The organism is Endozoicomonas sp. Z74 (assembly GCF_057680865.1).
Window position 1 is genome coordinate 1 of the sequence record NZ_JBLYZI010000017.1, and the last position, 57671, is coordinate 57671.

At 53.4% G+C, this 57671-nt stretch carries 54 protein-coding genes; 36 read left to right on the forward strand and 18 right to left on the reverse strand.

What is annotated here, in order from left to right; translation table 11 throughout:
* Positions 1-136 precede the first annotated feature (136 nt).
* Complete coding sequence (locus tag ACNRUY_RS07025; RefSeq protein WP_488110939.1) at positions 137-1483, reverse strand: hypothetical protein; 1347 nt, start codon at positions 1481-1483, stop codon at positions 137-139.
* A 610-nt stretch (positions 1484-2093) separates the two neighbouring features.
* Between ACNRUY_RS07025 and ACNRUY_RS07030 the strand changes: the two genes are divergently transcribed.
* Positions 2094-2342: a helix-turn-helix domain-containing protein gene (locus ACNRUY_RS07030; protein ID WP_488110940.1), complete on the forward strand. Its 249-nt coding sequence runs from the start codon at positions 2094-2096 to the stop codon at positions 2340-2342.
* Between the two features lie 37 nt (positions 2343-2379).
* Positions 2380-3651, forward strand: a complete 1272-nt coding sequence (locus ACNRUY_RS07035; RefSeq protein WP_488111003.1) for a type II toxin-antitoxin system HipA family toxin — start codon at positions 2380-2382, stop codon at positions 3649-3651.
* A 218-nt stretch (positions 3652-3869) separates the two neighbouring features.
* Here the strand turns inward: ACNRUY_RS07035 and ACNRUY_RS07040 are convergent, their stop codons facing one another.
* Both ACNRUY_RS07040 and ACNRUY_RS07045 read right to left on the reverse strand, forming a co-directional pair.
* A complete protein-coding gene (locus ACNRUY_RS07040; RefSeq protein WP_488110941.1) occupies positions 3870-4160 on the reverse strand; it encodes a HigA family addiction module antitoxin in 291 nt (96 codons plus the stop codon).
* The gene (locus ACNRUY_RS07045; protein ID WP_488110942.1) at positions 4160-4303 is read right to left on the reverse strand and encodes a type II toxin-antitoxin system RelE/ParE family toxin; all 144 of its coding nucleotides are present in this window, start codon (positions 4301-4303) and stop codon (positions 4160-4162) included. Before ACNRUY_RS07045 ends, ACNRUY_RS07040 begins: the two co-directional genes overlap by 1 nt.
* 320 nt (positions 4304-4623) lie before the next feature.
* Here ACNRUY_RS07045 and ACNRUY_RS07050 point away from each other — a divergent pair, with 320 nt between their 5' ends.
* Both ACNRUY_RS07050 and ACNRUY_RS07055 read left to right on the forward strand, forming a co-directional pair.
* Positions 4624-5952, forward strand: coding sequence for an ATP-binding protein (locus ACNRUY_RS07050; RefSeq protein ID WP_488110943.1), 1329 nt, complete (start codon positions 4624-4626; stop codon positions 5950-5952).
* 212 nt (positions 5953-6164) lie between these two features.
* On the forward strand, positions 6165-6545 hold the full coding sequence (locus ACNRUY_RS07055; RefSeq protein ID WP_488110944.1) for a Cif family virulence factor: 381 nt from the start codon (positions 6165-6167) through the stop codon (positions 6543-6545).
* 339 nt (positions 6546-6884) lie between these two features.
* On the opposite strand, the gene ACNRUY_RS07060 is transcribed toward ACNRUY_RS07055, so the two are convergent.
* Together ACNRUY_RS07060 and ahr are read right to left on the reverse strand one after the other, a co-directional pair.
* Positions 6885-7793 carry a hypothetical protein gene (locus ACNRUY_RS07060; RefSeq protein ID WP_488110945.1) on the reverse strand — a complete coding sequence of 303 codons (909 nt, stop codon included), beginning with the start codon at positions 7791-7793 and terminating at the stop codon, positions 6885-6887.
* Positions 7794-8264: 471 nt separating this feature from the next.
* Positions 8265-9281 carry an NADPH-dependent aldehyde reductase Ahr gene (ahr, locus tag ACNRUY_RS07065; protein ID WP_488110946.1) on the reverse strand — a complete coding sequence of 339 codons (1017 nt, stop codon included), beginning with the start codon at positions 9279-9281 and terminating at the stop codon, positions 8265-8267.
* A gap of 146 nt (positions 9282-9427) precedes the next feature.
* Here ahr and flgB point away from each other — a divergent pair, with 146 nt between their 5' ends.
* From flgB to flgA, 22 genes are all read left to right on the forward strand, one after another.
* Entirely contained in the window at positions 9428-9814 is a 387-nt protein-coding gene (gene flgB / locus ACNRUY_RS07070; protein WP_488110947.1) for a flagellar basal body rod protein FlgB, read from the forward strand.
* Between the two features lies 1 nt (position 9815).
* On the forward strand, positions 9816-10232 hold the full coding sequence (flgC, locus tag ACNRUY_RS07075) for a flagellar basal body rod protein FlgC (RefSeq protein WP_488110948.1): 417 nt from the start codon (positions 9816-9818) through the stop codon (positions 10230-10232).
* A 52-nt stretch (positions 10233-10284) separates the two neighbouring features.
* On the forward strand, positions 10285-10941 hold the full coding sequence (locus tag ACNRUY_RS07080) for a flagellar hook assembly protein FlgD (protein ID WP_488110949.1): 657 nt from the start codon (positions 10285-10287) through the stop codon (positions 10939-10941).
* A 50-nt stretch (positions 10942-10991) separates the two neighbouring features.
* Positions 10992-12209, forward strand: a complete 1218-nt coding sequence (gene flgE, locus ACNRUY_RS07085; protein WP_488110950.1) for a flagellar hook protein FlgE — start codon at positions 10992-10994, stop codon at positions 12207-12209.
* A gap of 16 nt (positions 12210-12225) precedes the next feature.
* Positions 12226-12963, forward strand: a complete 738-nt coding sequence (flgF, locus tag ACNRUY_RS07090) for a flagellar basal-body rod protein FlgF (protein WP_488110951.1) — start codon at positions 12226-12228, stop codon at positions 12961-12963.
* A 48-nt stretch (positions 12964-13011) separates the two neighbouring features.
* Positions 13012-13797 carry a flagellar basal-body rod protein FlgG gene (flgG, locus tag ACNRUY_RS07095; protein WP_488110952.1) on the forward strand — a complete coding sequence of 262 codons (786 nt, stop codon included), beginning with the start codon at positions 13012-13014 and terminating at the stop codon, positions 13795-13797.
* A gap of 39 nt (positions 13798-13836) precedes the next feature.
* Positions 13837-14571, forward strand: a complete 735-nt coding sequence (locus ACNRUY_RS07100; protein ID WP_488110953.1) for a flagellar basal body L-ring protein FlgH — start codon at positions 13837-13839, stop codon at positions 14569-14571.
* Positions 14572-14603: 32 nt separating this feature from the next.
* Positions 14604-15725 carry a flagellar basal body P-ring protein FlgI gene (locus tag ACNRUY_RS07105; protein WP_488110954.1) on the forward strand — a complete coding sequence of 374 codons (1122 nt, stop codon included), beginning with the start codon at positions 14604-14606 and terminating at the stop codon, positions 15723-15725.
* A 32-nt stretch (positions 15726-15757) separates the two neighbouring features.
* Entirely contained in the window at positions 15758-16135 is a 378-nt protein-coding gene (locus tag ACNRUY_RS07110) for a rod-binding protein (protein WP_488110955.1), read from the forward strand.
* A gap of 55 nt (positions 16136-16190) precedes the next feature.
* Complete coding sequence (locus ACNRUY_RS07115) at positions 16191-16460, forward strand: DUF2442 domain-containing protein (protein WP_488110956.1); 270 nt, start codon at positions 16191-16193, stop codon at positions 16458-16460.
* A gap of 132 nt (positions 16461-16592) precedes the next feature.
* Positions 16593-18230: a flagellar hook-associated protein FlgK gene (gene flgK, locus ACNRUY_RS07120; RefSeq protein ID WP_488110957.1), complete on the forward strand. Its 1638-nt coding sequence runs from the start codon at positions 16593-16595 to the stop codon at positions 18228-18230.
* 14 nt (positions 18231-18244) lie between these two features.
* Positions 18245-19156 (forward strand): flagellar hook-associated protein FlgL, encoded by a 912-nt coding sequence (flgL, locus tag ACNRUY_RS07125; RefSeq protein ID WP_488110958.1) that lies wholly within the window; start codon positions 18245-18247, stop codon positions 19154-19156.
* A gap of 63 nt (positions 19157-19219) precedes the next feature.
* Positions 19220-19525 carry a flagellar biosynthesis anti-sigma factor FlgM gene (gene flgM, locus ACNRUY_RS07130; protein ID WP_488110959.1) on the forward strand — a complete coding sequence of 102 codons (306 nt, stop codon included), beginning with the start codon at positions 19220-19222 and terminating at the stop codon, positions 19523-19525.
* Positions 19500-20066 (forward strand): flagellar export chaperone FlgN, encoded by a 567-nt coding sequence (flgN, locus tag ACNRUY_RS07135; protein WP_488110960.1) that lies wholly within the window; start codon positions 19500-19502, stop codon positions 20064-20066. Before flgM ends, flgN begins: the two co-directional genes overlap by 26 nt.
* On the forward strand, positions 20066-20980 hold the full coding sequence (locus ACNRUY_RS07140) for an OmpA family protein (protein WP_488110961.1): 915 nt from the start codon (positions 20066-20068) through the stop codon (positions 20978-20980). The genes flgN and ACNRUY_RS07140 overlap by 1 nt, the downstream gene beginning before the upstream one ends.
* A gap of 92 nt (positions 20981-21072) precedes the next feature.
* Positions 21073-21390: a flagellar hook-basal body complex protein FliE gene (fliE, locus tag ACNRUY_RS07145; RefSeq protein WP_488110962.1), complete on the forward strand. Its 318-nt coding sequence runs from the start codon at positions 21073-21075 to the stop codon at positions 21388-21390.
* A gap of 31 nt (positions 21391-21421) precedes the next feature.
* Positions 21422-23074: a flagellar basal-body MS-ring/collar protein FliF gene (gene fliF, locus ACNRUY_RS07150; RefSeq protein ID WP_488110963.1), complete on the forward strand. Its 1653-nt coding sequence runs from the start codon at positions 21422-21424 to the stop codon at positions 23072-23074.
* Positions 23067-24092 carry a flagellar motor switch protein FliG gene (fliG, locus tag ACNRUY_RS07155; RefSeq protein ID WP_488110964.1) on the forward strand — a complete coding sequence of 342 codons (1026 nt, stop codon included), beginning with the start codon at positions 23067-23069 and terminating at the stop codon, positions 24090-24092. The genes fliF and fliG overlap by 8 nt, the downstream gene beginning before the upstream one ends.
* A 285-nt stretch (positions 24093-24377) precedes the next feature.
* On the forward strand, positions 24378-25250 hold the full coding sequence (locus ACNRUY_RS07160) for a FliH/SctL family protein (RefSeq protein ID WP_488110965.1): 873 nt from the start codon (positions 24378-24380) through the stop codon (positions 25248-25250).
* Complete coding sequence (locus ACNRUY_RS07165) at positions 25250-26590, forward strand: FliI/YscN family ATPase (RefSeq protein ID WP_488110966.1); 1341 nt, start codon at positions 25250-25252, stop codon at positions 26588-26590. The genes ACNRUY_RS07160 and ACNRUY_RS07165 overlap by 1 nt, the downstream gene beginning before the upstream one ends.
* On the forward strand, positions 26587-27003 hold the full coding sequence (locus ACNRUY_RS07170; protein WP_488110967.1) for a hypothetical protein: 417 nt from the start codon (positions 26587-26589) through the stop codon (positions 27001-27003). Before ACNRUY_RS07165 ends, ACNRUY_RS07170 begins: the two co-directional genes overlap by 4 nt.
* A gap of 112 nt (positions 27004-27115) precedes the next feature.
* Positions 27116-27844 (forward strand): flagellar basal body P-ring formation chaperone FlgA, encoded by a 729-nt coding sequence (gene flgA / locus ACNRUY_RS07175; protein ID WP_488110968.1) that lies wholly within the window; start codon positions 27116-27118, stop codon positions 27842-27844.
* 48 nt (positions 27845-27892) lie between these two features.
* Here the strand turns inward: flgA and ACNRUY_RS07180 are convergent, their stop codons facing one another.
* Positions 27893-28330 carry a hypothetical protein gene (locus ACNRUY_RS07180; RefSeq protein WP_488110969.1) on the reverse strand — a complete coding sequence of 146 codons (438 nt, stop codon included), beginning with the start codon at positions 28328-28330 and terminating at the stop codon, positions 27893-27895.
* A gap of 350 nt (positions 28331-28680) precedes the next feature.
* Here ACNRUY_RS07180 and ACNRUY_RS07185 point away from each other — a divergent pair, with 350 nt between their 5' ends.
* Entirely contained in the window at positions 28681-30534 is a 1854-nt protein-coding gene (locus ACNRUY_RS07185; RefSeq protein ID WP_488110970.1) for a type I restriction-modification system subunit M/S, read from the forward strand.
* A gap of 241 nt (positions 30535-30775) precedes the next feature.
* Here ACNRUY_RS07185 and fliP read toward each other — a convergent pair whose 3' ends face one another.
* The 7 genes from fliP to ACNRUY_RS07220 all read right to left on the reverse strand — a co-directional run bounded on the left by fliP (position 30776) and on the right by ACNRUY_RS07220 (position 37364).
* Positions 30776-31543 (reverse strand): flagellar type III secretion system pore protein FliP, encoded by a 768-nt coding sequence (gene fliP, locus ACNRUY_RS07190; RefSeq protein ID WP_488110971.1) that lies wholly within the window; start codon positions 31541-31543, stop codon positions 30776-30778.
* A gap of 6 nt (positions 31544-31549) precedes the next feature.
* Entirely contained in the window at positions 31550-31948 is a 399-nt protein-coding gene (gene fliN / locus ACNRUY_RS07195) for a flagellar motor switch protein FliN (RefSeq protein WP_488110972.1), read from the reverse strand.
* On the reverse strand, positions 31941-32942 hold the full coding sequence (locus ACNRUY_RS07200) for a flagellar motor switch protein FliM (RefSeq protein ID WP_488110973.1): 1002 nt from the start codon (positions 32940-32942) through the stop codon (positions 31941-31943). Before ACNRUY_RS07200 ends, fliN begins: the two co-directional genes overlap by 8 nt.
* Before the next feature lie 78 nt (positions 32943-33020).
* The gene (gene flhA, locus ACNRUY_RS07205) at positions 33021-35132 is read right to left on the reverse strand and encodes a flagellar biosynthesis protein FlhA (protein WP_488110974.1); all 2112 of its coding nucleotides are present in this window, start codon (positions 35130-35132) and stop codon (positions 33021-33023) included.
* A gap of 22 nt (positions 35133-35154) precedes the next feature.
* Positions 35155-36309: a flagellar biosynthesis protein FlhB gene (gene flhB / locus ACNRUY_RS07210; protein WP_488110975.1), complete on the reverse strand. Its 1155-nt coding sequence runs from the start codon at positions 36307-36309 to the stop codon at positions 35155-35157.
* A 12-nt stretch (positions 36310-36321) separates the two neighbouring features.
* Positions 36322-37095 carry a flagellar biosynthetic protein FliR gene (gene fliR / locus ACNRUY_RS07215; protein WP_488110976.1) on the reverse strand — a complete coding sequence of 258 codons (774 nt, stop codon included), beginning with the start codon at positions 37093-37095 and terminating at the stop codon, positions 36322-36324.
* On the reverse strand, positions 37095-37364 hold the full coding sequence (locus ACNRUY_RS07220; protein ID WP_488110977.1) for a flagellar biosynthetic protein FliQ: 270 nt from the start codon (positions 37362-37364) through the stop codon (positions 37095-37097). The genes fliR and ACNRUY_RS07220 overlap by 1 nt, the downstream gene beginning before the upstream one ends.
* Positions 37365-37579: 215 nt before the next feature.
* Between ACNRUY_RS07220 and ACNRUY_RS07225 the strand changes: the two genes are divergently transcribed.
* From ACNRUY_RS07225 to ACNRUY_RS07265, 9 genes are all read left to right on the forward strand, one after another.
* Positions 37580-38392: a flagellin N-terminal helical domain-containing protein gene (locus tag ACNRUY_RS07225; RefSeq protein ID WP_488110978.1), complete on the forward strand. Its 813-nt coding sequence runs from the start codon at positions 37580-37582 to the stop codon at positions 38390-38392.
* A gap of 292 nt (positions 38393-38684) precedes the next feature.
* Complete coding sequence (fliD, locus tag ACNRUY_RS07230) at positions 38685-40031, forward strand: flagellar filament capping protein FliD (protein WP_488110979.1); 1347 nt, start codon at positions 38685-38687, stop codon at positions 40029-40031.
* A gap of 26 nt (positions 40032-40057) precedes the next feature.
* A complete protein-coding gene (gene fliS, locus ACNRUY_RS07235) occupies positions 40058-40480 on the forward strand; it encodes a flagellar export chaperone FliS (RefSeq protein ID WP_488110980.1) in 423 nt (140 codons plus the stop codon).
* 51 nt (positions 40481-40531) lie between these two features.
* Positions 40532-40897: a hypothetical protein gene (locus ACNRUY_RS07240; RefSeq protein ID WP_488110981.1), complete on the forward strand. Its 366-nt coding sequence runs from the start codon at positions 40532-40534 to the stop codon at positions 40895-40897.
* Positions 40897-42213, forward strand: coding sequence for a flagellar hook-length control protein FliK (locus tag ACNRUY_RS07245; protein WP_488110982.1), 1317 nt, complete (start codon positions 40897-40899; stop codon positions 42211-42213). Before ACNRUY_RS07240 ends, ACNRUY_RS07245 begins: the two co-directional genes overlap by 1 nt.
* A 43-nt stretch (positions 42214-42256) precedes the next feature.
* A complete protein-coding gene (locus ACNRUY_RS07250; protein WP_488110983.1) occupies positions 42257-42736 on the forward strand; it encodes a flagellar basal body-associated FliL family protein in 480 nt (159 codons plus the stop codon).
* A 26-nt stretch (positions 42737-42762) separates the two neighbouring features.
* Entirely contained in the window at positions 42763-43509 is a 747-nt protein-coding gene (locus ACNRUY_RS07255) for a sigma-70 family RNA polymerase sigma factor (protein WP_488110984.1), read from the forward strand.
* A 1-nt stretch (position 43510) separates the two neighbouring features.
* Positions 43511-44362, forward strand: a complete 852-nt coding sequence (motA, locus tag ACNRUY_RS07260; protein WP_488110985.1) for a flagellar motor stator protein MotA — start codon at positions 43511-43513, stop codon at positions 44360-44362.
* 52 nt (positions 44363-44414) lie between these two features.
* A complete protein-coding gene (locus ACNRUY_RS07265; protein ID WP_488111004.1) occupies positions 44415-45302 on the forward strand; it encodes an OmpA family protein in 888 nt (295 codons plus the stop codon).
* A gap of 2 nt (positions 45303-45304) precedes the next feature.
* On the opposite strand, the gene ACNRUY_RS07270 is transcribed toward ACNRUY_RS07265, so the two are convergent.
* From ACNRUY_RS07270 to ACNRUY_RS07290, 5 genes are all read right to left on the reverse strand, one after another.
* A complete protein-coding gene (locus ACNRUY_RS07270) occupies positions 45305-47290 on the reverse strand; it encodes a nuclease-related domain-containing protein (protein ID WP_488110986.1) in 1986 nt (661 codons plus the stop codon).
* 169 nt (positions 47291-47459) lie between these two features.
* Complete coding sequence (locus ACNRUY_RS07275) at positions 47460-49904, reverse strand: glycogen/starch/alpha-glucan phosphorylase (protein WP_488110987.1); 2445 nt, start codon at positions 49902-49904, stop codon at positions 47460-47462.
* 652 nt (positions 49905-50556) lie between these two features.
* Positions 50557-52707, reverse strand: coding sequence for an alpha-amylase family protein (locus ACNRUY_RS07280; RefSeq protein WP_488110988.1), 2151 nt, complete (start codon positions 52705-52707; stop codon positions 50557-50559).
* 50 nt (positions 52708-52757) lie between these two features.
* Positions 52758-54770, reverse strand: coding sequence for a glycogen debranching protein GlgX (glgX, locus tag ACNRUY_RS07285; RefSeq protein WP_488110989.1), 2013 nt, complete (start codon positions 54768-54770; stop codon positions 52758-52760).
* A 425-nt stretch (positions 54771-55195) separates the two neighbouring features.
* The gene (locus ACNRUY_RS07290) at positions 55196-57385 is read right to left on the reverse strand and encodes a glycoside hydrolase family 31 protein (RefSeq protein WP_488110990.1); all 2190 of its coding nucleotides are present in this window, start codon (positions 57383-57385) and stop codon (positions 55196-55198) included.
* Positions 57386-57671 lie beyond the last annotated feature (286 nt).

Below are 57671 nucleotides of genomic sequence, written 5' to 3' on the forward strand. Positions count from 1 at the left end.
AAGAACGCCAATGGAAACTCTGATAGATGGCAAAGAGATCTGGAAGGAAAAATTTGTAGCCTGAATTTGACCTGACAGACACCCTCTGAAAAATCGGTGACTGTCAGATCAGGTCTGAACTACTACAGATAAAGCATTAGCTTTCAATGTAGTCGCGTACAGCAGTATCAAACTCTCTGACCATTGTTTGGTAGCATGCATTATTTTTACCTATCTTTGCCGGATCAAAGTCAGCCATACTCATTAATCCTTGATAGGTTACCATTGCTTTGCCAAGGTTCTCGCTGAGAAATTTTTGGGGGTTATTAACTTTCCATGAAACAATACCGTTGTCATCAACTTTCATTAAGGCAATCAATCCATAAACAATCGGGGTTATATAGCCCTCGGGGCTTTTGTATTTCATAGGCTGTTCGTAAAACTTAGATTTAGGCGCCTTTTTTAAGTACTTCTTCTGCTTGTCCTTGGGGTCATACTTGCCATCTTCAAAAATCTGTATTTTAGAAATTCGGCCATAACCTGGAGACGCACTATTGTATGCTTCACCTATTGACTCTTCAATATAATCGTAGAGTGCTGGTATTATACTCATGAGTTCAATGGCGCTTTCAAAAGAGTCATTTGAAAGCGCTCTTTTTGCTCCAGAAACAGAATCTGATGCTTTTTCAAAAACTCTATTAAAGTCTTCTACACATGCACCTTTCGAAGAAAAAATCTTGGTTGGGGTTATTTTAATACCAGCAATTTCCTCGGAAATTAATGATATAGGAATAAGTGATAGTGCTACTATCTCTCTAGATTTAATGGATCCTCCATCATTTGTTCTCCATTCGATCTTGTCGCCTAGAGCTTTGTCAAGCTTGGATTTTAGTTTGTCGTAATGTCCTGCTTTATTCGCTTTTGTCTCTTCTTTAAGTTGTGAATTGTTATTTCTAGCTTCAGCAATTTCGAGAATTTCATTTATAAAATTATTCTCCTCTTGGCCATTTGTTGTAAGTATTTCAACTGGGACCAAGAAGCGTTCATCTTCGATTATTTCAGATAACTCGCCTTTATACTCATCCCATTTTTCCTTTAATAGTTCCCAGTTTTTGATCTTTTTATAACCAGCTCCAAGAGAGGTTTTACTGAGAAGGTAAAGAGAAATAGCAAGAGAGTTATGGCCACCATCAAGAACGCCATCTACATCAGGGTCATTCATGTAAATTCTGAATCTCTTGCGTTCGAGTGTGTCGCATACTGATGCAGAAATTAATAAGCCCTTTGTTTTGAATTGAAATAGTTCCTGAGAGCTACATAGACTATCGAAGATGTCATCTGTTACTCGTCCTGCTTTAGGCTTTCTTGGGTTTGCAGCTAAGTCGGAAATGTCAACAATTTTTGCGAAATTTTTCGCGTCAACAACCCCACTGATCCTGGTCAAACAATAATCATTAACTGTAGAAACAGAATCAAATTTAATGATGGCGTTCATGTTTTTCATCTTTAGTCTCCATTTTCATTTTTTATGGAAACTAGACAGGTATTAACCAAGCTGGAATAAAAACGATGGCTTTTGGTATGTTCCTGAACTAGTTTTCACTGTTCATATTTTCGGCTCTTTACCAAGAGCCACTACCTTGTTACCACAAGGTAATTTAACCCTACAATGTTTCTGGACAGATTGTCAAATATTTTTTCGATGGAATTATACATTATGAAAATTCGGGAGGAGGTATGCTTTTAAATTGCATTAATTTAGTAAGTGTTTGTTTATAGGGCATTCGGCTTAATCCTACTCACAATATAAAAGGCGTTCGTTCATTTTAATTTCTTTCATTTGGTTGTTTTCTAGCCTGATGGTTAGGCCTTGCCCGTTCACCCACAATAAAGTCCTTTCGACCAGTATTTTGATATTGCAGTAAGCGAAAGTCTCTTGTATTGAAAAGCAAGGACTACTCATCCACGATGAGTTGCTCAGAACGACTTTCCCGCCTGACGTACAAACGGTACTGAGAAAGCACAGGTTTTTATCTTATGAATCTATATATGGTCATAATTTATTTTAAAGGCTATATTGAATGTATATATGGTCAATATTGCGGTTCTAAAAAATGACTACCCAGACCATTGGGGATGAGTGCCGAACACGGCGAAAAGCCAGGGGTTGGAACCAGACTGAAGCAGCCCATCGAGCCAAAACGACCCGGAGCGTCATTTCAGCGATCGAAAACAATCGCTACCGGGGCGCAATTTGGGCGCTGAACAATTATCTCGGGCTACTGGATCTGGAACTGACTGTGCGTAATGCGTCCAAGCCTGCCTGGGATGACCTGGACCATCTGTTTGGTGATGAGGGCTAGGCTCCATGCTAAGCAAAGGAGACCCGTTTTGGCAAAGATGACAGATACCGGTTTTCAGGACTGGCCAGAAAAAATGAGCCGGGTTCGGGTAGCTTCTCCCGCTGGCTTTTCAGGGTTGTTGAGTTTTGAAAAAGGTTCGTATTGTTTTGCCTATGCCGAACAGGGGGAAGAGGTTTCGTTGACCATGCCCTGGCAGGTGGCTTCCTATAACAGTGGGGCATTACACCCGGTGTTTCAGATGAACATTCCGGAAGGCTATGTCCGTAAAAGGCTGGTTGAGCGGTTACGGCGCTATATCAAAGTGAACGACATGTTGTTTCTGGCCCTCCAGCAAAACAGGGGCATTGGTCGTCTGACTTATGAGAGTGAGCTGAAGGTGGATGTTGGGGGGTATGACAGCCTGGATTCTCTGGTGAACTGGGACAGCCGGGAAAGCGCCTTTGACTATCTGCTGGATAAATACCTGCTAAATACTGCAGCGGTGTCCGGAGTTCAGCCCAAGCTTCTGGTGAATACTCAGAGAGCAAGTGAGCGTGGGTTTCTTGTTGAGCCTGAGTTAATTGTTAAAACCGGTGGTGATGAATACGAGCATCTGGCGCTGAATGAGTTTATCTGTATGAGCATCGCCCGGGACTGTGGGATTCCTGTTCCGGAGTTCTGGCTGTCCCGAAACCGGGAGCTGTTTATTATGAAGCGGTTTGATCTTGACTTTGATCAGGGCTTTGATCAAAAGAGTAGCCGGGCGCTTGGCATGGAAGACTTTGCCGTGCTGATGAAAAAATCCGGGGATGACAAATACCTCAGCTCCTATGAGCAGGTGGCCAAAGTCGTGCAACTGTATACCCGTGACCCCAGGCAGGTGGATCAGATTTTTGACTATGTGGCCATCAGCTGTTTACTGGGGAATGGCGATGCCCATCTGAAAAATTTTGCCCTGCTTTATGACTCGATCAACCCTGTTTCCGGATTGAGGCTCTCTCCTCTTTACGATGTGGTTAACACCACGGTGTATCCACTGGATTCCAATGACCTGGCCCTGAAAATGGAGAAAAGCCGGATGTTTCCCAATCAGGAGCAACTGGTTCGATATGGCAAGCGCATAGGGCTCAGGCATCCTGCGCTCAGGTTGGAGGAAATTGCGGACAAAGCCACGGATTTTATTGCCCGGTTTGATCAGTGGGAGGTGTTTCCTGCCTTGAAGGTTGCGCTGGAACAATCGATCTCCAGAGCCATGTCGGTTTCTGGCTCAGGGGTGAGGCTTCCGGCAAAAAGGGTTAAAAAAAGAAAGTCAGACCGTTTTTTGCCCTGAGCCGTGAAAAGCCTGTTGTTCTGTGGATTTGTAGCTGAATCAGTCTGCTGGCTATTTTGGGGTTGGCGGCAGTTTTAGTGGGAAATGCTGGCTGAAAATCCATAATAGACGGGAGAATAATCCATATTAGTCGGCCGTAAAATCCATATTGGTCGACGTTTCAGTCCGTTTTTGACCGAGCCTTCACTGGCCAGACTTTCTGTCAGGGGGGAACGGCGTCAGGCGGCATCCGGCTGATAGGGGGTGACTTCCAGATTACCCTGTTTCAGATGCCATAGGTCGTAGTCATTCTGCATGGCCAGCCAGACTCCAGCTGAGGGCTTGCCGAATACTTTTTCCAGCCGCAGAGCCATTTCTGCGGTAATGGCTCCCCGGCCATTGATGATTTTGGACAGTGTCTTGCGGCTGACATTCAGATGCTCAGCCGCTTCGGTAATGCTGATGCCCAGAGGCATGAGAATGTCTTCTCCCAGGATTGAGCCGGGGTGTGCAGGGTTATACATTTCCATCAGTGGTAATCCTCGTAATTGACAATTTCTACACCGGCTTCGGTAAATCGGAAAGTGATGCGCCAGTTGCCACTGACGGTTACTGACCAGATGCCCTGACGTCCTCCTTTCAGTGAGTGCAGGCGGTAGCCGGGAATGTCCATTCCAATGAACAGTCACTTGAGGCTGTTTTAGAAAACTTATGGGTACCTGCCCTGAAGGTCTGGAAAGCGTAGGCGAAGAAGCCATTGTTGGCGAACTGGACAAGAGGAAGCTGAAGGTAAGTGTTCAAAGCGGTGGGTGAGATACGCTCCCCGCCCCCTGGTCATCAGTGATGGGCTTTGTATTTTTTGCCAGTAAAAAATATGTGGTTTTGTACTTTTTGCTAGTAAAAAGTTGCTTTTTCTGTATTTTTTCATTGTAAAAAATGACGTTTTTGTGGCTGGTATGCCATAATAAATGCAGTTTTGACTCTGGAGCGGGCATGGAACGGTTATTAACCCGGCAACTGGTTGAATGGCAAAAGCAGCCGCAGCGTAAGCCTGTATTATTGGATGGGGCAAGGCAGGTCGGAAAGACACACCTTATTGAGGAATGCTTTGGGAAGCCCTGTTTTCATCGGGTGATTAAACTGGATTTTCTCGCTAATCCCGGTTTGGGGGCGCTGTTTGAGGAGAGCCTGGTTCCATCGGATATTCTGCTGAATATTGAGCTGGAACTGGATGTGGATATTGATCCTGAAAATGACCTGTTGTTTTTTGATGAAATTGGCGAGTGCCCCAGGGCGCTCAGCAGCCTTAAATATTTTTCGGAGCAACGTCCCGACCTCTATCTTTGCGCATCCGGTTCTAACATTGGCCTGCTGGATGCCTTCCCTGTGGGTAAGGTGGAGTCGCTGGAACTTTTTCCTCTCTGTTTTGAAGAGTTTGTCATGGCGTCGGGTAACCGGAAGATACTGTCAGCTTTTCGCCAGGGATCCCGGCTCCAGGCTGTGCACGGAAAGCTGTGGAGCTTGCTGCTTGATTACTATTACGTGGGTGGGATGCCGGAGGCGGTAGCAGCCTGGTTTTCTGATCAGGACAGTAGCAGCATCAATGAGCGTTGCCGACGGATAGGCCAGATTCACCGGGACCTGCTGACCGGGTATTTGAGAGATTTTGGTAAATATGCCGGGAAAACCAGCGCACAGCACATTGAGCAGGTGTTCCGTAATGTACCTTTGCAGCTGTCCAAAAACCTGGATGGTTCGGTCAAGCGCTACCGGTTTAACGGAGTCATTGAGCGCAAACGAAGCTATATGGATTTGAGTGGCCCTATTGACTGGCTGGAAAAAACAAAACTGGTCTCTCGCTGCTACCCCATCAGCGATAAGCCGAAATCACCGCTTTCTGCGTATCGAAAAGAAAGCTTTTTCAAGTTGTTTCTGTTTGATGTGGGGTTGCTCGGCCATATGCTGGACATCAGCTATAAAGAGCATCTCCAGCAAAGCTTTGAGTATAAAGGGTATCTCGCTGAGAATTTTATTCAGAATGAATTCCGGGTGATGGGTTATTACCCCACCTATTCCTGGGAGCTCAGTCAGGCTGAAATTGAGTTTCTATTCAAAACAGAAGACGGACGAATTGTTCCTGTAGAGGTCAAGTCAGGAAAGCGCACCAGGGCCAAGAGCCTGAAGTCTTATGTAGGGCGTTACACCCCAGGTGTTACCGTAAAACTGATTGGTTCAGTAGGAGGAAACCAGGAAGGCGACAACCCTCACAATAACAAAGTCTGGCCTCTATATTATGCTTCCCGGTTGCGGTTTTTGTCGTGAAAAGCACTTTGCTTTTCTGATATTCATGGTGCTGTTTGATGGGGGTTACTGAATGGATTGAAGCTCGAAGATAACCTCCAGTCCATCAGTGCAGTCAGTCTATGTCGTCGAGAGCTCGGTGCAAGGGCAGCCCTGGCTGATTTAAACATGCTACAGTATTTAATGTTCAGTTAACCTGAACCTGAGTTTAATTCTTTTGAATATCGGTGGTTATGATGACAGATGATGAAAAGACATTGGTTCTCAGCGCTGTGGAACAAGCCAGTCAAAAATGGAAGTCATCGTTTAATGCCGGGAACGCTGCTGGTTGTGCTGATCAGTATGAAAAGGATGCGGTTATGCATGCCCGGCCTTTTGGAACTTATACGGGGACTTCTGAAATTAAGGCCTTCTGGCAAAAATTGATTGATGATGGGTTTAAGGGGGTAGAGTACATTGACCCGAAAATATCGGTGGTTGATAAAGACAGCGCAATCCTTTCTTCAGGTTGGAAAATGAATAAAGCTCAGGGGGTTATTCATAAAGAGCTTTGGGTGTTGCAGCCTGATGGAACCGCTAAGCTAAGGGAAGATGATTTTGAGGCAAAGGGATGAGGCTTTCTTGCCGTTTAGTTCAGTTCTTGCAGTAGTGTAAAACCACCTGCCTGGCAAAAATCATAGGTTGGTTTTTCATGATGTTTTGCATTTGAAACATGCCAGGCATCTATTAGGGAAGGTGCAAATAAGACCTGTGCGTGCTCTGCAAGCTAAACAGCCTGCAGATTGCGACGTTCTGGCATCCCCGCGGTCGCTCACCATGCCATTGCCAAAATAGATGGATAGTTCAGGCCGGCTAACCGTGTAGCTTTGTGCCCAGGAGTTGACAGAGAAGAACAATAACAGGCAGGAAATGACAGTTTTCATGTTTCATCATCCTTGAAAAATGAGTTCTGATTATTGGCCTTTCTCGAAGTGGCACAGCTCTTCTAGGTTGTCTGGCATGGCAAAAGTCATGCCGCTAAAGTAACTGTTGATGGTGTTATAGGCCTTCAGTCGCTCTATGATGTTATAGAGCTTGGCTTTCAGCTTTTGGTAATACTTGTTGGGGTCGTTATTGGCCCTGTATAAAAAGTAGCCAAAGTCAGCGAAAGTCTGGTCAGAAAGCTCTAGTACTTTGGTTTTATCGTAGGCATGGATGAGCTCAGCCTGGCTATTGCTGGCTACTGCTTTGACAGAGGCTACAATCTCCGGTGGCTCCTGCACTGAAGCCGCAATAAACCGCTGAACATCGTCGCGTATCCCATCCTGATCACTGTCGATGCCTGCCAGGCCAACCAGTCCTTCTTCTCCCGGCTCCGGCGGCATGGCATAGAGCCAGCGGCTGTTGTCTTGGGTCTCCTGTTGATTCAAGCACTCTTCCAGAGGCGCACTGTTAAACCGGAAACGGCTGTCGGGGATCAGGCACCGGGGCTGGTTTTTATGGTCGTTGAACATCAGCCTGCCCTTGTTCAGTTTCACCGGGTAGTGCTTGAAGCGGGGTCCTGGCGCCAGCACCGGAATAAAGCGATTTCTGAAACGGAGGACATTGAGGCGGCCACCCCGACCGGAAATGCCCCCGGTATCTGCCTCCCAGTCCTGTTCCTGGCCCTGGTTGCAGGCCGTAAGGGTAACCAGGCGGCCTCTTTGGCCTGGGGGCCATTTTTTCAGCCACTGATGAAACTCAGTGTTTTGCTCTTTCTGGCTGATGACGCCAGCCTGCAGGCAGAGGCCTTCCATGGACAGGGGTTCAAGTGGGCCTTCCGCAAGGCCTGTAGAGGTAGAAAGGCTGAACAGCCCGCCAATGATTAAGCTGCGTGTGTCCATTATTGAAATCCTTTTCGTGGACGTTATCTGAGGTGAACCATCTCCTGTAACAGGAGCTATTTAATCAAAATAAATTAAATCGAATAAAAAATCAGCTCTCTGGGAGGATGAAGGTCTTTTCTGCCATCCACCTACTGGAGTCAACAGGGAAATATACCCGTCGCCTTTCAAGCTGCTACTTTGTTGGCTGCAATCGCTCACCCCAGTCACTTAGTTCATCTAAGCTCCTGGGGTCTCGCTCTTTTGCCGTCGCGTAGCAACTTGAAATCCTTTGGGTATAGACGGCCCTTGTTGTTATTTTCAGCGGCTGGATCTGTCAGCAGCGAGGCAAACCGGTATCTACCTGGTTCCTGGAGAGAGCATTGGCCGTGAGGGGTTTTATCTGTCAGTGCGTGACTTTGATTGGCTGCTGAAAAGCACCTGTCTCTTATGGGAAACCAGGACTTTGCAGCAGGCTCTTGTGGATCAAAGTCATTTTGATGACTGATTATTTCTGAGTACCACCCGATACCGTGGGCTGCCATTGGCCAGATGATCCATGGCCTGATTTACATCGGTCATATCAAAGACCTCCACTTCCGGGTGGATCTTGTGCCGGGCAGCAAAGTCCAGCATTTGGGCTATGGTGGCAGGGCTGCCCACGGGCGAGCCGGAAATGCTCCGCTGGGCCATAAGCAGGGTAAATACATTGAATTGCACTGGCTCGGTTGCTGCACCGAGAAAGTGTAATCGCCCTCTGGGTTTCAGGGTATTGAGGTAGCCTTCCCAGTCCAGGCTGACGTTGACCGTGGAGAGAATCAGGTCAAATTGCCCGGCGGCTTTTGCCAGTGATTTGCTGTCTGTTGAGTCCAGGGTTCGATGAGCGCCCAGAGACAGTGCTTCCGTACGTTTTGATTCTGAACGGGTGAAGGCGGTGACTTCGCAGCCCCAGGCTCGCAGGAATTTAACGGCCATATGACCCAGCCCGCCTATGCCAATGACTGCCACCTGAGCGGTGGGTTTCAGATTGAATTGAACCATGGGGTTATAGACCGTGATCCCACCGCAGAACAGGGGGCCGGCCTTTTCTGAGCTGATACTGTCTGGCAGTTTGACGACGCTGGTTGCCTGAGCCCGGACTTTGTCCGCAAAGCCACCATGGCGGCCAATAAGGGTGCCCTGAGCCGATCCGCACAGATTATGGTCACCCTGAAGACAGGAGGAGCAGTGGTTGCAGTAGGCCGAATGCCAGCCCAGCCCCACCCGGTCGCCTACAGCCAGCCCGGTGACTCTGCTGCCCACTGCGCCAATACGACCAGCCACTTCATGGCCGGGGACAAAGGGATAGGTTGTCATCCCCCAGTCGTTTTTGAGCATACTCAAGTCGCTGTGGCAGATACCACAGAACTCCACGTTAATTTCCACATCGGTTTCTGCCAGTGGGCCCGGGTCGTACTCGAAGGGCTCCAGTGAAACACCGGGTTCCTGCGCAGCAAAGGCTTTGATCATGTTTACACTCCCTGGTAAAGAAGGGTTGGAATGAAAGGGTGATTAAAGAATAGACGGCCTCAACAGATACAAGCTTGTGATACAGGAGAACAGTCGCCGTCTGTTCATAAATCTTGATAGCGTTAACCATTGCTGGAGTGATCAGTATGGCCATCAGCTTTGATACCGCCCTGGGTATTCACCCTCAGGCACTGGCCTTTCGCGGGCTTCGTGCGGAAGTGCTGGCGGGCAACCTTGCCAATGTTGACACCCCCGGGTTCAAGGCCCGGGATCTGGAGTTTGAGGCGGTTCTCAAGCATCAGTTGAACGCCCCCGGCACTGCCAGTGAAGCGCACCTTGAACTCAATCTTTCTGCGGATACCCAGTCTCTTAAATTCAGGATTCCCCATCAACAGAGCAGCGATGGCAACTCCGTGGAACTGGGGGTTGAACAGTCGTCGTTTGCCCAGAATGCCCTGGATTTTCAGACCAGTCTGACGTTTTTGCGGAAAAAATTCAGTTCCCTGGAACTGGCCATAAGAGGAGGTATGTAACGTGTCACTGAGCAACCTTTACGCCATCTCCGGATCGGCCCTCAATGCCCAGACCGTTCGGTTGAACAGCATTGCCAGCAACCTGGCCAATATGTCCAGCGCCGGAAGCTCTCCGGAAGCGGCCTATCGTCCTCTTCGCCCTGTTTTTTCAACCCTTTATGAGCAGGCCAGTGGCGGTGGCCAGTCAGCCCAGGTAACGGTGGACGACGTGTTTAGAATGCCTCCCAGTGACAAAAATCGTCGCTATGAGCCGGGCAGCCCTCTGGCGGATGACGACGGGTACGTCTATTACCCCGATATTAATGTGATTCAGGAAATGGCAGATATGTTATCTGCTACCCGTAGTTATCAGAGCAGTATGGAAGTGATGGTGAGCGCCAGAAAACTCCAGCAACGATTACTGGCTCTGGGAGAGTGATGTTTTTTGACCACACTCCTGGGGTCTTATGTGGACCAGCAAGAGGTGAACGGTGGCAGGGATCAGCCCGGTAAACAATTCGCAGACCACGACTGTCCAGAACCCATCAACAGTCCAGAACCCTTCGGGGTCGCTTCAGGTCAACCAGAACCAGTTTATTGAACTGTTTGTGGCCCAGCTCAATCGTCAGGACCCCCTGGCACCCCTGGATACCAACCAGATGCTGACCCAGCTCTCCCAGATCTCCTCGGTGGAGAGCCTGAACTCCATTGATGAGCGAATCAGTGGGCTCACCAGCTCCCTGGAGCAGACCCAGATGCTGGGGGCAGCCCAGTTGGTGGGCAAGGAAATTCAGGTCAGTACCAACCGGGTCAGCCTTCAGGAAAGCACCGATATCCAGGGGCAAGCGCAACTGCCGGTGAATGCCAGTGATGTGTTGATCCGGGTATACGACTCCAACGGTTCAATGGTGGAGTCCAGCTCGCTGGGGCCGCAGCAGGCTGGAGCGGTGCCATTCTCACTGGATACTCTGGCCCCAGGCAATTACACCATTACCGCAACGGCGGTGAGTGGTGACCAGGCTTTTGCTGCTGGTGTGGGTTTAAAGGCCAGAGTGACCGGAGTTGAAGCCGGAATCGGGGGAGCCAGTCTGCAACTGGATGGCATCGGGTCCTTCCCGCTGTCTTCTGTATCGATGATTGGTGAATAGGGAAACGTATTAACAGACAGCTGAGTTATATAAAAACAGGGAGGTGAGCGATGTCGTTTAAAATCGGATTAAGCGGGCTGAATGCGGCGCAGCAGGATCTGGAGGTGGTGAGTAACAACATCGCCAACACCAATACCGTCGGCTTCAAAGGCTCAAGGGCTGAGTTTGCGGATGTGTATGCATCGTCGGTGGCCGGAGGTAACAGCCAGGTGGCCGGGGTTCAGGTGGCCAATATCAGCCAGCAGTTTTCCCAGGGCAGTATCACCTATACCGAAAACGCCCTGGATATGGCCATCAATGGCCAGGGCTTTTTCATGGTCAGCGACAATGGCGAGCTGGCTTATTCCCGCGCCGGCTATTTCTCTCTGGATGCCAATAACTACCTGGTGAATAACCAGGGCATGAACCTGCAGGGGTACTCAGCGGATGCCTCCGGCAACATTCTGGCAGGTACTCAAACGGATCTGAGAATTGGCCAGAACACCATGGCCGCCCAGGCGACCAGCCAGGTCAGCGGCTCCGCCAATCTGGATGCCCGCTCTACCGCACTGGTTGGAGCCATTAATCCCAGTGATCCAACGACGTTTAATTCCACCATGGCGTTTGATGTGAACGACAGCCTGGGGTCTTCCCATACCGTCAGCCTGTATTTTGCCAAAACCGCAGACAACACCTGGCAGGCGGAGTTCTACTTTGACAATGGTGCTTCCGCAGACCTGACCCAGGCCATCACTTTTAATTCAGACGGTAGCCTGGCGACTCCGGCCGGAGGTATCGTGAACCTGTCGATTCCCGGTGGTGACGCCCGACTGGCGGGGGCCAGCGCCATGAGTATGGATATTGATATTTCCAGCTTCTCCCAGCTGGGAGCGGATTTTTCCGTGAATCAGGTGGCTCAGAACGGTTACCCCCCAGGCTCTCTGACCGGAATCCAGATCACCGGTGAAGGCATTCTGCAGGCCCTTTACTCCAATGGCCAGACCCAGACTCAGGGGCAGATCGTGCTGGCGGATTTTCCTAACGACAATGGGTTGATACCCCTGGGGGACAGTCTGTGGCAGTCCAGTTTTGCTTCCGGAAATGCCCTGGTGGGGATTCCCGGTTCCGGGGTCATGGGTACCCTGGAGTCCGGCGCGCTGGAGCAATCCAACGTGGATATCTCTTCCCAGCTGGTCCGGTTGATTGAGGCCCAGAGTAATTATCAGGCCAATGCCAAAACCATTGAGACCAGCAATAACCTGACCCAGACCCTGATGAATATTATCTGACGAGCGACCGACAGCCATGGATAAAGTCCTTTATATCAGCTCGGCCGGTGCCAACCTGGCCATGAAGGCCCAGCAGGTGCACGCCAATAACCTGGCGAACAGTGCCACCGCCGGGTTCCGCAGGGATTTTGTCAGCAGTCTGGCGGTGGCCCTGGAAGGCGATGGCCTGGGCAGCCGGGTGATGCCAGTGGCCCGGGGACTGGGCAGCAGTTATGAAGCAGGCATTATGGAGACCACCGGGCGCAAGCTGGATGTGGCCATCAATGGTGACGGCTGGCTGAGCGTGGAAACCCCCAACGGCAATGAAGCCTATACCCGTGCCGGCCAGCTGGAGGTGAATGCCCAGGGACAACTGATGACGGCCCAGGGGCTGCCTGTAGTGGGGGAAGGCGGGCCGATTCAGTTACCGGAGTATCAATCCATTGACATTGGAATAGACGGCACGATTACGGTGATCCCTGTTGGAGAAGGAGGGGAGGCTGTTGAGGCAGGGCGGTTGAAACTGGTGAACCCGGAGCCAGGAACACTGACCAAATCTGCGGATGGCCTGTTTGTATCTGCATTTGGGGAAGAGGCTGATGCAGACCCGGAAGTCCGGTTGAGAACCGGTTATCTGGAGTCCAGTAATGTCAATGCCCTGGAAGAGATGGTGTCGTTTTTATCCCTGAGCCGACAGTTTGAGGCCCAGATGAAATTGATGAAAGCGGCGGGGGATATGGCCGCTTCCGGTGACCGGCTGGTCAGGGATCAGTAATACCGGGATGAGAAATGCCGGAATAAGCAATAAAAGGGAGAACAGGGAATGAATCCAGCGCTTTGGGTCAGTAAAACCGGGTTGGCGGCCCAGGAACGGCAGATGGCCATTATTTCCAATAACCTGGCCAACGTAAACACTGTGGGCTTCAAACGTGATCGGGCCAGTTTTGAAGACCTTTTTTACCATATACAACGGCAGCCGGGTGCTTTGAACGACCAGGATAATGAACTGCCATCAGGATTGCAGGTAGGCACTGGAGTCAAGATCACCGGAACCCAGAAGGTGTTCACCCCCGGCAGTTATGAGACCACCAGTCAGGCCCTGGACATGGCCATTGTTGGCAACGGCTTTTTTCAGTTTACCCAGCCGGACGGCACCCAGGTTTATTCCAGAAACGGACAGTTTCAGTTGGACGCCGATGGTCAGCTGGTTAATGCCAACGGGATTCCCCTGGAGCCGGGCATTACTATTCCGGCTGATGCCACCGGGATCAGTATAAGCGACGACGGAATTGTTATGGTCAAGCAGCAGGGGCTGGTGGATCCCACGGAAGTGGGTCAGATCACCCTGGTCAATTTCGTTAATCCCGCTGGTCTGGTGTCCCAGGGGGGCAACCTTTATCAGCAGACTGCCGCCAGCGGTGACCCCATTGAGGCCATTCCCGGCCAGGAAGGGCTGGGGTACCTGAAGCAGTTTACTCTGGAAACCTCCAATGTCAGTACCGTGGAAGAGCTGGTCAATATGATTTCAGTGCAGCGGGCCTATGAGATGAATTCCAAAGTGATTGCTGCTGCTGATGAAATGATGCAGTACGTGAATCAGACGTTGTAGTAAAGAAGCTTAGGAAATAACAAACAACAGGAGTCAGGTATGAAGGCTGGATGGTTGATAGTGGTGTTGATAATGCTGGCAGGCTGTCAGAGCCAGCCGGAAAAAACACCGGCTCCACTGCCTGAGTCCGCCCAAAAGACACCTGAAAAACCTGCGGATCTTGTTCAACCTGTCGTCGTGCAACAACCGGTTTCCGTCTCAGCTTCACCGGCAATTCCCACCGGCAGTTTATTTAATCCCCGTTACAGCAGTTTGATGGTCTCTGACCGGCGGGCTTATCGGTTGGGGGATATTTTGACGGTTGTACTGGAAGGGAATACGGATATCAAAATGGGTGGGGGAAGCAATGTGGTCAAGAACAACACCATTTCTATTCCAGATCCCACCATTTTGGGTAGAAGCAGTGCCAGCCTATTGCCAGGTAGTGGTAACTCTCTCGCTTTTGATATTCAGCCATCCAGAGATTACGGGGGAACCACCAGTGCCAACCGGACCAACAGGCTTGAAGGCAATGTGGCTGTGAAAGTGGTTGAAGTCCTGGACAATGGCACCCTCAAAATAGAGGGAGACAAGTGGCTGACCATAAACTCAAACCGGGAACGGATTCGTATTAGTGGGTTGGTTCGGCCTGAAGATGTCAGTACGGATAATACGGTGTCGTCTAATCGGCTAGCAGAAGCCAAGGTGGACTATGTGGCTTTGGGAATCAATGCAGATGCCCATAAGCCCGGCTGGTTAACCCGGATGTTGAATAGCCCATGGTTTCCATTTTAGGGCGGCTTAACGCTATGGAAATACGCTACCCAATGTTTCACCCAGTCTTGATCAGCCTGCTGTGCTTGATCTTGCTATTGCCTGATTCTGCCAGTGCACGGCGTTTGCTGGATATGGTGGATGTTGAAGGTGTACGTGCCAACCAGCTGATCGGATATGGATTGGTGGTGGGGTTGGATGGTACAGGGGATAAGTCGTCGTTTACCAAGCAGTCCCTGGTCAATATGCTCCGGGAATTTGGCCTGACCATTACCAGTAATGATGTGAACTCCAAGAATGTCGCAGCAGTTACTGTTCACTCCACGCTCCCACCCTTTGCCCGCCCCGGCCAGAAACTGGATATCACTGTGTCGTCCATTGGCGATGCCAAAAGCCTCCGTGGGGGAACCCTGCTGTTTACCCCATTGAAAGGGGCAGATAACCAGATTTATGCCATTGCCCAGGGCAGCCTGATTGTCGGTGGTGTTTCGGCGGAAGGGGTGACCGGAAAAGCCGATAGCCCGGGAGCTGGCAGCCGGATCCAGATCAACAGCACCAATGCCGGGCGTATTCCCGGTGGGGCGCTGGTGGAACAGTCTGTGAAAACGGCGTTCAACCATGGCAATGGGCTGGTGCTGAACCTGAAAGAGCCCAGCTTTACTTCAGCCCGGCGGATTGTTCAGGCCATCAATGAGTTCTTTGGCCCCGGTGTGGCAGCGGCTGACAACGGTGTCTCTATTCAGGTGTCGGCCCCCAGGGACAGCAGTCAGCGGGTGGCGTTTATGTCGATGCTAGAGGGGATTGAGGTTCAGGCCGCGGCTCCGTCTGCCCGGGTGATTTTCAACTCTCGCACTGGCACTGTGGTGATGGGAGAAAATGTCCGGGTGCGTCCGGCCGCTGTCAGTCACGGTAATCTTGTGGTCAAAGTGAGGCAGACGGCATCCGCCAGTCAGCCCGGAGCCTTCTCCAGCGGTGGCAATACTGAAGTGATTATGAACAGTGATGTGGCCATAGAAGAGCAGGATGCCGCCATTTATCTGGTGCCGGAAGGGGTAACTCTGGAGGAGGTGGTGTCAGCCATCAACGGTGTGGGGGCGACTCCAACCGATTTGATGTCGATTCTGGAAGCCCTCAAGGCTGCGGGAGCCCTGGAAGCGGAATTGATTGTTATCTAAATAGTGACCCAAATAAAAAGCGGGAACGTTGAATGATCTCAACCATCAACCCTCTGGCCCATTCGGATGTTACGGCCAATGCCAGCCGTCAAGCTCCGGAAGATCTGGAAAGTGCTGCCAAAGCCTTTGAGTCGTTGTTTGTCAACGAGCTGCTGAAGGGCATGCGTAAAGCTAACGAAGCGCTGATGGCGGGCAATGATGACCTGCCCATGATGGGAGACGATGTCCGCTTTTTCTATTCCATGTTTGACTCACAGCTGGCCCAGCATCTGAGCGACAACGGTGGCCTGGGAATTGCCCAGGCCCTGATTCGCCAGCTGGGTGACCAGGGCTCTGAGAACCCGACCAGTGGTGCTAAAGAGGGGGGATTTTCAGGCCGATGGCACTCCCAGTCACTTGATTTTGAGTGAACCTGATTGCGGTTACAGAAAACTCTTCTAAGGTCATACGCCAGGAGGTAAGCGTATGCCCTGGAGTAAAGCTGTGAATAAAGTTGTTTCTGTGAAGGCCAAGCCGGGATATGTCCTGGTTGTGACCTTCGATGACGGGCTTCAAGGCGAGCTCTCTATCCATGACCGCCTGTATGGTGAGATGTTTTCTCCCTTGAAGGAGTGGGATCTGTTTGCACAGGTCGATGTTGACGAGTTTGGTGCCATTTGCTGGCCTAATGGTGCTGATCTTGCTCCGGATGCTCTATACGATCAGTTATCCAAAGAGCAACGTCAGTGTGGCTAACCGGGATTTAACATACAGGTGAGCGTATTTGACTATGGATGGAAAGGCCACCTTCAAGGAAGAAAGTAGTCACCTCATGCCGTCGGGTTTGATCCGGTGTGAGCATGATAATAAACAACAGCAGGGCCGCCCATGAGCCTGACCCAGATCGGCACCTCCGGGCTGCTGGCCAGCCAGAAATCCCTGACGGTCGCCAGTAACAACATCGCCAATGCGGAAACCGAAGGCTACAGTCGCCAGACGGTTCAGTACACTCCCACCTATACCCTTTACCCGGGCATTGGTGCCCTGGGCACCGGTGTCAGCGCCAGTTCGGTCAATCGCATTGCCAGTGATTTCCTCACAGCCCAGCTCTGGGAGAGTCAGTCCTGGTTCAGTGAAACCCAGATCCGCTCCCAGTATCTCAATGACCTGGATCAGTGGCTGGGCAACCAGAGTACCTCCCTGTCCGGGGGCTTTGAAAACTTCTTCACCGCACTGAATGGCAGTTCGGTGGACCCTTATTCCTCCAGCTCACGTCAGGTGGTGATCACTGAAAGCGAGGGGCTGGCGGGCCGGTTCAATACCCTTTATGCACAACTCGACGGCCAGGCCGGTATGATCGGTCAGCAATTGCAGGCGTCGGCGGATCAGGCCAACAGTCTGTTGACCAATATTGCGTCATTTAACGACCAGCTTCGTGCGTTATCCACAGGCAGTCAGCCCGCCAATGAGCTGATGGATCAGCGGGACCAGGCAGTTCGTGAACTCTCGGAAATTCTGGCCGTGAATGTGCTGGAGCAACCCGACGGCTCTTACAGTATTTATATGAAAACCGGCCAGCCCCTGGTGCTGGGCAACCGTAACAATACGTTGAATGTCACGGGGCAGGTGGATCAGGCAGACGGCTTCCAGCTGGAGCTGGTGGCCGGTCAGGCTCAAATTCCTCTGAGTGGCGATGTGGGCGGAGCTCTGGGTGGGCTGCTGGCCTATCAGTCCGGTGCCCTGGTTCAGGCAAGAAATGAGTTGGGGCGCCTGGCGGTGGTGGTGGCCGATCGTGTGAACAGTCAGCTTCTCGCCGGAGAGGACGTGAATGGTAACCCCGGTACTGAACTGTTTAATGATCTAACCAACCCGGTGGGGGCGGTCATGCCCCTGGATACTGTTTCCACAGCGGTCAGTGCACTGCGCATTAATGACTCGAACCAGCTGATGGCCAGTGATTATGACCTGAGGGTGGATAATGCCGGTAATTACAGCATTACCCGGCGAAGTGATCAGTCGATGGTGGCGTCGGGAGTGTTATCCGGTGCGGGTACTGACACCCTGAGTTTTGACGGGGTGGAGATTGATATTGATGCCACGGCCATCGATCAGTCCTACCGGCTGGCTCCGGTGCGTTATGCCGCCCGTGAATTGAATGTGGTCTTGTCAGACCCCGCGGCGCTGGCCTTTGCCGCTGTGGGCAGTGGACCGGGGGATAATACCAACCTGCTGAGCCTGGTAGCCCTGCAGTCCCAGAACGTGATGAACAATGGCCAGAGCACACTGGCCACCGGATATTCCGGGTTTGTGGGAGACATGGCGGTGCTGACCTCCCGAATCAAAACCGAATCAGAAGGGGGCGCGGCCCTGCTGACCCAGGCGGAAGCGGCTCGAGGCTCCTACAGTGGTGTCAACCTGGATGAGGAGGCGGCCAGCCTGCTCCGGTTCCAGCAATTGTACAGCGCCAATGCCCGGGTGATTTCAGTGGCGCGTTCCACCTTCGATGCTTTGCTGGCCATGTTCTAAAGGGAGATTGGTGGATGCGCATCAGCACCGGAAACTTCAATAACACCATGTTGAGAGTGATGCAGGGAAGTTTGCAGAACCTGGCCAGAACCTCGGATCAGCTGGCCACCGGCCGGCGGATTCTGCAACCGTCAGACGATGCCATTGATACCGTCAAGGTGCTCCAGCTGAACAATGAACTGACCGCCATTCGCCAATATGAGGATAATATTGCATCGGCATCCGGGCAGCTGATGCAGCTGGATGCGTTGTACAGCAGCATGAATGACCTGCTACTCAGGGCCCGGGATGTGGTGCTGCAGGCCGCCAATGGTACCCAGAATGCCGATAACCTTGCCTCCTTTGCCACCGAGCTGGAAACCATTAATGAAACCCTGTTGAGCCTGGCCAATTATCAGTCGGCGGACGGGCAGTACCTGTTTTCAGGCACCACCACCACCCAGAAGCCAGTGACTTTATCCGGAGCGGATTATGTATACGGGGGGAACAACCTCTTTCGTGAGGTGGAAGTCAGTGGTTCCGCCCGGATTCAGACGACCCAGCCGGGGGATGAGCTCTTTTTTGACCCCATGGCCACCCCGCCCATGGACAGTATTTTTGATGCCCTGCAGGCCGCAGCTGATGAACTGAAAACCCCCATCAATCTTTCCACAGTGCTGTCGGATACCCTGACCTGGATTGATGATACCACCGGGCGTATCGGCAAAGCCCAGACCCGGGGCGGCAGTGACCTGAGCCTTCTGGACGGTATCCGGGAAAGCCATGGCGATATCAGCCTGTTTGCCGAGCAGCTCAAATCCGATCTGGAAGCGGTGGATATGATCGAGGCAACCACCCGTCTCAGCCAGCAGCAGACGGTTCTGGCGGCCAGCCAGCAGGTCTACGCCAGCATAAAACAGTTGTCGCTTTTTAATTACCTTTCTTAAGTTTTCCCCAGCGGTGGCCGATGGATAACCTGACTCTCCGGATCCACGGCTTCAGGGGTTTCTATGTCCAGCATCAATCGCACGGGTTCGAAAAAGACAGGGGCTGTCGCCAGCTCCAGGACCAGTGTGGATAAAAACCGGCCGGCAGCGGGGTCTGCAGGTATTGAAGAGGACCGTCTTGAAGTCAGTGCCGAGGCCCAGAAGATTGATGAGCTGTTTCAACAGCTGGCGGATGTGGACGAGGTGAATTCCGCCCGGGTGGAGAGCATTCGAAAGTCCTTGAAAAAAGGCAATTTTCCCATCGATTACCAGCAACTGGCTGATAAAATTCTGGAACTCTCTGATGAACTCAACCGCGACGACGACTAAACCGGCTCTGCCTGCCAGAACTCCCCAGGCTGATCCCAATTTCAATGAAATCTGCCTGCGGATGCAGGGCAACATTCAGGACGCCCTGGCACTGTCCAGAAAACTGGAAGCGGTGCTGGGAGCGGCACACCGGAAGATGCTGGAAAGGGATATCCCGGCCCTGGAAGTGTCACTGGAAAGCCAGGTGAAACTGTTGAATATGTTGCAGATCAACGCCTCCCTGAGAGAGCACTACCTGAAGCAGGTGGGTCTGTCATCGGACAGCCAGGGCATCAATGAGTTTTTTAACCTTATCCGGCAGGTGATCCCTGAAGGACAGGGTGTCAGCACTGCGGCTTCAATCAGTCCCGCAGCCATGGAAAAATACTGGTTCCAGCTGGAAGGATCCGCCAGTCGCTGCCACCAGCTCAACAATGCCAATGGCCGGCTTCTGGCCAGACTGTCGGCCAGTACCCGCAAAATCATTGAACTGGCGTTTACCGGTCAGCCAGCCTCCACCTACGACAAGCGTGGGCTCAGCGTCAGCCCTGTGGGTGAGTAATGGGGGGGCTGGCATTCCTGGCCTTCACGCTATCCCTGGTGCTTATGCCGTTGTCAGGGCTTTGGGCGACACCGGTTGTTGAGTCAGACCGCTCCTCAGCATCACCGGAATCATCACAAAAACGCCAGACCCGGACTTACCCCCATGGTCTGGGTGATACCCTGTGGACCCTGGAAGCTTCAAAGTTTATCTGCCGCCTGAGCAATACCATTCCCGGCCTGGGACGTTTCGATCTCACGGCGCAGGCCGGTGGGGACGAAAGGGTGACATTGCAGCCTGATCCACTGTATGACCAGGACCGCCATGTGGTGTTCAGCATGGGGCCGCCAGCCTGGAAGTCCGATGCCCCTTCAAAGGTGTTGAAAGAGCAGCATTTTGCATCCGGAAAACGGTTAAGCATCGCCTTTAATATTTCCAGCCTGGTGGAGTCCATGCAGCAGGGTAAGGAGCTGATCGTTGACGTCCGCCGGAAACCTGCCCCTGATTTCCGGTTGCGGGTGCCTTCCATCCAGATTCAGAAAACCGCCGGTGACTTCTACCTCTGTCAGGATCAGCTGCTGGTAATGAACTTTCAGCAGGCCCGGCACAACCACTTTTATTACCAGTCGAAACAGAAAGTGCTGAATGACCGGCAGAAAGCCCGTCTGGTGAATATTGCCGATTACCTGATGGCAGACAACACCGTTATCAAGATGACCATTGACTCCCATACCGATTCCTGGGGGAGCGACCTGATCAACCGCAAGCTCTCGGAACAGCGGGCCCGGAATATTCATGGTTTTTTGCTGGGTCTGGGCGTTCCCGAGGAAAAACTGCTGATGCGTTTCCATGGAGAGCGCTACCCCGTGGCCAGTAACCGGAGCCCGGCGGGAAGGGATAAAAACCGCCGCGTCGAAATTCAGTTACTGAAATAGTCTTTACCTGTCCCTCCCTAAACTCTGTCAAAAGCCCGTCGATACTCTATTTCATCTGGAAGCCCATTTTTATAAAAGAGGGAGTGCAGGATATGGATATCCAGGGACTTTCACCGGACCTTATCAACCCGATTCTGGCGGACCGGCAGCAGTCGGTCTTGCCTTCAGATCTGTCCCCCGTTGAATCAGCACCTGATTTCCAGAAGCTGCTGAAGCAGGCCATCGATAAGGTCAATAACCTCCAGCAAAGCGCTTCTTCCCAGATGCACAGCATTGATACCGGAGAGTCCAAAGACCTGCTGGGAACCATGATTTCCGTCCAGAAGGCAGGGCTCTCATTCCAGGCCCTGGTTCAGGTGAGAAACAAGGCAGTGTCCGCCTATGAAGAGATTATGCGGATGCAGATTTAAGCAGGACAGGTGATCAAGGAAGGATCCCATCATGGCTGATACAGAAGCGCCACCGGTTACGGAAGGTACTGAGCCAGAGAGTGAGTCAGCGCCGCTCTGGCAGGGTTACCGGGAAAAGGCAAAACAGTTCTTTCAGAATAACCGTGGCTACCAGACGGTGATGATGATCTTTCTGGCGGCGGGGATTGCCCTGCTGGCAGTGTCCTGGCTCTGGTCCCAGGCTGCGGATTACCAGCCATTGTACGGTAACCAGGAACTCTACGATGTAGCCAGTATTGTGGAGGTGCTGGAGCGGGAAGGGGTGGCGTACAAACTTCATCCACAATCCGGTCAGGTGATGGTGGATGCCGGGCGGCTCAGCCAGGCCCGGATGAAACTGTCCATTGCCGGTATTCAGGCCAGAACACCGGAAGGACTGGAGTCTCTGGACAATCAGGAAATGGGATCCAGCCAGTTTGTGGAAAATGTCCGCTATCGCAGGGGGCTCGAAGGGGAGCTGGCCCAGACCATTATCAGTCTGAGACCCGTGCGGAATGCCCGGATTCATCTGGCCCTGCCGAAACGCAGCAGTTTTATCCGCCGCCAGGAAAAGCCATCCGCCTCGGTGTTTGTGGATCTGTTCCCCGGGTACAAGCTGAGCCCGGAACAGGTAGAAGGCATCATTAACCTGGTGGCCACCAGTGTCGCCAATATGGACCGGGGCGATGTGTCGGTCATTGATCAGCACGGGAAGCTTCTGTCGTCTGATGTACTGCTTAACAACAGCGCCCTGGGAGAAGTGAGTAAACAGCTGGATTTCAAACAGCAGGTGGAATCGCGCTATCAGCAGCGGATCAGCAACCTGCTGGAGCCTGTGGTGGGTCCGGCCAACTTCCGGGCCCAGGTCACTGCCAGTGTGGATTTTGAAAAAGTGGTTCAGACCGTAGAGCAGTTTGATCCCGGAGCCGGGGTTATTCGCAGTGAACAGGGAAAAGAGCAGACCAGCTCTGGTGGTTTGGCCAGAGGTATTCCCGGTACGCTGAGTAACCAGCCGCCCGATGAAGCGGACCCGGAAGCCGGGCAGGAAAACACCAGCGTGCAGTCAGAATTTGTTCGTAATTATGAGGTGGACAAGGTGGTCCGCCAGGTATCGAACCAGCAGGGACGGGTAACACGGCTCAGTATTGCCGTGGTGTTCAATGAGAAGCCTGATGAGGCGCTGGGGATCACTGCCTGGGATCAGGCCCGGCTGGACAGTATCCGGCAGATGATTATTGATGCCACCGGGATTGACCAGGCCCGGGGCGATCAGATCAGTATTCACACCGCTCCCTTTGTCCCCACGGTGAATGTTACCCCGGCACCTCTGCCCTGGTGGCAGCAGCCCCAGACGCTCTATTACGTGAAATACGGCAGTGGCACTCTGTTGGGGGTTCTGGTGCTGCTCTTTCTGATCCGTCCGATGATGAAGCAGGTCACCCTGAAGCTGGAGCCACCGGTGAACACCTTGCCAGCCCCGGTTGAAGGCGAAGTCAAAGAAAGTGAAGAGAGCGAACGGCGGGTGCTGTTTGATGAGAGTTTTAACCTTCTGCCCCCGGAACTGGCGGATTTTGAAACCCAGATAACCCATATGCGCAAGCTTTCCACCAAACAGCCTGAGCGGGTGGCCCAGGTGATCAAACTATGGATGAGCAGCTATGAGTGACAACAACAACCGTGCCCTGGCGGTTCGTCAGCCCACCGCCAAAGACATCGCTATTTTATTGCTGAGCCTGGGGGAAAAGGGGGCGGCCCGGGTGATGTCCCATTTAAGCCAGCGTGAGATCCGCCAGATCAGTGCCTCAATGGCGGCCATGGCACCGCTGAAGCGGGATCAGGTTCAGGAGGTGCTGGATCTGTTTTTTCACACCTATCGTTACGACAGTGGTCTGACCGGCTCTTCCAAAGGGTACCTTGATAAAACCCTGAAACTGGCCCTGGGGGATAAAGAAGCCAAGACGGTCATGGATTCCATTTTCGGGGATGAAGCCAACAGTCTGGAAACCATGAAGTGGATGGACTCCGCCACCATCACAGAGCTGATTGCCGGTGAGCATCCACAGCTGCAGGCGGTGGTGCTCACCTACCTGGAACCGGAACAGGCGGCGGAGATTCTTCAGCGCCTGCCGGTGGCCTCTCATCAGGATCTGTTATCCCGGGTGGCGCGACTGGAGGAGCTGCACCCTTCTATCCTCCAGGAGCTGAACAAGATGTTTGATGACAATATCGGTCGTCTGAGCACCAGTCAGAACACCACGGTCAGCGGTCTCAGGCAGGTGGCGGATATTATGAACCGCATGGGTGACCATACCGTCCAGAACCTGCTGGGTTACTTCAAGGATCAGGATAAGAAGCTGGCGGACAAGATTGAGCAGCAGATGTTTGTCTTTGAGCATTTGGTTCGGCTGGATGAAGAAGTGCTTCGCAAGATCATTGCCGAGGTTAGCCAGGACATCCTGGCCCTGGCATTGAAAGGGGTGTCCCAGGAGGTCATGGATGCTGTTCTTGCCACCATGACCAAACGGACAGCGCGGTTCCTCCAGGAGGATATTGAGAACCTTGGCTCTGTCCGGGCCAGCCAGGTTCAGGGGGCCAGGAATGATGTGCTGCGTATTGCACGACAGCTTGCCGCCAGTGGGGAAATTGAACTGACCTTCAATGATGAAGAGGAAATGATTGAGTAATGACCGGTGCTGACTATGAGGCTTTATACAGTCAGGGTTTGTGTAATACCAATCAAACTTTCTAACCCCGTTATGAGCATGGGTAGCTGGGCGGAAAGACAAGGCGAAGTGATGAGGCATAGCCGTAGCTATGGCGAGGAGCTTCAACGCAGGATTTTTGCTCAGATAACCAGCGCAATAGGGGATTTAGAAAGTGCGATTGGTATAGGCACCCTATAAGACCGGGAAGGAAAGCCGATACGCCGATAGAGATCCGACCCTGATGCAATCAGCAGGCATGATTTGATGAAAACCAGAAAAAAAATCTGGCAGCCTGAAACCGCTGCCTACCGTCGATTCCAGTTTCCTGTTCATGAAAAAGCAGGTCATGAAGCCCCTGTTCAGGACGATGGGCGACCGGTTCGATCTGCTGATCTTACGGCCAGTGAACAGAAAAAGGTGAGTGCTTCCAGCCAGCAGCCCGGCACCCCGGAGGTAACCGGTTCTGCTGTTCCCGCCAGGAAGCCCGATGTTACCCGGGCCACAGAGCAGCGTCTTACCCAGGAGAACTATCAGGAGAGCTACCAGAAAGGCTATGAGGAAGGGCGGCGCCTGGGGTTTGAGGAAGCCATTCAGCAGGCGGCAAAACAGACACAGCAGGCCTCTGAACAGCTCTCTGAAAAACATCGTGGCATGGCAGAGAAGCTTTCCAGTGAGTTGGAGAGTATTCAGAGTCATGCCCTGAAAAACCGGGAGCAGCTTTCGGTATGGCTGGGTCAGCTGATTGAGGAAGTCTGTCGCCAGGTTATACGTCGGGAAATCAATACCCGGCAGGATCAGATTATCACGGTGATCCGGGAAACCCTGGAATTGATTCCGGAAGAGAGCGAATACAGTATCCATGTGAATGAGCAGGATGCGGAATGGTTGAAGCAGATGAAGCCGGACTTTGGCGCTCCCTGGCAGGTGGTGATCAGTGAGGATCTGGCACCGGGAGACTGCCGGATACTGGCCAGTGAGTCCGAAGCTGAGGCCCGGCTTGAATCGCGGCTGGTGGAGTGCCTGGACATTATCCGCGAGTCATTGCCCGCTATTTCCAGCATGGAAGGCTCCGGGACCCGTTCTGAAGCGATATCTGACTCATCCGGGAAAACCGTTGCCGGGGTGGTGGAATCGTGATGGATGCCAATGGCCTGTTCGATCGATTGAAAGCGGTCCCCGTGGCCCGGGTGTCCGGCAAGGTGACCGCCATCCGGGGAATGTTGCTGGAAGCCACCGGGGTGAAAATGCCCGTGGGGCAGCTCTGCCGGATTCAGCAGGATTCCGGTCAGGAAATAGAAGCCGAGGTGGTGGGCTTTAACGACAAAAGCCTTTTTCTGATGTCATTGTCCAATCGTATTGAAGGCGTTTCTGCCGGAAACCGTATCCTCCCTGTGCCGCTAAACCACCAGTTAACGGTGGGCCATGAGTTGCTGGGGCGGGTGGTGGATGCTCTGGGCAATCCCCTGGATGATCGCTCCCTGTCCCTGAGTGACACTGTGCCGTTTTCTCCGCCTCCTATGAACCCACTTCAGCGAACGGCGGTTGATCAGCCTCTGATGGTGGGGGTTCGTGCTATTGATGGCCTGTTGACCCTTGGGCAGGGGCAGAGGATTGGGTTGTTTGCAGGCAGCGGTGTGGGAAAAAGCACACTGCTGGGCATGATGACCCGTAACACCCAGGCCGATGTGACCGTGGTGGGGCTGATTGGCGAGCGTTCCCGGGAAGTTCGCGAGTTTGTGGATCATACCCTGGGGGCTGAGGGATTAAGCAGAGCGGTGGTGGTGGCGGCTCCGGGGGATGAATCTCCGGTCCGGCGCATTCGGGCCGCCCTTTACTGCCACCGGATAGCGGAATATTTCCGGGACCAGGGAAAGTCGGTGCTGCTGCTGATGGACTCGTTGTCCCGTTTTGCCCAGGCGCAGCGGGAAGTGGCGCTGGCGGCAGGGGAGTCTCCTGCTTCACGGGGTTATCCCCCTTCCGTATTCAGTAAAATACCCCTGTTGCTGGAGCGGGCGGGTCCTGGTGTCGGAAAAGGCTCGGTAACGGCAGTTTATACAGTTCTGGCAGATGGGGATGATATGAAGGATCCGGTAGTGGACAGTGCCCGCTCAATTCTGGATGGCCATATTGTCCTGAACCGTGAGCTGGCGGAAAGAGGCCACTACCCGGCCATTGACCTGGAACAGTCCCTCAGCCGGGTGATGCCCCAGGTGACTTCACAGAGGCACCAGCGCAGTGCCCTGCAGTTTCGCAGTTATCATGCCCGTTACAATGAGTTCCGTGAACTGCTGGCGATCGGTGCCTATCAGGAAGGGGCTGACAGGGAGTTGGACCGGGCCATAGAGCAGCGGCCCATGATGGAGCAATTTCTGCAGCAGAGCCGTTTCGAACAGGTGGACTCCCTCCATAGCATTCAGCAGCTTGAGTCGCTCTGGCAACCGGAAGAGCGGCTCCAGACCGTGGAGAGTGGGTCATGAAGCAAGGTCTGTTGAATAAAGCTGGAAAATCCCTGGAAAAACAGCAACAGGCACTGCAAAAAGAAATAGCGGCGCTGGAAAGGCAGTTGGCAGATCTTAAACAGAAACAATCCTTGCTGGATGATTCCAGCCGTCGTTGTGACACGGAACTGGGTAAACGAACCGGAGCGCTGGCCTGCTGGAATCGCAATGATTTCTCGGCCCTTCTGAATCAGATTTCACAGCTGGTAGACCAGCGGATTCAGGAGCACCAGAAGCAGCTGGAAACGCTGGCTCACTCTCTCCAACAAAAGCAACTGACCCGCCAGGGTGTTGAGCACCTGTTGACCCGGGAAGTGCAAAAAGTCGCTGATATTGAGGCCCGCAATGGACAGCAGGAGTTTGAAGAAGCTCTGGTGATTCATAGCGATTAATCGTTTTCTTTGTCTTTACTCCTGCCTTTTCATTCTTGCCTTATATACAGGCGACGGAACTCTCATCCTTGTGATAGCCTGAAGGCTGAATGAATTTTGCAGGGAAGCCAATATGTCATTCAGCCGGTTTTTTCTGGCCAGGGGCCTGCCCCTGTTGGTGGTTCTTTTTTTATCCAGCCCGATGTCGAGGGCTGGTGACTCCCAGAGCACGTTAACGCCGCAGATTGACCGTCAGGCGTCAGAGTTTGTCCGGAACGAAGTTCAGGCATTTCTGGAAACCCTGCCGGATGCCCGGTATCAACTGTCTGTGCGCCCTGCCACCAAAGCATTATCTGCCTGCAATGTCCCTCTGACTTTATCCCGCCTGGGTAATGGCCGACCTCCGGTAGGCTCTGTCAGGGTGAATGTTGAGTGCCCCGGTACCTGGCGCAGTTACCGGTTGGTGGAGGTTGATGTGTGGGTTCCCGTGGTGTTCAGCAGTGGCCATCTTGCCCGGGGGCAGAGGCTGGGGCGATCCGACCTGAAAAAGGTGGAGACCCCATGGAATCAGTTGCGGGGCAATTATCTGACTGAGTTTGAACCCTTGCTTGGGCGCCAGCTGAAACGCTCGGTCAAGGCGGGGAAATTACTGAATATCGGTTATCTGGCCCCGGAGTATCTGGTTAGAAAGGGCGACAGTGTTACCATTCAGGCGGGGGAAAAGGGGCTGCAGGTGTCTGTGGCTGGAGTGGCCATGGAAAGCGGGGAGTTTGAAGAAAGTATCCGGGTCCGCAACCGGTCGTCAGGAAAGGTGATTGATGCCCGGGTGATTGCCAGGGGGAAGGTGCAGGCTTTGTTTTAGCGGGAGTTTGAAATTTATGGGCCAGGGCTTCCCTGCCACTGGTGGCTTTTAGCCCAGTCTGGCCAGAATCTGTTTTTGAATCTCTTTGATATCGGTTATTTCGGATTTGGCCTGATCCATATCTGTTTTTACCTGATCTATATCTGTTTTTACTGCTCCGATATCTCGTTCAACAATGGCTACGCGGTGTTCGGTCTGATCCTGGCGGGTGAGAAGCTGCTCCGTCTGAAAGAGGCTCTTTATCTGTTTTTGGGCCAGGTCTTTAACTACGACTTTGATCTCGGCTACATCATTGGTCAGCACTTCCTGTTGCGACGCCATACGCTGCTGCTCGGCAATGATCAGCTCCAGGAAGTCATTGGTCCGCTTGGACTGCGCCTCACGCTCTTTGCGGGTTCCAGGGCCAATGGCTTTACAGACTTCTGTCATCTTCATCTCAAGATCACAGACGCGGGCTTCAAGGTTTTTCTCAGCAACACTCGACATAAAAAAGGTAACCTCATTCGATGTTTTTCAGGACGACTCTGTGACTCCGCCAGCGAATCGCTCCTCAAGCATAGACTCTAAAATGGGAAGCGACCGGGTAATATTGACCACTTTATTCAACCTTTTGGCCAGTCAGGCTGCGTGTTCCTCTGGTGCAAGCAATGTCTTCTGCTAATCAACACCAGACTGTGTTAATCAGACGCTGACTGACTGTTTTTTTATAAAATTTTTGAATCAGCGGATGATTAATGATATTCGTGGTTGATTAATGCCGTCAGCGGGAAATTAAAGACTTTTATAACACTACCCTTCAACCCGTGGGCAACCCATGGGAAATGCCAGGAGGCACAATGGGAAAGGAGATCGTTAACGCCCTGATTCCGGACAACCTGCAAAAGCAGAGCTGGTATGACCGTTACCTGTTACTGACCGGGCAGATGCTGGCCTGGAGTTACCTGAGTGATACCGGGCTGCTGAATGAGTCTCTGAAGTTTGGCCAAGGTTTTGGCTCCGGTATTGAAATGGGCGGTGGAGCCGTCAGTTCCTCACTGTTGCAACAACGTTTTCAGGCTATCCAGGCTTTCAGAGGGGAAGCTCTCTGGCAGCTGGCCTGGTCTGGCCACTCCAGGGCCATGGCTGAAATCCCCGGCGGTGAGATTGAACGGTTGATGGAATCCATTGCCACGGCCAGAAGGCACCGCCTATTGCACTACTCTGAGCTTCCGGCAGCACTGGAACTGAAGCGGCACGCTTATGGGGAGCAGCGTGGAGAGAGGCTACCGGCGGAGGTGCAGTCCGTTATCCTGGGGCTGCTTTCTATTCAGGGGAAAGAGCCGGTTTACCTTCCCGGGAAGTCCAGCTATTCCCTGGCGACAGAAATTACGGCTTCGGGTGGAGAGGTTTACTGTGAATATCCGGAGCCTGATCCCCTGAGTGCCATCTGCTCTTTGATAAGCGACGATCTTCACCTGGCAGCAGGTGATCCGGTGGAGAACCCGTCTTTTCTGAGTCAGGGCCGCCTGAAGCCTTTTAACCGGGGCATTGGCGTGTTGCTCCGGGATCATCGTTATAAAGTGAATGACGTGCGGGATCTCTATGGGCGTTTTGATCCGGCGCTCCGTCAGCGGGAAATGCTGCTGGTCCAGCATATGCTGAAGCAATGCCGGGGGGATTTTGTTCTGGCGCTGCCCAGTGCCTTTCTCCAGAAAAACACCCGGATGCACACCGCTTTCCGGCGGCAGCTGATCGACGACGGTCGTCTGGAAGGGATCATCCGCCTGCCCTCCGGGTTGCTACCGGGCCGGGCTCAACCTCTGTATCTGCTGGTATTTCGGGCTGAGGCTTCGGACTCGCTGCGGCTGATCAATGCCGATTCCGAGTATTTCCGGGCCATCCCCCTGAAAAAACGGGGGGGAGCAAAAACCAGGCTGAATCATCCGGAGGTGATCCTGGAGCAGTATCAGGAGCTGTCCAACACCCGGGTCAGCTATCGGGTCAAAAAAGAGATATTTCTGGCCCCGGATCAGGCCGGTGAAAACAACATTCTGATGGATCCTGGGGCTTATCTTGGGGTGAACCGTTCCCTGATCGTTGGGCTGTCCTCCCATCCATGCAAACCTCTGTCGTCCGGTTTCGATATTATTCGTGCCCAGGCGATTAAAGGCGCCGCCAGTGATTCGCCTGATCAAGGCCGGACGTTTATGGAAGTGACAGTGAGTGACATCAATGAAGCCGGACAGGTGGATAACCCTTGTCGTTCAGTGCATATCGCCGGAGCCGGGCTGAAACGGGCAGAGGCTCAACGGTTGCAGGCCGGGGATATCCTGCTGGTGATCAAGGGGCAGGCAGGAAAGCTGGCGGTGGTACCGGAGATCTGTGGCAGTAACTGGGTGGCGGGACAGGCCTTTGTTATTTTACGACAAAAGCCGGGTAATCCCCTGAAAAGCCCGGTGGTGTTATTCCGGTTCCTGAAGTCGGAAACAGGGCAGAAATTGATTGCCAGCATCTGCACCGATGGCAGTGTCCCGTTTATCCACAGCCGGGATCTGAAAAACCTTCCTGTTCCTCAATGGTCAGATCTTGAACAGGATCAGGCCTGCCGCTCCCATGATGAAATTCTGAAACTCTATGCCAGGATGCGGTTTTTCCGGGAAAAAGCAGAGATGATTGAGCGGGAGATATTAGGGGCTGTTGATGTTTCATGATCCGACTCAGTGGCTGAAAAAGCCCTCAGTCACAAGGAAGGCTTGCGAAAATTGTAGTTGTTCTACATTGAGTAAGCCTGACACAGTGGATGGGGCTTTTTCAGCCACCCGAAGGGCATTGCCGGGAGCGCCTGTAGCTGTGTTACAGCGTTTTGAAAAGCAGTCGGCTTTCCTGCAACGCTGCGCCTTGCTACAGACGCTCCCGAAAATGCTGAGTTCGATAATGAAACGCCAACAGCCCCTAGAAGAAGCTTGAAGCCAGGGTTCCCATCATCATGGCCCAGCCGTCCACCAGAACGAACAGCATCAGTTTGAACGGCAGGGAGATCATCTGGGGGGAAAGCATGATCATTCCCATGGCCATCAGTACGCTGGCCACCACCAGGTCAATGACCAGAAAGGGAATGTAGATGATAAAGCCGATCTGGAAGGCAGTTTTCAATTCGCTGGTAACAAAGGCAGGAATGGCGATGGTTAAGGGTGTGTCCGACAGGCTGGCGGGAACCGGTGTATTGGCGATCTGATAAAACAGCTCCAGGTCGGTATCCCGGGTCTGGCGAAGCATAAAGTTTTTCACCGGTACACTGGCCTGTTTAAGGGCCTCCAGCAGTGTCGCTTTGTCGTCCAGGTAAGGGGTGATGGCCTGGACATAAACGGTTTCATACAAAGGTGACATAATCAGCAGGGTCAGGGCCAGGGTGATGCCCAGCAGGACCTGGTTGGGGGGCGTCTGTTGAAGACCCAGGGCCTGGCGAAGAATGGCCAGGACAATGATGATCCGGGTAAAAGAGGTCATCATCAGCAGTGCCGCCGGAATAAAACTCAGGGCGGTGAGCAGAATCAGAATCTGCAGGCTGGCACTGTACTCCTGGGAACCCCCGTCGGCGGTGACCGTCAGTAAGGGGAGGCCCTGTTCGGCCATGGCCTGTGCCGGTGCCAAAATGACGCTCAGTAACAGCAAAGGTGCTACCAGCCTGGCTGTCCACAGGAGGCATGGGAGAAAAGCCATATCCGGTCAGGCCAGCTTTTTCAGCCGCTCCGATTCACTGATGACGTCCAGAAAGCGAATGCCATACTTGTCGTGTATCACCACCACTTCGGCGTAGGCGATCAGGGTGCCATTGACCATGACTTCCAGGGGTTCCGAGGCTTCTTTTTCCAGCTCAACAATGGAGCCTTTATTCAGCCGCATCAGATCACCAATATTGATTTTGGTGCTGCCCAGTTCCAGAGTCAGCGTCACTGGAATATCCAGTATCATTCCAAGGTCGTTTACGGTCTGGGGCAGATTGGTATGGTCGTCTTCTTTCTCAGACTGTTCTGGTTGAAGGGAGTCCTGAAAGCTAACCTCTCCAGGAATATCTGGCTGGTCCGGTTGAAAGCCATTGCCTTCTCTGTCCTTGTCATCACTCATGGATTTCCTTCTCCTCGGGTTCGTAGACCTCTGATTCCTCAGTGTGTTCACCGTGAAGCTTTTTGACGATCTTCATGGCCAGGGCATTCTGAACGGTGCAGACATCCGCCTTGAAACTGGGGATCCCTGCCACTTTCACGGTGACGTGGGGGGGAATGTCCACCTGGATAATCTGCCCGGGCTGCAGGCGAAGGACATCACGCAGGCTCAGGTCAAGGCTGCAGAGCCGGGAAGACAGCTCCAGAGGCGCCTGCATCAGGCCCAGCAACATATTCCTTTGCCACTGGGGGTCCTGTTCCGCCACTTTAAAGGCCTGCAGCTTTTCCCGGACGGGCTCCAGTGCCTGATAGGGCATAACAATGTGAAAGCGGCTGGTATGCCCACCCAGCTGCAGGGTGAACTGGCTGAGCAGAATGATTTCGGTGTCCGAACGGAACAGGGTGGAGATCGGGCTGTTATAGCTGTCGGCCAGACGGATTTTAAAGGAAAGAATACTGCTCCAGGCATCGGTCTGTTTATCGGCAGCCGCCTTGAGGATGCGCTGGAAAATACGGATTTCTGCGGTGGTCAGCTCCTGTCGGTTATTGACACGGGTATCCCCCGTGCCACCGAAAAAGATATCCACAAGCGAGAACAACAGGGGCGACTCCATGGCCATAAACCCGGAGCATTTCAGCGTGGTGGATTTGTAGATGTGTTGCAAATCCGGGGTCGTCTGGCTGGCAAGGTAATCCCCCACTTGCAGGGAGTCCACGGTTTCAAACTGGACATCAATATTGGTCCGGAAAATGCTGCTGATGGCATGGCGGAACAGTTGCGAGAAACGCTGGTTGATCAGCTCAAGGGTGGGCAGCAGGTCGTGGATTTTATAATCCGGATTGGTCAGGTCATAGGTTTCCAGGTCCTTGAACTCCGAACCGGAATGCACCTTCTGAACTTTCACCTCACTCTGGGCGTTTAGGCCGTCGGTGGTGGATTTGGGTTTCCTGTCCATGGAATGATCCAGACCAAGCAGACGCAATGGGATTTCTTCAAGATACCGCCATCAGGCGGTAAACACAAACAGCCCGGCTCAGCCGACCTTGCCCACCACCACCACTTCTTTGTTCTCGGGAATTTCATTGAACGACAATACATGCATGCTGTCGGTACAGAGCCGGGCGTAGCGCGCCATGGCCGGTCGTAGAGAAGCGTTGACCAGCATGATGGGAGGCTTGCCTTCGGCGGTCAGTTTGCTGGCCATCTCCGGTAACTGGGTCTGCAGCTGTTCCGCGACACCGGGCTCCAGGGGCAGGGAGTCCGGGGAAAAGTTATTGCCCTGACGGGCCTGCTGGAAGCTTTGCATTATGATCTGCTCCAGCTCGGGGCTCATAGTGACGGCGGGGATTTCACTCTGGCTGCCCACCAGGTTCTGAATGATGCTGCGACGCAAAGCCACCCGGACTTCTGAGGTCAGTTGCCAGGTTTCTTTCTGGTTTTCCGATGCTTCCAGCAGGGTTGAACCAATGGTCCGGATATCGCTCAGGGGGACTTCTTCCAGCAGCAGCTCCCGGAGCACTCTGGAAAACACGCTCATGGAGATCTTTTTGGGAATCAGCTCATCGGCCAGCTTCGGTGAATAGTGGCGGAGTTTATCCACAAGCTGCTCTACCTCATCATGACCCAGCAACTCACTGGCGTGTTCATCCACCACTTTATTCAGGTGAGTGGCAATGACGCTGGCGGGATCCACCACGGTGTACCCCAGGCCAACCGCATGTTCCCGTTCATTGGCTTCGACCCAGGTGGCGTCCAGCTGGTAGGCGGGGTCTTTGGTGGGGATGCCGTTCAACTCACCAAACACTTCGCCTGGGTTGATGGCCAGCAGTTTCGTGGGGTCCACCTGTCCTTCTGCCACCACCACACCTTTTAATTCGATGGCGTAGCTGTCGGGCTTCAGGCTCAGGTTGTCCTTGATATGGACACTGGGGATCAGGAAGCCCAACTGGCGGGACTGGCTTTTGCGGATGCCCTTGATCTGGTTCAGCAGTTGCCCGCCCTGTTTCTCATCGGCCAGGGCGATCAGTCGAAAGCCCAGCTCCATTCTCAGGATGTCCACCGGGGGGATATCTCCCCAGGACCATGGAGCGTCAGGTCCCTGGGGCTGACTTTCATCATTCTGTTCCCGGGAATCATCTGCAGGTTGTCGTTTGCTGATCCACCAGACCAGCAGAAAGACCATCACTCCCAGGCTGATAAAGGGCACATGGGGCATACCGGGCACCAGTCCCATAATCACCAGGATCAGACCGGTCAGGATCATCGCCTTGGGGGAGGAGAGCATCTGCTCGGACACCTGATTCCCCATGTCCGCCGACTCGGACACCCGGGTCACCATCATGGCCGCTGATGTGGAGAGCAGCAGTGATGGAATCTGGGCCACCAGGCCATCACCAATGGTCAGCAGTGAATAGACGGCAAAGGCTTCTGATGCAGAAAGTCCCTGTCCCAGAGTGCCAATCAGCATGCCACCAATAATATTGATGGCGAGGATCAGCAGGCCCGCAACGGCATCCCCCCGGACAAACTTGCTGGCACCGTCCATGGAGCCGTAGAAGTCCGCTTCCCGGCGAACACTGTCCCGGCGTTCATGGGCCTGCTTCTGGTCGATGATGCCGGCATTCAGGTCGGCGTCGATGGCCATCTGTTTGCCGGGCAGGGCATCCAGAGTGAAGCGGGCGGTGACTTCGGAGATTCGTCCGGCGCCCTTGGTAACCACCACAAAGTTGATGATTACCAGAATAAAAAACACCACAAGGCCCACTACATAGTTGTTACCGATCACCACCTCACCAAAAGACTGTATGACTCTTCCGGCTGCATCACTGCCTGTATGCCCGTTAAGCAGAACAACACGGGTGGAGGCGACGTTGAGCGCCAGCCGGAGCAGGGTGGACACCAGCAAAATGGTGGGGAATACCGCAAAATCCAGAGGCTTGAGGGAGTAGACGCTGACCAGCAGAATCAGCAGCGAAAGGGCGATGTTGAAGGTGAAAAACACATCCAGCATAAAAGGCGGCATGGGCAGCGTGACCATCGCCAGGGTCATCAGCACCAGAATGGGAATGCCCAGGCGAAAGCCGCTGGTTCGGAGTGAGGTCTGTTGTGTCAGACTGCCAAGCAGACGTTGAGCTTCCCTGATCATTGTCTGTTTTCCCTACCGTGCTTTATAAAGCTTTTTTGTCCCACCGGGCCTGGAAGTCCGCCGGAACTTCCACATCTGGCCAGTCCGGTCGTATGGCCCGCCGACCCGCCTGAAACTCTTCTAGATGCTTCACATAGGCCAGTACCTGAGCCACTGCCATATAGAGCTCGTCGGCAATTTCCTGGTTCAGGCCGGTGGTGTGATAAACGACTCTGGCCAGAACCGGTGACTGCACCACCGGACGGTTGTATTCCCGGGCAATGGCGCAGATTCTCAGGGCGGTCTGGTCTACCCCCTTGGCCACCAGATAAGGGGCCCTGGCCCGACTCAGGTCATAACGGATGGCAACGGCAAAATGAGTGGGGTTGGTGATAATGATGTCCGCTTTCGGCACCGCCTGCATCATACGGCGCCCGGCAATCTCCTGTTGTTTTTCCCGCAGCCGGGAGCGGACTTCCGGTTGGCCCTCGGATTCTTTTATTTCATCACGCATTTCCTTGTGTGTCATGCGCAGTTTGCGGAAGTGGCTCCATTTCTGGAAAGGCACATCCACCAGGCAGATGATCACCAGGGCCAGAGTCATTACGGCAACGGCCTTGATCAGGTAGTTCAGCCCCATATAAATAGAGGCAGTGATCGGGAGCCGGTTGAGAATCATCAAATCCTGGAAAAACCACTGGGCGGTAAGCCACAGGGAAAAAGCCAGCAGGCCCAGCTTGGCAATGGATTTGACGACCTCCATCAATGATCGAATGGAGAACATCCGCTGAATGCCCTTGATGGGGCTGATGCGTTCGCTTTTTACTTTCAGCAGCTTATTGGAAAACAGCCAGCCACCCAGGGCGATGGAAGCCATTAACGTGACCAGAGTGATCAGCAGGAAAAAAGGCAGCAGCCCGGAGAATCCTGCTCCGAAACTGTTGATCAGGTGTGTCTGCAGCCAGCCCTCCTGGCGCAATACCTCTTTATCAAATTGAAAGCTGCTTTTCATAATGGCTTGCAGCTGGCCGCCGGCCATGGGGCCACTGAGCCAGAAGGCCAGCAAAGTGCCGCCGATTAACGCAGTGGTGACCAGCTCCCGGGAGCGGGGGACCTGCCCTTCTTCCCGGCTTTTCTGGATTTTCCGTTCCGATGCCTCTTCGGTACGTTCTTCCTGGTGCTGTTGTTCTTCCGCCACGGTCAGCTCTCCTTAAAGCACCAGGGTTCTGAGGTGATCCAGGCCGGACTGGGTCATTTCCACAAAAATGCCGGAAAAGCGGGTGCTGATCAGCATCAGAATCACCAGGCCCCCCAGCATGGTCAGGGGAAAGCCCAGGCTGAAAATATTGAACTGGGGCGCTGAGCGGTTCATGACGCCAAAGGTAAAACTGACGATCAACAGGGAGATAATGGCGGGAATGACCATCAACAGGGCACTGGCAAAAAGCCAGCTGCCCAGTCCGGGCAGTTGCCCGATATCAAGCTGCGAGAGACTGAAGGGGGCAATGGGCAGTGTTGTGAAACTGTCTGTAAGCACCGAGATCACCACAAGGTGCCCATCTACTGCCAGAAACATCAGGAAGCTTAATAATTGAAACACCTGGCTGATCACCGGAATCTGAACCCCGTTAATGGGATCCACCATCACTGACATACCGAGCCCCATCTGCATGGAGATAAACTGTCCGGCGGAAGTAAAAATGGCGAAGTAAATTTGCAGAACCAGCCCCATGGCAAACCCGATGGCCAGTTGCTGCAGGGTGATCAACAGCGCCGTTGTGGAGATCGGTTCTACTGAGGGCGCTGCAGGCAGCAGAGGGGCGATCACCAGGGTAATGGCGATGGCCAGCAGCAGTCGGATACGGGGGGCAACCACCTGACTGCTGATCATGGGCATGGTCATAAACAGCGCGGCGATACGAAACAGGGGCCAGAGGTATTGGCCTATCCAGCCGGTCAGCTCACTGAAGGTAAACCCCACCATCAAGACAGCAGCTCAGGGATGGTTTGATAAAGGCGGATAAACAGATCCATAAACTGCTGGATCAGCCAGTGCCCGGCCAGACCAATGGTCACTAACGTGGCCAGCAGACGGGGCAGGAAACTCAGGGTCTGCTCGTTGATCTGGGTGGCGGCCTGAAGGGTGCTGATCAACAGCCCTATCAGCATGCCGGGCAGAATGATCACCGAGACCATCAGGACTATCAGGGTCAGGGCATCTCGAAAAAGGTCGGCCACAACTTCCGGTGTCATGGTGATTTCCTCGATTCGCGGTATGTTCATCAATGATGACGAGTTTAGATATATAAAATCATTTTTTTAATCTAAAAACGACTGAAAAAAGTCCTTATTTCATTTAAGAGAAGGGTTAAGGCCTCCGAATAGTGGGGATCAGCTTCGTGCAAGCCTATTAATAACAAACGCCCAGGCTGAACAATGACTAAAAATCCATGGATGGAGAGTAAACAATGGCAATGACAGTAAACACCAATATTTTTTCAATGAACGCTCAGCGCCAGTTGATGCGTACTGAAGGGGGACTGCAGACTTCCATGCAGCGCCTGTCTTCCGGCCTGCGTATCAACAGTGCCAAGGATGACGCCGCTGGCCTGCAGATCGCCAACCGCATGAGCGCCCAGATCGGTGGCCTGGCTGCTGCTGTGCGTAATGCCAATGACGGGATTTCCCTGGCCCAGACGGCAGAAGGTGCCATGGAAGAAATGACCAGCGCACTGCTGAGAATGCGTGAGCTGGCCATGCAGGCCTCTAACGGTACCTACGGTGCCAGTGACCTGGCTGCCCTGGATGCAGAGTATCAGGCCCTGAACACTGAAATTACCCGGATCGCCACCACCACCGAGTTCAACAATCAGGTGCTGCTCAACGGCGGAACGACGTTCTCTATTGCCGTTGACTATAAGGACGGTGCTACCAATAACATCAGCATTGCTATTGCTGATATTTCTGCCGCTGCAGCGGGTGGTGATATTACCACTAACGCCAATGCTGCCACCGCCATGGGGACTGTGGATACCGCCCTGCAGCTGGTGGACACTGAACGGGCGAAACTGGGTGCTGCCCAGAACCGTCTGAGTTCAACCATCAATAACCTGTCCAATATCCGCGAAAACCTGACGGCTTCCCGCAGCCGTGTCATGGATACGGACTTTGCCGCTGAAACCGCCAACCTGAGTAAGTTTCAGGTGATGCAGCAGGCAGGTACCGCTGTTCTGGCCCAGGCCAACGCCATTCCCCAGAATATCCTGTCGCTGCTTCGTTAAGATCCGCGTTTTCAGGATGAGTACCCAAAACGGGAGCATTGCTCCCGTTTTATGTTCATGGATGAACGGTATGCTGGCAACGTCCGACCACAAGGATGTGGGAGTTAGTACCCATAGGGCATAAAAGTGACGCAGGATGCTAAAACCGTGGAGCGGTTGCCAGTATATGTTTTGACAGCACACAGCCCTCCCCCCCTGTAAAGCGCCACCTCATTAACCCGATCGTTTCCCGGTTATGTTTTGAATCCCCCGGCCGATACCAAGCCAGCAATCGTTTAATCAGGGGCTGATTATGTTCAGTGTTAACGGCATTTATTCCGGGCTGGATGTGAATAGCATGGTGGATGCTCTGGTCAATGCCGAGAAAGCACCTGCGGAAGCACGGTTGAACCGCAGTGAGCAGGCTTATAACGTTGAGCTGTCGGCGGTGGGAAAGCTGAAGGCGGCGCTGGAATCCTTCCAGAAGCAGGTAGACAGCCTGAACAGTGTCAATGGCCTGAGCCCCAGAGCTTACTCCTTGAGTAATGAATCCGTTCTGTCTGCCACAGTCACCAGCAGTGCCGCTGAAGGCAGCTACACCTTTTATGTGGATCAGCTGGCCAGCCGCCATCAGCTGGTCTCTGATCCCATCAATACAGGAAGTACGTTGGGAACAGGAACGGCCACGTTTACCGTGAATGGTGAATCCTTTTTCATCACCCTGGCTGCCGGTTCAGACAGCCTGACCGATCTCAGGGATGCTATTAATGGGGCCACTGATAATGCAGGGGTGCAGGCGGTTATTGTCAATGACGGCAATGACCAGAGACTGATGCTGACCAGCCGGGAAAGTGGCGCGGACTATGCCATTACTGCGGATTTCAGCGGTCTTTCCGGCGGTTCTGCCACCCTGGGGGCACTGGTAGAGCTTCAGCCTGCCCGGGATGCCAGTGTCCGTTTTGGTTCTGGCGCCTCCGGGATCACCATTACATCACCGGATAACACCCTGGAGAATCTGGTGGACGGCATCACCCTGGAATTGAAAGCAACTTCCAGCGATCCCCAGACCCTGGAAGTTTCACTGGATAAAGAATCGGTGAAAACATCCATTCAGGCCTTTGTGGATGCCTGGAATACGCTCAAATCCACCTTTGATGAGTTGACTGATTTTAATGGTGAAACCGCAGGCCCCCTCAATGGCGATGCCCAGTCAAGAATTCTCGAAAATCAGTTGAGAAGAGCGTTCAGCACATTGTTCGGTGAGGCCGGAGACCCTTTCAGAACGCTGGGAGACATTGGCCTGAAAACCACCCAGACCGGCACCTTGTCCATGGACAGCACCCGGCTGGAAGAGGCATTAACCAATAATTTTGATGAGCTGGCCGAGGTTCTGGCGGGAGACTCGGGCCTGCTGGCAGGCATGGAGCAGATTCTGGGCAATTACCTGGGAACCGATGGCAGCCTGGCCAATAGAGAAAGCCGCATTAATGACGCACTCAGTGAGATAGGCGATGACCGTGCTGACCTGGAATTGCGGCTTGAGCGGGTTCGAAGTTATTACCAGAGTCAGTTTCTGGCCATGGAAAACCTGCTGGCTTCCCTGAGCAATACCAGTCAATGGCTGACCAATAACCTGAATCTCAATAACGGCAACTCATAATCAAACACCGGAGGCATGGAAGGACGATGAGATCCAAAGGCATCAACGCCTATCAGCAACAGGAAAAAGCCAGTGTCGAAGTGGCCAGGCCAGAGCAGCTGGTGGCGACGCTGTTCACCAAGTTAATGGATGCCCTGGCCAAGGCCCGCCGGTTTATTGAAATGAAGGATATCCCGAAAAAGGCGGACCGCATCAATCTTGCCATCGATATCCTGACGGTTCTGGAGCAGTCCCTGGATCATGAGAAAGGGGGAGAGCTGGCGGGCAATCTGCAGGCACTGTATCAGTACTGCATGAAGCGTTTGACGGACGCCCATGCCGGAAATGATATTACGGCCCTAGATGAAGTGGCGCAGTTGATGCGCGAAGTCCAGGAAGGCTGGCAGGCGATGATTTCCTCGAACACTGAGGGTAACTCTGTTGGCGCAGCTTCTGTTGCCGGTGGGTGATCCTCTTTCTCAAACAAATAAGGCAGTGATTGATAACGGCTGGGAGCACCCATGGAAGGCGCAAAGAAAGACTTAAATGCCCAGAGCGGGAAACATACCGCCCGATCCGGACAGTGGGTGGTGGAACAGTTGGAAGAGCTGATGTGCTTCCTGGATGAAGCCCTGGAAAAGCAGTCGTGGCAGACCATGGAAGCGGTGAATGATGAAATGCAGGCTTTTCTTGCTCGTCTTGATCAGAGCCAGCTGGATCATCCAGGGGTACAGGCCTGTCTGGGACGTCTGAAAAAGCGGTTCGATCACTTTATCCAGGTTTGTAATGACCACAAAGCGGACTGCCAGAGAGCGCTGCAAACCCAGCACCGGCGGGAGCAGGCGGTATACACCTACCAGATGACTGACGGCCTGCAGGGCGAATAATGGAAATAACGGGGCTGGAGACGGTGGTTCCCGGTGCTGGGCCGGTGTTCCAGCAGCCCGGTTTAGCCAATGGGGAAGTGCCTGTTGCGGGTGACCTGAAAGCTCCTTTGTTTTCTGAGATGTTTGCCAGGCAATACGATCGGACGGCCAGAAAAGATTTCCTTATTGAGCCACCTTCTATAGAGCCTGTAAGAACAGAACCGCAGGGGCCGGTTTATTCCCCGGAGTCAGAAGGTTTGCCCCCGTTGCCTGAAAACTCTGTTGAAGGAAATCCTGCGTCAGACCTTGAAAGTGAGTGGTTACTCTCCTCTCTTGTACCAAACCCGCTTTTACCAAAAGAGTTGCCTACAGCTCAGGGGCATCAACAGAGTACGCCGACTCACCTTTCTCCTGATCGTGCCTGGGCTGGAACAGAGTCCGGGCAGCAAGCGTCTCTTGTCCAGCCAGATACAAAGAACCGGGCCGAGGGAACTGGAATCGACCCTCAGATCTCTCTCCGCAATGTCGGGAGCCTGGAGTCAGGTCAGGCTGCAGCTGTGATCAAGGGGGGGCAGACAGGGCAGAGGTTGCCTGACAGTTTGATATCCCCTGATGCACCCAATGCCATTGGGGAAAGAAGAACAGGGGTTGAAGGGGGTCAGGAAGCGAGGGCCAGCCTGGTTAATCAAGGAGGTATTCCGCTGGAGTTCAAAGAAGGTGCCCAGCTGAGGGCCCTCACAGAACCAGCAACCCCTTCCTTAAGTTCTGTTATTACCAACCTGCAGTCGGCAAACAGTCAGCCGATGGCCACCGGGCATCCGCTTCCTTCCCCTCATTCCCTGCAGACCCCCCTGGTCAGCATCAGCCCTGACAAGGGGCCTGAGGTGATACCACGACCGTTCGCATTTACGGCAGAGGCCCCGGTGATTCGTCTGGGGCAAAAGCTGATCCAGATGGTCAGCCGGGGCGAGTCCAGTATTGAGATTCGTCTTGACCCGCCAGAGCTTGGCAGGCTGACCCTGTCTTTGACGGTTGAAGGGGAGTCCCTGAGCCTTCAGGCAACGGCATCCTCTAATGGCGCCAGGGACCTGCTGATAACCCATGGCGACCGGCTTCGCCAGGCACTTGCAGAGCAGGGAATGTCCCTCGACGGGCTGTCCGTCAATGTTCAGGCAGAACAACAGCAGCGGCATTCAGAAGGGCAGAATACTTCCCTGGCTGAGGCGTCTTCAGAAACCCCTGCGTTCGCCGATTGGGGGGAAGAAGCCCGGTATTTTATTCCGGGTTCACTGCTTTTCCAGATCCAGGGAGGGCGGTTGCTGGATCATTTTATCTGACCCGGAGTGAGCCGGTCAGTTCACCACAATTCAGGGAGGCATTATGGCGGATGAACAGGGAGGGCAGACTGAGCCTGCAAAAGGGAGTCATTCGGGAAAAGGGCTGTTAATCACACTGTTTGTTGTGCTTCTGCTGGTGCTGGTGGCCGGGGTTGGCTTTGCCGCCTGGAATATGATGGCGCAGGAGGAAGATCCGGATAAACCGGCCGTTCCCCATTTTATGGAAATGGAACCTTTTATCATCACCCTGAAAAGCGGTTCGCGTCCCCATTATCTCCAGATCAAACTTTCCCTGATGAGCCGTGAGCCGGAAACATTAAAAATTCTGGAAACTTATCGTCCCATGGTACGCAACGAAATCATCCGTTACCTGAGCACTCTGGAGTACGAGTCGGTGGGTAAACCGGAGTCTCCGGATACAATCCGGTCCGCTGCCATGGCCAGGGTGAATGAGCTGCTGGTCAGAGAGCAGGTGGAGCTGGCTATTGAAGATTTGATCGTCACGGACATGGTGATTCAGTGAGACGGGCAGGGTAACCAAAACGCCACATGTCATTTCAGCAGCGCAAGGGGCTGAGTGCCTATAAACAGCAGACCGGATCCTCAAGGGATGAGCTGATCCGGGATCATCTTGGGCTGGTCAAGAAGGTGGCCCTGCATCTGGCGGGGTTTATTGGTGGGGATGTGCCCAGGGACGATCTGCTTCAGGCGGGCATGATGGGGTTGATGGACGCGGCCAGCCGCTATGAGCCGGGCAGAAATATACCTTTCGAGCAGTATGCCAAAGTGCGGATTCGGGGGGCGGTGATCGATGAGCTGCGTCATTGGGACTGGCGCAGCAGGACCGACCGCGAGCATGGTCAGAACATTCGGGATGCCATTCAGGCGCTTCATAACCGGCATAGTCGTACGCCATCGGAACAGGAAATAGCCGATGAGCTTGGGGTCAGTATTGAGCGCTATCACCGAATGTTGCAGGGCAGCCACTCCGGCAACCTTCTCAGCCTGGATGCCCTCACCCAGGGAGAGGCCAGCGCCAGTGTCATTGAAGTAAACGACGATGATTCCATTGAAATCATTGCCGTTGGCAGTGAACGGAATAAAGCCCTGGAGAAGGCATTGAAAGAACTCCCGGAGCGGGAGCAGCAGTTGATGAATCTTTACTATGTGCATGAGCTGAATATGAAAGAGATTGGCAAGGCTCTGGAATTGACGGAGGCACGAATATGCCAGTTGCACCGCCAGGCTTTGCTCAGGCTGCGTTCATTACTCGAAGAATGGAACAGGGAGTCGTGATATGAAAATGGCAGGGCTGTTGATGCTGCTGGGTTGTATCTTTGGTGGATTCCTGATCGCCGGAGGAGAGATGGCGGCCATCTGGCAACCGGCGGAAATTCTGATGATCGCCGGGGGGGCTTTTGGGGCGTTTCTGATTGCCAACCCGATGGTAATCGTCCGCGCCACCGGGCGCCATATGATGTATATGGCCAGGGGAACCGGATTCAATCGTGCTTATTTTGACGAGCTGATGATGCTGTTGCATACGCTGTTTGAAATGGCGCGGAAAAAGGGCGGCAACAAAGTGCTGGAGGAACATATTGAGTCTCCGGATACCAGCGATGTGTTTGCCCGGTTTCCCAATATTTTGAAGACACCTCACGTCTATAACTTCGTGATTGAAAACCTGAGACTCTCCCTGGTGGACGGCATTACTCCCGGAGAGTACGAAAAAGTGATTGAGCAGGAAATTGCCTGCAGGGAGCATGAGATGATGCGCCCGGCGGCGGCATTGCAGACGGTGGCTGATGCCCTGCCAGGGTTTGGAATCCTGGCAGCCGTGTTGGGGATTGTTATTACCATGCAGTCTATAAACGGCCCCATGGATGAACTGGGAATGCATATTGCCGCAGCACTCACCGGTACTTTTCTGGGGGTCTTTTTTGCCTATGGCCTGGTGGGACCTGTTGCCACCGCTATTGGTCATTCCATCAATAATGAACTGCAGGCGTTCGATTGTATTCGAGTGGCCCTGGCCAGTTATAAATCCGGTTACCCTCCCATTGTCTCTGTGGACGCGGGTCGTAAGGTGCTTTATGGAGAGTGTCGCCCCAGTTTCAGTGAGCTGGAAGCCATGATGGAAAAGAGCTGATGACGGCGCATGACCCTAAATGACAGGAAAAGGATGACCCCCATTGAGTAAAATGAGGCGCAGAGGAAGCAGCAGTCATCATGGTGGCTCGTGGAAGGTGGCCCTGGCGGACTTTGCCATTGCCATGATGGCGCTGTTTCTTCTGTTGTGGATTCTCAATGCCACCGATGATGATACTAAGTCAGCCATTGCCGCCTACTTCGAGGACCCGGGGGCGTTTCGTCATCAAACGAGCCTTCAGCCTATTGATTTTGGAGGAACTGATTCCCTGGTCAATACGCCCAACCCCGGACCCAGCATGAGAGGTCGGGAGGGGCCGGAAATTATTGCCGATGGCAATGCACAAACCCTCAATGAAAATCCGGACTTTAAAGATCTAATGGATCAGTTACAGCGGATGATCGGTGGAGATGACCAGGCTGGCAAATACGAAGATTTTATTTATCTGGAGCAGCTGGAAGAGGGGCTTCGGATTGTGATTCTGGACAACGACAAGCGCAATATGTTCGAACGTGGCAGCTCAAGGATAAATCCGTTTTTTCAGGATTTGCTGCTGGAGCTTGCGCCAATCATTAACAACATCAATAACCGTCTGATGATCAGCGGGCATACTGACAGTGCCGGCTTTAAACGAACCGATTATGGCAACTGGGAACTCTCCTCGGCCCGTGCCCAGGTGGCCAGGAAAACGCTGTTGTTTGGCGGCCTGGATGAGCTCAAGGTGTTGATGGTGCTGGGCATGGCAGACCGGATGCCGAGGGACGCAGCAAACCCGGAGTCCAGTGCCAACCGAAGAATCGAAATCATGGTACTGGCCGATTACATGGAGCAGCGGGTGGAGCGAATGTTTGCTCCCGTTGAAAATCAGGAGAATCACCCAGCCCACAGTGAATCGATGCACGAAGCACTGGAGCGGGCGGAGAAAAACCAGTTGAAATAGCGCTACCCTTCCATCAGGGGCCGACTCAGGCCAAACAAGTCCGGATAGTTGTCGCTGGGTGTTGGCTCAAGAGACAGCTCGAGGGCCTGTCGGCAGGTTGTTACCAGTTTCTGGTTGTTCAATAGCGGACTGATGTCCTCCAGGGCGTTGAACCGATTTGCTGATGACCCATGTCCGCTGGTTTGGGGCTGGACATGGGCAAGAGCAAAAGTATCCACAAAGCTCGCCACCAGGGCATAAAGGTCCTTTTCTGCAGGGCACTCTTCTGCCCAGAGATCCGGGTCAGCATACTGACTGGAATAGGACTCGGCAGCGATATCCAGCCCTATACCAAAGTTGACCAGAACTGAGCGGACCGGATTACAGATAATGTTTCGCGGGCAGATCCCTCCGTGAAAGATACCCAGGCTGTGGAGATATTGAAGCCCGGTCAATAACTGGGTAAGCCAGAGCTGGAACTGTTCTGCATTGTAGGACTCCAGCTCGTTAATGGACCGGCCCGGGATCCATGCTCTGGCGATAAACAGGTCAGTACTGGTTGGGAGCTGCCCAAAACTCAGCACCTGCTCTACATGAGGGTGGTAGATTCTGGAAAGGCTGCGATAAATGCTGCTGAGTTCAGGCCAGTGTTTCCGGGCATTGTGGTAAATGGATAAACCACAGTCGTATTGTCCCTGAATGTGTTTTGCCAGCCAGAGTTCACTGTTGTCGGTCCGGGTGATATTGGCTGACAGCTGGTAATGGTGGTCAATAATTGCGGCGGGTTGAATGGTCAGTGGTTGCTGATCCTGATGCTCAAATCCAAGCTCAAGCAGGGCAGACAAATCACTGCGTAATTCATCCAGATTTAACCCCCGCCCCTGGGCTGCACAGCAGTACCAGTGATCAATTCTGGGTTGGCGGGTTTGTTCGGCGATGGGCAGAAAGCAGCGGGCATAGGCCATGGTGTCTTCATCTTCCGAGAGACAATGGCGGATATCAATAAACTCCACTTCATGATCGGCAATAAAGATGCAGTTCTCACCCCAGCCGCCTATGGTGTACCCCCTGCGATGAATTTGCTGAATGGCGGTTGCCGATTGCCGCAGGGTTTCCAATAATTGGGATACGCTGTGATCTTCAGGTTTGTAGCTGCTCAGGGGCTGCCCTCTGGGCATCCGGATCGGGAGGATCACTTTTTCACCGTCCTGAATCAGGGGGGCGCAACAGGGGATGCCACTGGTGCCTGCCAGGGTTTGCAACAGGTAAAATTCTTCTCGAAGCTGTTTGTCGTGTTGATGAAAGTCATCGGGATCGTCAAAGCCTGAAACGGTGAGTACTTTTAACAGCCAGGGGGAAGACCAGTCACCGGGCTGATAGTCTGCCTGCCAGATTTCCAGGCCGCCCTGGATAAACAGACATTTCTGTTTGACAAAATCCTGGATACGACTGTTGCGCTTTTCAATAACGGAGACCTGGCCAATGGTATCCAGCACATATTCTTTTTGCTCCTGGGTGACCCGGTGAATTCTGGGAGCTGTCAATCCCCACTCTTTCGTCAGGGCAGCGACAATCTGCTTCGGGGTATAAATACTCAGAGCGCCGTCGTGTTTCTCTAGAAGAATTTCCTTGCCCTTACGGCCAGTGACAAACACCATGCCCTGGCACCAGGGCGCATAAACCCCGACCGGTATCCGGTGTTTCAGTTTACCGGCCAGAACCCGGGCAATGTAATTGGTTTTCGACAGGCTGTTATCCACATCCCGGCCATCCAGTGACCAGGCGTGCAGCCCTGCATCCAGATGGCCGATGTACCCTTTTACGTCGACAACATAAACCCCCCACTCCCCGACCACCAGAGCATCTACCTCCAGAGCCTGGCCGCTATGGGTTGGAATCTCAATGTTAGTGAGCAATATATAGTTTTCAGGAAGCTCGTCGCTCAGCAACTTAAACGCCCAGCGCTCTGCGTCATTAACGGCTTCACTGAACGGGATATGTCTGGCCATGGGGAGAGTAGCCATATAAATGAAAGTTTGGAGTGTAGCAGAGTTCAGTAAGCGAGATTTGGGGGCTTTTGGTTTTAAGTTAGTGGTTAACTTCAGGCTAAGAAAAGGAGTAACTATTGAGCATAAAAATGCCTGCTTTCAACAGAAAGCAGGCAACCAGAGAGCCTGTTTAGTCCATAGCCCAGACTTTACGGGCATAGTCGGCAATGGAGCGGTCTGAAGAGAAGCCTCCAAGACGGGCAGTATTCAATGCCGCTTTTCTCCACCAGAGCTGGGGTTTGCGGAACAGTTCAGACGCCTGGCCCTGGGCCGCGCGGTAACTGTCAAAATCCGCCAGGGCCATAAACGGATCCTGGTGAATCAGATTTTCCGCCACCGGCTTGAGCAGTTCCGGACTGTCAGGGCAGAATGATCCGTCAATCAGCGAGTCAATGGCCCGCTTCAGAACAGGATTATTTTCATAATGGCTCCGTGGGTTATAGCCTTCCTGCTGGAGTGCTGCGACCTCGTCCACGGTTTTACCAAAGATAAAGATGTTCTCTTCACCCACGGCTTCAGCAATTTCAACATTGGCACCGTCCAGAGTACCCATGGTCAGAGCACCGTTCAGTCCCAGTTTCATATTACCGGTACCAGAGGCTTCATAGCCGGCGGTGGAGATCTGCTCAGAGATATCGGCGGCCGGAATGATCTGTTCTGCCAGGCTGACCCGGTAGTCCGGCAGGAACACTACTTTCAGGCGGTCGTCCAGGCGGCGATCATTATTGATGACCTGGGCCACTTTATTGATGGCGAGGATAATCTGTTTAGCCAGCACATAGCCCGGTGCTGCCTTGGCGCCAAAAATAAAGACTCTGGGCGTATGAACGGCCTCAGGATTATCCAGAATCTCATGGTACAGGCTGATGATGTGCAACAGGTTCAGCTGCTGGCGCTTGTATTCATGGAGTCGCTTGATCTGGACATCAAACAGCGCATTGGGGTTAACGGTGATGTTGCACTCCTGCTTGATCAGTCGTGCCAGGCGCTCCTTGTTTTTGAACTTGATGCTGGCATAGGCATCCAGAAACTCCGGATCATCGGCCATCGGCGTCAGCTTTTCCAGCTGGGCGAGGTCAGTACGCCATTCACTGCCAATATGATGATCCAGTAATTTTGCCAGGCCCGGGTTGCAGTGGGCCAGCCAGCGCCGTGGGGTGACGCCATTGGTGACGTTAACCAGCTTACCGGGATACAGCTCATCGAATTCCGGGAACAGGAGGGTTTTCACCAGACCACTGTGGAGTGCGGCCACTCCATTCACACGACGACTGCCGATGACGGACAGGTTGGCCATGCGAACCATGCGGTCGCCATTGTCCAGCTCTTCGAAAATGCTGACCTTTTTGATGATCTCAAGATTATCTCCCCACTTTTGCTTCACCTCGTCATTGAGGAAGATGTGGTTGATCATCTCAATGATCTGCAGGTGGCGGGGGAGAATTCTTCCCAGCAGGGAGGCCGACCATTTTTCCAGCGCTTCAGGCAGAAGGGTATGGTTAGTGTAGTGACACATTTCACGGGTGATTTCCCAGGCCTGGTTCCAGACCATACCCTCTTCATCCATCAACAGGCGCATCATTTCAGGGATGGCAATGGCCGGGTGGGTGTCGTTCAACTGCAGAGCGTAGTATTTGGCCAGGTCGTCCAGGGGAAGTTCACGTTGCTTGTGCTGGCGAATAATGTCTTTCAGAGAGCAGGCACAGAAAAAGTACTGCTGGATCAGGCGCAGATCCTTGCCCTGTGGTGTGGAGTCTTCCGGGTAGAGTACGCCGGATATGGTATCTCCTTCCACCAGGTTGCGGCAGGCCTCCAGGTAATCTCCTTCGTTATATTTGTCCAGGTCAATGGGGTATTCGATCAGACTTTCCCAGAGGCGCAGGCGATTGACAAAATGGCCGGTAAACGACGGAACGGTTACATCCCAGGGGACACCGGTGAGGGTTTTGGAGGGTAACCAATGGTTGTTACCATCGTTGTCCATTTCTACATGACCGAACAAGCCGATGCGAACGGTTTCAGATGGACGGCAGGTTTCCCATGGGCTGCCGAATTCACGCCAGACATCGGGCATTTCTTTCTGATAGCCGTCTTCAAATGTCTGGCGGAACAGACCGTAGCGGTAGTTGATACCATACCCGGAGGCTGGAATTTCCTGGTTGGCCAGGGAGTCCATAAAGCAGGCAGCCAGTCGACCGAGGCCGCCATTACCCAGGGACATATCCCGCTCCTGCTCCAGGACATCGGCAATGCGTACGCCATGGGATTGCAGAATGTTCGCCGCAGAATCATACAGCCCCAGATTCATCAGGGCATCCCCCAGCAGGCGACCCATCAGGAATTCCATGGAGAGGTAGCAGACCTGACGCTCTGTCTGCTGCTCCTTCAGGCTACTGTCCTGCAGCTGGTCCAGGCTGAGATCCCGCAGGGTCAAAGCCAGCGCCTGCCACCAGTCTCTTTCTGTGGCGCGTTTGGGCGTGGCTCCCAGGTCACGCCTGAGGTGGTTTTCAAGTGCCTTTGCAAAAATGGAAGGATCCGATGGGTTCAGTTTTGATTGGGTCTTGGTTTTACTCACAGGATTATTACCGGTTGTCAGAACTGTTAATGGGGTGCCACTTCATCCGCATGCTTACTGGATTCAAGAATGAGAAAAACACGTTCATGCTATTGCTCATGAGATTGCAGCTTTGTTACTCACAGGCTGTGGCTGAATAAACAGGATTATAAAATTGTAAGGAAATCATCTTTTTTTTGGGCAGGGGAATCAATAAAAAAAAGGATGCTTTATGGATGTAAACGATTACATGGTCTGTCTAACTTGGTAATTGTGGGGCTATTTTCTGGAGAATGGGCGTATATCCATTTATTTCTCTGATTAAGCCATGTTTGTTCTTCCTAATTGGAGGGAAGTGGAAAGATTTCCTCCGGTTCTGGTTGGCATGCTCTACCTTGCCACCCTTTTTTCAGTTTTTTTCAGGCCATTTCCTGGGGGTGCCTGGCAATATGCGGCTTTACCTGAACTCCGGTATAGCCGGTGTTTATCTGATGGCGCTGTCAAAGGGCTTTTCCCCTCACCCAAACCCTTTCCCAAAGGGAGAGGGCTTTGAATGTTTGCACCGACAACCCCCTCTCCCACTGGGAGAGGGCTGGGGTGAGGGGTGAAGGTGGAAGATATCAAGATCCGTTGCAGAAGCCCCGGCATAGCCGGGGGTAGACCTGACCATTAATTACGGTGTGCAGCGCCCTACGTAAATCTCGTTCTCACCATCCGGGGCATTGATCCGGAATCCATAGACATACTTACCCGGCTCAGGAATCATGATCGACGACTCAGTACCAAACCCGGGGGCATTGCTCATTTTCTGGATTTTGCCCAGTTGCACCGCAGCTGAATGCGCAACAGCATACTCGATTCGCCAGTCCTTGCTGGCAAACTTGAAGGTGTAGGCGGTTGCCCTGGGTTCATCCACAACCACCTGGTAAATATCGTTGCCCCGGTAACTGAATCGGTGGCTATCCGGGGTTGCCTGGAACATCTTGCCCTCCTTATAACTGCCCCGGATCCACATATCACTGAGGAGCGGGCCATCATTAGGAATGGGGGGCAAGTCGCAACGGGTCAGGTGATCACTGGATGAGGAGTGAGCTGAGAAAGCCGATGTGGTGACAGCCTGTTTCGAGAACTGGATGTCCCCTGTTTTGCCAATGCCAAGAAACAGGCTTTCCAGACCGGACAGAGTTATCCGGTATTGGCCATCTTCAGATACGATGCGATCGCCGTTTAACAGGTTGTCCAGGGCACCTTTGCTGCCAATGGCCTCAGGCCTGAGGTTGATGGTCACCGGCTCAAGGCGGGTATTGACCATGAAAAGAATAGAGTCATCGCCCTGATCCTTGCGGTCAATGTAGACACTGTCGTCTGAATAAATGTGGGTGCGGGAGCCGGAATAGAGCGCAGGGTGTTGCGAGCGCAAAGCCATCAGTTGGCTGACGTAATTTTTCAGATCCTTTTCCCGTGGGTTGAGTTCTACTGCCGGTTCCCCCGGTGAAGAGGGTATGCCCTCTATGCGCCCGCTGGTCCGGCTGACGTGGTCATCGCAAAGCCCTGCCTTGGCACAACGATAACCCGGTACCGGATCCGTAAAGCCGGGTGTCGCAGCCCCGATTTCCTCATTGTAATACAGGGTGACCGGGCCGGAATAAGCGGCCATGAAGCTGAAAGCGGCCTTGTGCCTGTCCCAGTATTCCTGGTCGTCCGGTGTGGCCAGTCTGCCCCTTTGCAGCAGGTTGCCAAATCTTGGAATGTCATGATTACCCAGCATCAGGTTGGGCATGGCATGATCCGGGTAAATAGAAGACAGGTTCATGGTGTCTTGTAACTGGGTGGCGGGGCGACCATGGATAGCGTTCTTGTCGCTGCCAAACACTTGCACAACGGAGTTCCGCAGGGGGAAATCAAAAGCAGAAAGCAGGCCGGGTTGTTCATTGCTGTGGTATCCGGTATCCACAATATAGCCGGGGGCGTTCCAGATTTCCGCCACCATATAGCCCAGGGGGTTGACCGGCTGCCCATCTTTGCCTTTATAGGTGACGGAACGGGAAGTGGTTTCAACCGCTTCGCGAAGGTCGCTCCAGTATTCCACCGGCACCTGGTAAGCCTGATCCAGTCGCCAGCCATCGATTTTCAACTCACGAACCCAGTAGGTGGCCACTTCCCTGAAAAACTCAAGATCCTGTGGATAGACGGCCTTACGCCCGGTTCCCGCTTGTGCTTCTCCCTGTTGCGACAGAACCTTGCCTGAAGGTGACGGGAAGTTCGATGCGTTCTGTTTGAAGTGGCCAAACACACCGTCCAACAGGACATACATGCCCCGGGCATGGGCCTGGTCAACCAATTCTTTTGCCTGCTCAAGGGTGCCAAAGCGAGGGTCAATGGCGAAAAAATGACTGGCAAAATAGCCGGTGGCATCCAGCCGGTCAGCCCATTCATCCTGCCCACTGATGGGGGCACTGTGAAAAATCGGTGTGAGCCAGAGAGTGTTGAAGCCCAGGGACTGAATGTAGTCCAGGGAGGCAGTAATTCCGGCCAGGTCCCCTTTGTGATGGCTGGTACCGTATCCGGTGTTGAAATTGGCCCCGGGATCGCCATCCATAAAGGATTCCACCATCACCTGGTAGATTCTCAGGTTGCAGGCCGGGCTGATCTCCCCCGGGCGTTGGCAGGCCAGGCGTGTTTCCGGCGTTCCCTGGGCGCGGGATACCATGATAGCCGGGGCAGACCGGCTAACCTTGGAAGGCTGCCCGGTTGTTGGGGTTGGGCCGGAGTTGCACCCAGTCATGGCCAGGCTGACAGCCAGTGCCAGTACTGTTTTTTTCATCGCTTACCTCCCGTTGTTTGTTAATGAATAGCTGTTTTCGACAGGGTGGTCTAGGGTTTGTACAGCCAGACCATGGCATGGGCACTGACAGAGCCTTCGAAAGGACAGGCGAAGGGAGTGGTGTGGCTGGTATCCAGCAGGCACTGCCAGGCATTTTCGGGTACCCATGGGCAGTGGGCCTCGTTGTCACTGTTGTTCATCAACAGTAAAAAGCGGCCTGTGTCGTTAGACCAGGAAAGCGCAAAGCCCGCAAGCTCAGGATCATTCCATCGTTTTGTCGCCATTGGCTGACCCGCCAGGTCAAGGCACTGGGCTTCCAGATGGTTGGCGCCCTGAACCGGCCCGAACTGCTGGCGAAGCTGGATCAGCTGTTGCACAAAGGCAGGCAGATTGTTGTCCTGCCCGCTGGTAACCAGGCTCCAGTCCAGCCAGCTGGTGTCATTGTCCTGACAATAGGCGTTATTGTTGCCTTTTTGACTGTTGCCGAATTCATCCCCGGCCAGCAGCATGGGGGTACCCTTTGCCAGCAGCAGGCTGGACAGGAGGCTGCGTTTAACGGTTAATCGCCGGGCCAGAATATCCCGGTCACTGGCAGGGCCTTCCACCCCGTAATTCCGGGAATAATTGGGTTCATGTCCGTCCCTGTTATCTTCGCCATTGGCATGGTTATGGCGCTGCTCATAGCTCACCACATCCTCAAGGCTGTAACCATCGTGGGCGGTCAGATAGTTAACGGCAGAAGTCGTGCGACGTCTGGCAGGATCAAATACTGCGGTCGTGCCGCACAAGGCATCGGCAAACCCGGCACTGGACTGGTGGTCGCCCCGCCAGAAGGATCGGGCCGGATCCCGGAATTTGTCATTCCATTCCAGCCAGGGCTCGGGGAACTTGCCCAGGGCATAGCCATCAGGGCCGATGTCCCAGGGTTCAGCGATCAACAGCCGGTCCCTGAGCACAGGGTCACTCTGGCAGGCGTCAAAGAACGGGTTTTCAGTCAAGACCCTGGCCCCGTTGCGGGCGAGGCTCGGAGCCAGGTCAAACCGGAAACCGTCGATATGGTAAACATCCACCCAGTGCCGGAGCGTATCCATAACCAGCTGGTGGGTGACCGGATGCTCAGTGCGCATACTGTTCCCGCAGAAGGAATAATTGAGGTACTCAGAAGGATCTTCAGGATCAAGACGATAATAGACGTCATTATCCAGCCCCTTGTAGCAAAGTTGTGCGCCTTGCCTGCCCGCTTCAGCAGTATGGTTGTAAACCACATCCATGATCACTTCAAAACCGGCCTCATGGAGGCCTTTTACCATGGATTTGAATTCCTTCACCGGGTCGTCTATTGCGTAGCGGGCATCCGGTGCCATCATGCACAGGGGGTTGTATCCCCAGTAGTTGGGCAGGTCCAGCTTGCTCAGATGCTGTTCATTGAGGAACTGGGTGATGGGGAGCAGTTCCAGAGTGGTCACCCCAAGCTGTTTAAGGTGATCGAGGATTTCCGGCTGAATCATGCCCAGGTATGTGCCCCGCAGTGCGTCGGGCATTTTCGGGAATAACCGGGTAAACCCCTTGACGTGCAGTTCGTAGATTACCCGGCCATCATCGTTGATGGTCGGGTGCTGGTCGTTTGTCCAGTCAAAGTGGTGGTCGGTGACAATGGAGCGGGGAACGTAAGGGGCGCTGTCTTCATCATTCCTCAGCTGAGGGTTGTCGGCGCACTCGGAATGCACGCTGCTATGCCATTGGAAGTGGCCTTGAACGTCGTGGGCGTAGGGGTCCTGAAGCAGCTTGTTGGGGTTGAGGTACAGGCCCTTTGCAGGGTTCCACTCACCGTCGGCACGAAAGCCGTAAGCCTGGCCGGGAGCAATGTCATCAACAAACAGGTGCCAGATATTGTCGGTCTTCTCCATGGGTAGCTGGTGTTCCTGTCCATCGGTGAACAGGCATAACCATATCCGGGAAGCGGAATGGGAAGTGACGGCAAAATTGCAACCTGCCTTATGGGCCTGTGTACGGCACTGGCTTCCCAGGGGAGCCGGTTGTCCAGGGGATGTGTTGAATATCATGGTCGGGAAATCTTTATTTCGTTCTTTGTTAAGTGAGAGCGACGATAGGAATGTTGACCCTGATATTAAATGAAGTGAGACAGGCCGTTGCATGTAAACGTTTACCCTGCGGAGGCTTAAGGAAGGTGCGAACAAGGCCTGCGGCACTCTGGCCTGCCAGGGGGATTCAGAATCAAGAAAGACTTTTGCAGGCATGTCGGGACCTGTCAAAAAAGGCTGACGCTGATTCTGGATCCCCCTGGAGGCCCCGAAGGGCAAGCTAAACAGCCCGCATCTACTGCGTTGAAGTTTTTGCTAAGGACTAAGGCCATTAACTGCAAACTTCGTCTTGTACCTGCAGGCTGTTTAGCTTGCAGAGCACGCACAGGACTTGTTCGCACCTTCCTTAACTGAGAGTAAGCCCCCGGCCTGTTCATAAGAGTGTATTACAGCGTAATACTCTGGTGGATGGTCTCAGAGTTCACCTGGTGGATCTGGATATTCAGTTGTTTCCATACTGGACGTCCCTGTTCAACGGTTACCCTTGCCTGAGGGCCGTTATCAGTGTGCTCAACGACAATGTCCAGGCAACACCGGCTGTCTTTCACACGGTTATGGCTGATGCCATCATCGTGGTAAAGGCAGTGTCGGGCTTGCTTATCCAGGAAAACAATGACTTCCAGTTCGTCCTCGGGCTGTTCGTCAATGCACCGTGAAGCGGTGTTAAGCACCAGCATGCGATCCTTGCGAATAAACAACGGCAGCTCATCAAGACCCATGTCCAGATAATGATGCCCGGCAGGAATAACCTGAAGCTCAATGGCATCGTGTTGTCGTACTTTCCACAGCAGCACCTCCTCGGGGAGATAGACATAGCGCCCTGTGGCGTTGGCCTGATACACGGGTGCGCACATCAGGGACTGGCCTACCAGCAACTGGTCTTCTACCTGGGAGCTGGCTTTGTCGTTATATTCAAAATTCAGCGGGTAAAACAGTGCATCGCTGGCCTGGGCGGCTTGCATAAAGTCCGAGTAGAGGTGGGTCACCAGCCGGTAACGCAGCTTGATGTGCTCCCGCATGATGGTCATGGCCTGTTCATCAAAACTGAAAGGTTCCTGGGAACGGGTGCCCATGGCAGCGTGGTTGCGCATCAGGGGAGTAAATACCCCGAGCTGGGTCCAGCGGATCACCAGCTCGGCATTGGCGTGGGCACCAAAACCGCCCATGTCGGAGCCGCTGTAAAGGAAACCGCAGAAGTTGGCACCGGGCAGCATCTGCAGATTCAGTTTCAGGTGCTCCCACCAGCTGTGGTTATCACCGAACCAGATACCACCGTAACGGTGAGCACCCACGGAAGAGGCCCGGGAAAACATCAGGTAGCGCCGGTCCGGGTCAATGGCCTGAAAACCTTCACTGGCGGCGCGGGTCATATTGGTGCCGTACAAATTGTGAACGGCTTCGTGATTGACCCTGACCCCCGGTTCCGGCTCGTGGTAGAAGCTGCGATAGTCTTCCCGGCGGTTGGCCATATTCAGCACCGCGTCCTTAAGCTGGAAGAACTCGTGGATGCCAATGTTTTTACCTTTGGCTGAGGAAACCGTATCAATGGCCTGTTCAAGCCCTTTTGGCGTGTAAAACAGCGCCGGTTCGTTCATATCGTTCCAGAAACCTTCGATGCCCAGGTCTGTCAGGCGCTGGTACAACTTTCCCCACCACTGTCGTGCTTCTGGTTTCAGGAAGTCCGGGAAGGCACAGAGTCCCGGCCAAACGGCAGCCTTGAACAGCTCACCCTGTTCTGTAGTGCAGAAATACCCTTTTTCAATTCCTTCCTCATAGACATCATACCCCTCCTCAATGCGCACACCGGCATCAATAATGGGCACCAGCCGGATACCCTGGGTCTTTTTCTCTGCGACCCAGTGGGCAAAGTCCGGAAATTTATCCTCATCAATGGAGAAGTCCTTGAAATCCACCATATAGTCGATGTCCATATACACGGCATCACAGGGGATATCGTTGTGGCGGAACCCGTCAATCACCTGGTCAATCCGCTCGGCATTCTCATAAGACCAGCGGCACTGCTGGTAGCCAAAGCCCCAGCGGGGAGGCAGGTAGGGCTGGCCGATGAGCTGGCGGAAATCCCGGACAATGGTTTTTTTACTGCGGGCCGAAAACTGGTAAATATCCACGTCCGGAGAGGGTATATGAATGTGCAGAAGGTCGTGCCGAGTGAAGCCCAGGTCAAACTCCATTTCTCCCGGATGATCGATAAACAGGCCCAGGGGCTGGTCACCGTCTATTTCACTGTCAATGATCAAAAAGGGATGGGCACCGTAGAGGGACTCTTTTTCGGGGGTGTGGCTGGGGTCATCGGAGCACCAGGTGATGAATCGTCGTCCCCGCTTGTTAAGGCCGCCCATGCTCTGCCCCATGCCATAGATACGATCACCGGGCTTGAGGGGATAACTGAGTGTTAATTTTCCGTCGTGTATCGAGGGGCTGAAATTCAGCTGTGCTGAGGCGTCACCCAGTGACTCAATCAGCGGCTCAACGGTTACGGCCTCCGTATTGAAGGGGGAACCCATTCGAAAGCGGTGAACATTGTCTGAAAAGCGGGCGATAGCAAACGCAGGCACGGTGGGCCTCCAAAAAAAACCGGTACACAGGGCACCGGTCAGTAACACACATAGACTCAGGAGTGTAAATTCGTGATGCCCTCACCCCGGCCCTCTCCCAAAGGGAGAGGGGGATAAGTTGCGCCCTCACCCCGAGGGGGAGAGGGCTAAGTTGCGTCCCTCCATCCTCTCCTCGCCTTCCCCCTCTCCCTCTGCGAGAGGGTTGGGGAGAGGGAAGGGTAAAGGGGTAGGTCAGGTCACTTCCTCTCCCCCCCGGAGTGAGGGGCATTTCCTTCCCCCTCTCCGT

Coding starts and splice junctions, on each gene's coding strand:
- ACNRUY_RS07025 (WP_488110939.1), bottom strand. CDS start 1,483: ATGAAAAACATGAACGCCATCATTAAATTTGATTCTGTTTCTACAGTT.
- ACNRUY_RS07030 (WP_488110940.1), top strand. CDS start 2,094: ATGACTACCCAGACCATTGGGGATGAGTGCCGAACACGGCGAAAAGCC.
- ACNRUY_RS07035 (WP_488111003.1), top strand. CDS start 2,380: ATGACAGATACCGGTTTTCAGGACTGGCCAGAAAAAATGAGCCGGGTT.
- ACNRUY_RS07040 (WP_488110941.1), bottom strand. CDS start 4,160: ATGGAAATGTATAACCCTGCACACCCCGGCTCAATCCTGGGAGAAGAC.
- ACNRUY_RS07045 (WP_488110942.1), bottom strand. CDS start 4,303: ATGGACATTCCCGGCTACCGCCTGCACTCACTGAAAGGAGGACGTCAG.
- ACNRUY_RS07050 (WP_488110943.1), top strand. CDS start 4,624: ATGGAACGGTTATTAACCCGGCAACTGGTTGAATGGCAAAAGCAGCCG.
- ACNRUY_RS07055 (WP_488110944.1), top strand. CDS start 6,165: ATGATGACAGATGATGAAAAGACATTGGTTCTCAGCGCTGTGGAACAA.
- ACNRUY_RS07060 (WP_488110945.1), bottom strand. CDS start 7,793: ATGGACACACGCAGCTTAATCATTGGCGGGCTGTTCAGCCTTTCTACC.
- ahr (WP_488110946.1), bottom strand. CDS start 9,281: ATGATCAAAGCCTTTGCTGCGCAGGAACCCGGTGTTTCACTGGAGCCC.
- flgB (WP_488110947.1), top strand. CDS start 9,428: ATGGCCATCAGCTTTGATACCGCCCTGGGTATTCACCCTCAGGCACTG.
- flgE (WP_488110950.1), top strand. CDS start 10,992: ATGTCGTTTAAAATCGGATTAAGCGGGCTGAATGCGGCGCAGCAGGAT.
- flgF (WP_488110951.1), top strand. CDS start 12,226: ATGGATAAAGTCCTTTATATCAGCTCGGCCGGTGCCAACCTGGCCATG.
- flgG (WP_488110952.1), top strand. CDS start 13,012: ATGAATCCAGCGCTTTGGGTCAGTAAAACCGGGTTGGCGGCCCAGGAA.
- ACNRUY_RS07100 (WP_488110953.1), top strand. CDS start 13,837: ATGAAGGCTGGATGGTTGATAGTGGTGTTGATAATGCTGGCAGGCTGT.
- ACNRUY_RS07105 (WP_488110954.1), top strand. CDS start 14,604: ATGTTTCACCCAGTCTTGATCAGCCTGCTGTGCTTGATCTTGCTATTG.
- ACNRUY_RS07110 (WP_488110955.1), top strand. CDS start 15,758: ATGATCTCAACCATCAACCCTCTGGCCCATTCGGATGTTACGGCCAAT.
- ACNRUY_RS07115 (WP_488110956.1), top strand. CDS start 16,191: ATGCCCTGGAGTAAAGCTGTGAATAAAGTTGTTTCTGTGAAGGCCAAG.
- flgK (WP_488110957.1), top strand. CDS start 16,593: ATGAGCCTGACCCAGATCGGCACCTCCGGGCTGCTGGCCAGCCAGAAA.
- flgL (WP_488110958.1), top strand. CDS start 18,245: ATGCGCATCAGCACCGGAAACTTCAATAACACCATGTTGAGAGTGATG.
- flgM (WP_488110959.1), top strand. CDS start 19,220: ATGTCCAGCATCAATCGCACGGGTTCGAAAAAGACAGGGGCTGTCGCC.
- flgN (WP_488110960.1), top strand. CDS start 19,500: ATGAACTCAACCGCGACGACGACTAAACCGGCTCTGCCTGCCAGAACT.
- ACNRUY_RS07140 (WP_488110961.1), top strand. CDS start 20,066: ATGGGGGGGCTGGCATTCCTGGCCTTCACGCTATCCCTGGTGCTTATG.
- fliE (WP_488110962.1), top strand. CDS start 21,073: ATGGATATCCAGGGACTTTCACCGGACCTTATCAACCCGATTCTGGCG.
- fliF (WP_488110963.1), top strand. CDS start 21,422: ATGGCTGATACAGAAGCGCCACCGGTTACGGAAGGTACTGAGCCAGAG.
- fliG (WP_488110964.1), top strand. CDS start 23,067: ATGAGTGACAACAACAACCGTGCCCTGGCGGTTCGTCAGCCCACCGCC.
- ACNRUY_RS07160 (WP_488110965.1), top strand. CDS start 24,378: ATGAAAACCAGAAAAAAAATCTGGCAGCCTGAAACCGCTGCCTACCGT.
- ACNRUY_RS07165 (WP_488110966.1), top strand. CDS start 25,250: ATGGATGCCAATGGCCTGTTCGATCGATTGAAAGCGGTCCCCGTGGCC.
- ACNRUY_RS07170 (WP_488110967.1), top strand. CDS start 26,587: ATGAAGCAAGGTCTGTTGAATAAAGCTGGAAAATCCCTGGAAAAACAG.
- flgA (WP_488110968.1), top strand. CDS start 27,116: ATGTCATTCAGCCGGTTTTTTCTGGCCAGGGGCCTGCCCCTGTTGGTG.
- ACNRUY_RS07180 (WP_488110969.1), bottom strand. CDS start 28,330: ATGTCGAGTGTTGCTGAGAAAAACCTTGAAGCCCGCGTCTGTGATCTT.
- ACNRUY_RS07185 (WP_488110970.1), top strand. CDS start 28,681: ATGGGAAAGGAGATCGTTAACGCCCTGATTCCGGACAACCTGCAAAAG.
- fliP (WP_488110971.1), bottom strand. CDS start 31,543: ATGGCTTTTCTCCCATGCCTCCTGTGGACAGCCAGGCTGGTAGCACCT.
- fliN (WP_488110972.1), bottom strand. CDS start 31,948: ATGAGTGATGACAAGGACAGAGAAGGCAATGGCTTTCAACCGGACCAG.
- ACNRUY_RS07200 (WP_488110973.1), bottom strand. CDS start 32,942: ATGGACAGGAAACCCAAATCCACCACCGACGGCCTAAACGCCCAGAGT.
- flhA (WP_488110974.1), bottom strand. CDS start 35,132: ATGATCAGGGAAGCTCAACGTCTGCTTGGCAGTCTGACACAACAGACC.
- fliR (WP_488110976.1), bottom strand. CDS start 37,095: ATGGTGGGGTTTACCTTCAGTGAGCTGACCGGCTGGATAGGCCAATAC.
- ACNRUY_RS07220 (WP_488110977.1), bottom strand. CDS start 37,364: ATGACACCGGAAGTTGTGGCCGACCTTTTTCGAGATGCCCTGACCCTG.
- ACNRUY_RS07225 (WP_488110978.1), top strand. CDS start 37,580: ATGGCAATGACAGTAAACACCAATATTTTTTCAATGAACGCTCAGCGC.
- fliD (WP_488110979.1), top strand. CDS start 38,685: ATGTTCAGTGTTAACGGCATTTATTCCGGGCTGGATGTGAATAGCATG.
- fliS (WP_488110980.1), top strand. CDS start 40,058: ATGAGATCCAAAGGCATCAACGCCTATCAGCAACAGGAAAAAGCCAGT.
- ACNRUY_RS07240 (WP_488110981.1), top strand. CDS start 40,532: ATGGAAGGCGCAAAGAAAGACTTAAATGCCCAGAGCGGGAAACATACC.
- ACNRUY_RS07245 (WP_488110982.1), top strand. CDS start 40,897: ATGGAAATAACGGGGCTGGAGACGGTGGTTCCCGGTGCTGGGCCGGTG.
- ACNRUY_RS07250 (WP_488110983.1), top strand. CDS start 42,257: ATGGCGGATGAACAGGGAGGGCAGACTGAGCCTGCAAAAGGGAGTCAT.
- ACNRUY_RS07255 (WP_488110984.1), top strand. CDS start 42,763: ATGTCATTTCAGCAGCGCAAGGGGCTGAGTGCCTATAAACAGCAGACC.
- motA (WP_488110985.1), top strand. CDS start 43,511: ATGAAAATGGCAGGGCTGTTGATGCTGCTGGGTTGTATCTTTGGTGGA.
- ACNRUY_RS07265 (WP_488111004.1), top strand. CDS start 44,415: ATGAGGCGCAGAGGAAGCAGCAGTCATCATGGTGGCTCGTGGAAGGTG.
- ACNRUY_RS07270 (WP_488110986.1), bottom strand. CDS start 47,290: ATGGCCAGACATATCCCGTTCAGTGAAGCCGTTAATGACGCAGAGCGC.
- ACNRUY_RS07280 (WP_488110988.1), bottom strand. CDS start 52,707: ATGAAAAAAACAGTACTGGCACTGGCTGTCAGCCTGGCCATGACTGGG.
- glgX (WP_488110989.1), bottom strand. CDS start 54,770: ATGATATTCAACACATCCCCTGGACAACCGGCTCCCCTGGGAAGCCAG.